This window comes from Glutamicibacter sp. NPDC090743 (genome assembly GCF_044769125.1).
Taxonomy (GTDB): Bacteria; Actinomycetota; Actinomycetes; order Actinomycetales; family Micrococcaceae; genus Glutamicibacter.
Genome location: NZ_JBIVXE010000011.1, coordinates 1 through 57,235, shown reverse-complemented (window position 1 = coordinate 57,235; position 57,235 = coordinate 1). Strand labels below are relative to the sequence as shown.

Here is a 57,235-nt window from a genome sequence, read left to right as displayed (position 1 = left end):
TTCTCCCTTATGGGTCATCTCCCAGCCGTCAGCCAGCGCGTCAGCGAGGAATGGATGCCCCTTGGAGACTTCCTCCAGCAACTTACGGCGTGAATCGCGGTCCCTCGGAAGGTCTTGGGGGTCGATGCCGAAGATCTTGCAGGTAGCATCGTTGGTCAAGTAGATCTGACCTGGTGCGGTCTTGTAGCTCCACTGCCCTTCCTTCGAGCGTGTGCTACGGATGACGGTGCCTAAGTTCAGCCTATTGACCAGAGCCACGAACTCACCAACATGGGCAGGTATCTTCACGTCTGGGTTTACTGGCTGGCCAGGAAGGTACAGGCCATCGAGGTCGAGAACTGCACTTGAAGCAGCGAACTGCGGCTTGTTGGCGGCAGCTACCGTGTTCTTAGCCTGCGGTGGAGTTGATGAAACCGGCTCAGGGAATGGGGACGAGTCATTGGCTTGAGCAGTGTTTTCATCGCTGAGCACCACTAGTTCAGGCTCGGTAGGTTCTGGCTCGATTACAGGTGCGATCCGGGCATTCCAGCAGTCCTCGTGGATTGCCAGGCCATTGACGCTGCCTGCAGCGGCTTGTCCGCAATCCACGCAGGGCTGATACTCCTCAAGATGGGTCATGAGGATCTGGGCACCTGCCCGGTCGGTGAAAGTGTGGGAGGCCGGAACGGTGGGCTGCGGCGCTTCTGTAGGCTCTTGTGGCTCTCCCCAGGGGCTGAATACAGGCAGCCATTCAGGTGCATCAGCAGCCGGTCCTTGGCCGCTGCCGTCCGTTACCTGGTCGTTGCGGTTATCGTCGTTGTCATTGCCGAAAAGGACCGCTGCAGGAATATCCCAGACGCGGAGTTTCTTACCGGAAATGCGGCGCTGCGAGGCACACTTGCCATCGCTATCTCGGGTGATCCAGTTATGAGAAAGCATCGCAGAGCCGATAGACACTGAGGATTCGCCGAACGTGGAATCTGCGGCAGCTGCCATCTTGTTGGCTACACTCATGCAGATGCTCGGGAACAAGTAAACGCGTTCATCTTTGAGAGCACCGATTTTCTGGCCGGCTGGCTGGTAGATCGGCTCCCCGCTGTCGAAAGTGCTTCCACGCACTACCCAGCCTGCTTCTTCTGCGTTGAATGGCTGCCCTCCGTCAGAGGTAGTTACGTGTGCGTCATTGGAAGCTAGGGCTTCACGCAGGTAGTTGACCATACGGTGTGCAGAGTCGCCGGCGACATCGTTCTGGAGCTTGAGAGCTTCGAGGATGCCGAAATCGCCGTACATGAGGAAGTCATCAGCGTCAGCTTCGGTGAATGCGCCGTTGGCCACCATCATGCGTGCCATGAGGCGCAGGCCGTGTGAGCACCATTGCCCAGCATCGGAAAAACGTCCTTCCAGGCTGGAATCGTGAGGCAACTGGCGGACCTGCTTGACCCAGTAATCGTAAGGGTTACCGGGTTCGCCGCGGTGGTCCTGCCAGTACTGGCGCTCTTCGAGCTCCTTGTCCAAGGTCTTGGCTAGGTGCTGGATGAGCGATGATCCAAGCAATGCACGAGCATGCCGGGCTTTGGTGTTTTCCAGCTGCGGGAAAAGATCCTGGGCATCGGCAATATCGCCTGGGCTCAGCAGCAGTGTGAGCAGGCGGGTCTCAGCTGAGTCATCTGGACCAAGCTCGCCTGTGGTGATCAGCCCGGTGCGGAGCTGGCGGTCGTTCTTTACACCTCCCGAGATCGTACCCACGCTGCGCAACGTGCCGTTATAGTTCATTCGGGCCACATCGCCGAGCTTCTTTTGGGCCTTTTTAGGGTCACCGTCTGGTGCGAAGTCATCGACCAAGACAGGCATGTTGGTGGCCATGGCTGCGGTGCGCAGGATACCGAGGGCGGTGCCGCCTGAGTTAGCGCCAGAAATGACTTCTCGGCGTCCGTTGAAGTAGATCCCAGGTGCGAAGAACTGCATGCAGAGGTTCGCGGTAGCAGTCTTGTAGCTGGAGCGTCCGCCCTGCAGGTGAAGGGTGGCTTTGATGCGGTCGCGGAAGACGGATTCAAAAACGAAACCCATCAAGGGCATGATGATTCGAGCTGGCAGATGATCCATCATTGGGAAGACACCCGTTTCCCAGGCACTCAGGAGCTTTGAGGCATCCGAGGTGGGCTTGGGGAGCTTGTACACGCTCATAACGTCCGGGAGGGCAGTTTCTGCCTCAACCAGGCCGTCTTTCCCGATCACTCCATGTGCATGGACGAATACGGGTCCGTCTGGGGTGTCTCGCCAGCCTGTGGAGGTGTACTTGGGCGTCTTTTTGGAAGGCGATGGCAGAGCTTTGAGGATGCCATCGAATGCAGCGTCCCTGCCGCGGCGGCTAGTGGAGCCCAGAGCTGATGCACCATACCATGGGATCTCATCGACCCACTTACCTTTCTGGATGGTTTCAGCGTTCCAGGTAACGATCTCTGACTCGGTTTTGAAAGATCCGTCAGTGTTGCGTTCGATCTTTCCGTCCTGGTCGCGCTTCCAACGGTAGAAGGCTACGCGCATACCCAGCGAAGGCAGGGTGTATTCGTGTTCTTGGCCGTCATCTTCCACAAACTGATCGAGAACTTGAGCCCAGCAGCCAGTCAAGACAGCTTCAAACTTGTAGGTAAGCTCTCCGTCATTGTTAGTGCTTTGCGAGACGCGCACAATTTCGCCGCGACGCACGGCAAAGTGGCTGGAGGTGTTCGGCTGATGAGGAACGGGGTCGTTCTCCATCACTCCAGTTGAGAAGGTCTCGACCTGTTCACCGCCGATAGGCGTAACTGTGCCGACTTCGTTGTGGTCGCCCTTGAGGGCTGAGGTTTCTTTGAGGCCGACAAGCTTGTAAGTGTTCTCTACGAGTCCGAAAGAGTTCTCGCGAATCTTGGAAATCTCAGAAGCGATTTCCGCGTTCTCGCGGGAGATCTCTGGAGGGAGCTCAGTTGATTCACGGACCTGACCCAGACGGCGAGAAGCTTCCTTGGCCCAGGTATGAGCGGCCTTCTGATGGCTCTTATCCTCATCGTCATTGGAGGCTTCGCGGTACTGGGCAGTCGCTTCCTTGGTGGCTTCCTGCACCTTCTCGTAACTCTTCTTCGAGGCTTCAAGCTGCAGGAGCAGAGTAGCGTGCTGGAAGGAGACCTTGATGAGGTCGTTTACACCGAAGCCGGCTTCAAAATGATCGGTGAGATCGCTCTTCGAGTCCAAAGTTGCCGGAAGCACGATCTGAGGCCGGAGGCCCATTTCGTTGAAGAGCTTGAACAAGTTCACTGCGCGGTTATAGCCGGCCTGATCTCGGTCAGCGACGATGAAGACTGTGGTGTTGATGGGTTGGCCGGCTTCATCCTCTTGGACAAGCCAGGCAGCCATAGCATCGGTGAAGGAGCCGGAGCCCTGGGCGTTAGTCGTAGTGACTAGTCCCCTCTCAGCTCCATTGTCGGCGTCCTTCTCGCCTTCCACGACGTAGACGGATTTGCCAGCCTGGATGCCTTCAACGAGCTGTGGCAGCCGGTATGGCACGGGAACAAAGCCTTCCGGCTTCTTGCGGACAGTTTCACCGGTCGAAGAGTCTACGAAAGTCTGTACGAATCGCTTGGCAGGATGCGTTGAGATGGAGCATTCTTCGCGGATTACTTGCTGGACAAGGACGCCATCGATGTCGAAGTAGTCATAGGTGCGAGTGACTTTGAAACGGTGCCGGGGCTTAACCTCGCCAGCATCGTTTAGGGCTGCAATGCGTGGGGGAAGCTTCTCGCGGGTTGGTAACTTGCGAGGGGCTTTGCGATCGTTGTTCCACTGGTCGCGGGGCTTCTCTTCATCAAACAGATCAGTCGGTTCCAGTCCGAGGCCTTGGGTCAGGTCAGCAAAAGACGCTTCGCACCCGAAGCAATGCAGCAGAATGCGGCCGTCACGCCAGGTCACGTCGAGTGAAGGGGTGCGGTCGTCGTGGCAAGGGCAGAGCGTCTGGAAGTGATCCGAATTCTTCGTTGGGAAGCCGAGACGTTCTAAAGCGTTGAGTACGCGATCAAGTGATGAGCGCAGTGCAGGTATCGGTGAATTCTCAGACATGGGATTCACCTGCGATTACTTCACTGCTTGACACGCTGGAGGCGCGCATCACTAGTGCAAGTTGCTTCAAGATTGCTATCATGGAAGCACAATGCTCCTTCTGGAATAGGTGTATTAGTGACTCGATCTCAGATTTGGCGATCAATATCGAGTCAAATTCTTCGGATGGCCGCCCTGGCAGGGGCGGCCATTTCCGCTTAAGCGTAAAAAATCAAGCGACGGCTCCAGGTGGATCTTCTCGGACTTGGCGACGCTTAACAGCGCCAACGTAGTCAGGCACAGGAAGGTGCTGCCGTTCATAGAGTTGCTTGAGGACCCATGGGCCGAGATCCAAGTCTTCCTTGGCAGCAAGCTCATCAAAGAATGCAACGTCGCTTTCGGGGACGCGCACGTTAACCAAACGCCGTTTTCCAAAAGATCGTGTTGAAGCCATGGTTTGAGACTACCGGTAACTTGATTCAACATAGGCGTGGAGATGTGGTTCGGCGTGTCGTGCGTAGCTTTCATCTTCATGGCTAATTCCCTTCATGGTGCTTCTACACGTTCAAGGTCACCGCTTCAGAGCGACTTGGACACGAACACCAAAAAATTTTCAACAACTCTCAAATCTCGCTGGTTTGATCCAATCCACGTGTGCGTCCATCTCTCCCTCGCGCGCGCATATGTATATGTCTGCTCTCAAAGGTGGGACAGGTGGGACAGCGTGACTAAAGAGCCTAGTCAACCAATAATTTGAGGTGTCCCACCTTTAAAACGCCAAGGTGGGACACTTTTTAAAAGTCCTAGTCAGAGTGGCTCGGCTGTCCCACCTTTGTTTCTGCGAAAGGTGGGACAACCAAAAATTTTGGACGGTTTTGGACCCAAAGTGGACGGCGGAGTGGCATAGAGCACAACTTGTGGGTGCGGAGGGTTAGGGTGAAATGAACCTGCTTTCCACCGAATGGAGATTCCAATGCCACTGGCCCTAGTTCAAGATGACGAGTTGGAAGACCATGTAACTCCCGAGCTTGCCGCCGAGATTCGAGAGTCGATCCATGGCGGCGACTGCCGCGTTTGCAATCGACCTCTGAAGGCACCTCAGTCGGTCCGTCTGGATGTTTCGATCATTGAGTCCATGAGATTCACCGTGTGGGCACGACATGCAACGTGCCAGCCAAGCACTCAGGGCATGATGGGGAACATCGTCACCCCACATGACTACAGGTGGTCGATGTTCGGAACTGTCGTGGGCAAGCAGGAGGCACGAAAAAAGTGGTTCCGAAAGACTGCTGAGATAGTCAAGGTGCCAGTGCCAGCCATTATCTTGAACCCTTCAATCAACGGTCCGGCTGTAGATTTCGAGGATATTCAAAACGGCAGCACATCATTGATGGAGCCCTTCGCTAAAGCAGGGTATGAGCTGTTCACCAACCTTGCTTTGCTTGATCCGTCTCAACGGCCTGATACGGGCATGGTGTTGAAAGAGTCAGGTCAGGGTTTCAAGGTCCACAGCATGACAAAACCCTACGGATTCTATGATTTTGATGATTGCTACCCCGAGATCAGAGATTTCATCAAAGACAACGGCGGAGTCTTCATCTTCGTCACCTACCGCCATTTCGTAGACGATATCTTGGCGCTCGGCCCCGAAAACCAAATGCGTCTGCTGCAGATTGACGATGGATCAGTGCTCACCGCCTGGGTACCTCTTTCAACTGAGAGCAACTGAAACGGTGTCGAGATCCGAATGAGGATCAGTATCAGAAATGGATGGCCAGGCAACATTGCCGGCCATCCATTTCTCTTTGCAGCTACCCGAACACCAGGACTGCAAGGACACCGAGAATCATGTACGGCCCAAAGGCGAAGTGCTCGGTCATTCTTCGCGTCCTCAGCAGCAGTAGTACTACTCCGATGACTAGGGCGCAGAGCATGGGAGACAGGAGCCCATAGAAGACATGAGCCCAGGAAAGAGCGCCGAGGTAGAACCCAAGGACAGGTGCGAGTCTTACGTCGCCGAATCCCATTCCTTGCGGGTTAGCCAGATGGATGACCAGGTACACCACACCGTAGGCCACGCCGCCCAGCAGTACACCGAGAATCCGCTCTGGCATCCCTCCAGCCCAAAAGCCTGAGCATAAGGCCACGAGCGCCACAGCGGCCCAGCAGCGGACGATAGGAGCCGGTAGGCGATGCTCTTTCACATCAATGATGATCAAGGGCGCAGAGAACGCCAGGTACGCGAGAGCTGCGATGCAGAAGATGGCTGCAGCAAGAACATCTCCAGCTGCAGCCATCTGTCCAATGAGTCGAATCACGCGAGATCCTTATGAGGCTTTCGCCCGTTGCAGCACTTGAGAGTACTGGGCAATGACGTTAGCTGTCTCTGGATCTGGCCCGTCTTCTTCCAAAGCAGAGATCTGCTCGTAGATCTCCTCCACGGTCCGTTTGAAGCTTGCCTCATCAAACTGCTTTGCGTAACCGATCAGCTTGTGCCGGCGGTGGGCTTCAGAACGAGGGGACACCTGAATACCGATGACACCAGCCTGGATCAGCAGCTCATAATCTTGCTCCTCCAGAGCGCGCTCCCCCAGCTCATAGGCGACATCGGAAATCGCGGCGCGCATCTCGTTCATGTCCTTTTCGAGCCATTCGCCGGTATTGTGGTCGGCTCGAATTCCAGAAGACAGTGGAACGTCGCGGACAAGATCCAGAGCCGCTTTCAACCGTGCAGTGGAAGCGTTGAAAGGATCTGATCCTACGAGCTCCTGGAAGATGCTCCAGTCAGTACGCACATCAGGATGCAGACGGTATCCCTGTTCTTTGTTGTAGGGAAGCAAGTACTGTTCCCCTTCAGGCGAGGTGCCCAAGAACTTTCGAGCATTCGAGATCTTGGGATTGCGGTTGTTGCTGGTAACACGCTGATTGAAGTGCAGCGCCGCGTCGTACTGCTCGGTGTTGGCATTGGGATGCAGCGCCAGATAGGTGATGATTTCACGAGTGGTGGCCATCGAGCCCTTGCTACTGGCTGGCAAGTTCCCGCATGGATTCTCGATAGTGACTGCACCCAGCACACGAATGAACGGTGCTGATGGCAAGGTCACGGTGACCTCTTCCTCGGCAATATCCTTCGCACGATCCTTGAGCTTGATTGGGCGCTCTGTTTCCACCGCCGTCACAGCTGGCTTCTCCGGTGCCGGTACCTCCACAGGCTCAGCCGGAACTGGATCTTGTTCGGCGATTCCCAGGGCAGTGAGGATGTGCCGATACTTTTCTTCGGTCACTACCTGCGCGGCAAATTCAATCCCCGTTGGGGACAAGACAGCGCGGCCGTCACCGTTGACCTCCAGAGCCCAGTCCCCGGAAAGATGACCCTGGGTGATGGCAGCGATGCCCACACGAGGAGTCTTTTCGACGACTTGGGCCAGGCGCACAGCCACGTCTTTTTCTGGCAGGGTATCGAGCAAGATGATCTCTGGTGGCCAAGACTCGGCGTGTGGATGCGCTACACGAGCGTCCTGGGTGCTTTCGTATCCTTCGGCTTCCAAATCCTCTGCCAGCCGCTGTGCGCGCGCTTCAAGATCAGCGATGAGATCCTCAGCGGTGTTGAAGTACCGGCAGCGGCCGGTGTTGAACGCTTCAGGCAGTTCAGGGGCGAACCCCACGAGACTGACTAGTAGCTCTTCAGACCACCGGGAGCTGGCCAGCTCGATTGCCAGGGCAGTGAGCACTCCTTTCGCCGTGGCGTCATCGCCAGCGACATTGAGCGCTCTGGTCTGTTCCAAATCGATGAGCAAGTGGCCGTCATTATCGTCTCGACCAAGCGAGACGAGCCCTGGGTATGGGGCGGAAGTCTGACGCTCAAACTCTGGGAGGTCTGCGGGATTCAAGGTCCAGACGGTCTGATCGTCATGACCGGCCACGAAGGGCAGCGGAAGCCCCATTGGCTGATCTAGGTACACCTCGATAGATGAAGCTGACAGGCGTACTGCGAACAGTCGTGGCAGTCCCAGTCCCTTGTCCATAGCCCAACTGGCCAGGAAATGCAGAGCGCGATCCACATCATCGACGCTGGCAGGATCGGCAGCCGCGGTCAGCTCTGATTCAACCAGGTGCGCTTCACTGGTCATCGCAGGGATGCGCTCCCCCGGCTTGCGGCGACGCTCTTGCCTTCCCCGCTTGACCTTCAGCAATCCAATGACTCCTGCAGCCAGAATTCCCGCTGCACCCCATACGGTCGGGGCGGGAAGCTGCAACCCGCTGGAGCTCTCTTCATTCGGCGAAGGAGCCTGGTCCGCGATCACAACATCAGGGGACGAGTCAGCAACAGGTGCTGGTGTTTCAGCCTTCGGCGCAGCTTCTGGTGCCGCCTCTGCTTTGGTAGGTGCAGGTGCTGGTTTTTCCTTTTCGACCGGCTTCGGCTTTGATACTTCCTTGGCGACCGGTGCGGAAGCCTTCTGAGCGTCGGGGGCAATCACGCGATAGCCGGCCTTGAGTGCAGCTCCATCGCCCAGCTGCCGGCCGTCGAACTGCACGATGGAGGCTGAAGCGTTGTAGATGTCATCTGCCTTATCCGAGTCCTGGTACAAGTCTTTGGCGATGGATGAGAATGTTTCGCCGTCCTTGACCTTGTGCTCAACGTCCTTGGAAGGCGTTGCATCGGATGGAAGGGTGAGCTTCCAGCCAGAGTGAATGTAGTGGTCTTTAGATAGCGAGCTGCCGTCGTGCTGCTTTACTCCATAGTTGAGCTTGGCGATTTCCGGGAACCGGTTACCGTCCCCCAGTCGCTGCTCGGCAATGGACCAGAGGCTATCGCCGTTCTTCACGGACACAGTGGGTAGCTGCTGCTTTGATTCCTCTGCAGTCTTGACCGAGGCCTGGGAGCTTTTGGTGTGAGAAATGGTTTGAGAGATCTGCGTGCCTGCATCGATCTGAGGGGTCTCTGCGGCGAAAGCACCAGGCGCGCCAAAGACTGTCACCATTGCGATGATGGAGCCGATCAGCGCCTTGCCGGTCTTTTGCTGGATGGAGAGCCCTGGGAGTTGAGGCGGCTCGACGTTCCTGATCATTGCAGGGATGACCGATAAGATGCCAAAAGCGAAGGTTGCCCAGGCGATCCAACCAATGATTGGTAGAACGCTTTCAATCAGGAGTGGGCCGGCCAGCCCTGGAAGCAGGAAGAGATCCTGCAGGCTTTGCATCGAGGGGATCGGATTTCCGGCCAGGTGGATGAGTGCGAACGGCACTCCGACTAGCATCACCACCAGCGTGATGAGCGAGCCTAGGCCTTTGAGGATACGCATCTAAACACCCCTACTTACTATCGTCTACTGTTACTAAGTCTAAGGGGAATGGCCGAACCTATCAAGAGCGGTAGACAGTCCCCTTAATAGCCAAGGTCACCGGATCTCCAGAGGTTGGACAGTAGAGCTCGGATTATGTGTGCGGCTTCGCCTAGGTGTGATGTCCAGGGACGTTGTTGAGTCGGTCGAAGGGTACGCCGCCAATCGCAGAGTGGTGTCGGTGGTGGTTGTAGAAGTGGAGCCAGCCGGGCAGCGCCAGGCGTCGTTCGGCCTCTGAACCGTAAAACCTGGCATAGGCCCAGCCGTCCCCGAGCGTGCGGTGGAATCGCTCGATCTTCCCGTTCGTCTGCGGCCGGTAGGGGCGTGTCCGCTTGTGTCGGATGCCGAGCCGAGCGCAGAAGTCCCTCCATGCGTGGGATCTGTATGCCGACCCGTTGTCGGATAGGACTCGCTCGACGGTCACGCCTCGTTCGGCGAACCAGGCCACGGCGCGTTCGAGAACTCCCACCGCTGTGCTCGCCTGCTCATCCGACCAGATTTCTGCGTATGCGACGCGGGAGTGGTCGTCGATGACTGTGTGAACGAACGCCGTCCCGGTGCGCGGCTTGTGATCTTTTCCTCGTGGTAATCCCGGAGTCGCGAGCTTGTTCCGTGCGCCTTGCTGCCGACCTACGTAACGATGTCCACCGCCGTCGGGGATGTTGCCGAACTTCGTGACATCGACATGAATCAACGATCCCGGATGAGGATGCTCATATCGCCGCAATGGCTCGCCAGTGACACGATCGATATGCGAGAGGCGGTTCACGCGGCAACGGACGAGGACCGCGTGAACAGTCGACGTCGAGAGACCAAGTCGCGCAGCGATCTGGGCTGGCCCCAGTCGAAGCCGCCAGCGCAGGTTGATGATCTTCTTCTTGACATGCTCGGGCGTCCTGCCTGGGATCCGGTGCGGCTTGCTGGAGCGATCCTGCATCCCAAACTCACCCTCTTCCCGGTAGCGGCCTGCCCATTTCCGGGCAGTGATCGGGGAGACCATGAACATCTTTGCGGCGATCGTGGCCGGATAGCCGTCTTCGACAATCAGCCGAGCTAACCGGAGACGGGCACGAGGAGTGAGAAGAGCGTTCGGATGGGTCATCAATTGGCCTCCGCCGCGGTCTTCGTAAGCGCGCGTCTGGTGAGAAGCATGATGACGAGAGCGATCGCTGTCAGCACCGAAGCGACCCAAACCGGCGCGAGCAGCCCCAGCCCGGTCGCGAGCCCGAGCGCACCAAGCACGGGCCCCGCTGCAGCTCCGATATTCAATGCTGCGGTTGCGTACGAACCGCCCATCGTTGGCGCACCCGATGCTGCATACAGCACACGCGTGATCAGAGTACTGCCGACGCCGAACGACAGGAATCCCTGAACGAGGACGAGGACGATAAGCGCAACGGGATGAGATGCGACCACTGCCAACACGATCCAGCCTGTCAGCAATAGCGGTCCGCCGACTGCGAGCACGAGGCCAGGTCGTTGATCTGATAGTCGTCCTGCGATCGTGACGCCAAGGAACGATCCGATGCCGAACATCACCAGCGCGACGGACACCCACGCTTCGGCCAAGCCCGCGGTCTCGGTCACGATGGGTGCCAGGAAGGTGAATGCCGCAAAGGTCCCTCCGTTGATCAGCGCTCCGAGTGCCATGGCCAGGATGAGCCGCGGCGTCGCCAACTGGCTGAGCTCGACACGGAGCCTTGGTGAGGTCGCGCTAGTCTCGCTCCGACCAACATTGTTCGTGACGCCACGAATGACTCCAACGGCCGCGGGAATACAGAGGATGGCGATCGCCCAGAACGTCGTTCGCCAGCCCAGCGCTGTGCCGAGCAGTGCCCCGGCGGGGACGCCCACGACGGTTGCGATCGTCGTGCCGGAGAGCAGGATCGACAGTGCACGCCCCTTCTGGTTCGCTGGCACGAGGGTAGTGGCCGTGCTCAGTGCTACGGCGAGGAATCCTGCGTTTGCGAGAGCGCTGAGCACCCGGGTGATGAGCAGGAGAGAGAACACTGGTGTCATCGCTCCGATGACGTGGCTTCCCGCGAACACGAGAAGGCAAACGATCAATGTGAGCCGCGGTGGCCAACGGCGAGCGAATGCCGCCATCACTGGCGCGCCGACGACCATACCGACTGCGAATGCGGAGGTCAGCAGGCCCGCAGTGCCGACCGAGACGTCAAGTTCGGTCGCGATCGCGGGGAGCAATCCCGCGAGCATGAATTCTGAAGTGCCCATGACGAAGACCGCCAGGGCAAGCATGTAGAGGGCAAAAGGCATCGAGTACTCCGAGGTGTGAGATCAAGAAATGGTTCTTCTTGTCACCACGGCCAGCGCCCCGGGGTACGCCAGACATACGCCCACACAGATCGTGGGCGTCGTAACTAGTGGTTCAAGGGGCTGGCGGTGTGACCGACAACCCCTGACCTGTCTGATTCGGGACTCGACATGCCCCAAACTCTAACATGCCTTCAATGGCAAGCGGTCTGGACAGATACTTCTTGAATCGGCACGGTGTCATTACGGGCGGGGGCCAGAACAACGTCCCTGGACATCACACCTAGGAATGTCCTAAGTGCCGTAAGTCTGTAACTTGCGCTGGACGGCAGATAACCCGTGTTCCCTAGCTAAACCCTATAAAGTGGTACTCGACTACACACCCCCGTCGTGCATCAAGATTTATTCCTGGGCGCATGGAACCGTGCTGGAGCGGTCAAGGTGGGTTAGTGGAGCAGAATCGTTGGTCTTCTGCTTCGCTGGCTCATTGTCTAGCAACGGAAAGGGGGTGAAATCATGGCGAAGTCTAAAGACCATTGCAGCTGCTGCAAGAAAAAGACGAAAGCCACGGCAGTCTCAAATCTCTTGGAGGGGATTCGACTGCTCGTGGCTCTCGTGAAGGTCATTGTTGAAACCATGATCTAAGTGGTTACTTGACCAGTGGCTCCGGTGTTCGCAGCACCGGGGCCACCCTTATTTCAGGGCTTCAGAAAACTTGGTCGGCTGGCAGCTTTACAGGTTTTCATCCTTTCGGACACCTGCATTGTCTCACTCTCTACGCATAGTTTACAAGCGGCGAGCCAGTTACATTAGCACACACAAGGGCCAGGCTAGTGCGAGTACTAGCCTGGCCCTGGTCTTGTGGGATCTATCGGATGACGGTCTGCATTTCGCCGATCTCCAGCGAAGTGCTTGATGTCCTGGTGGCGGTGAGTGTTCCGCTGGCACCAGAGGTGCTCCACTCAAAGACCCAGTTCGCGGTGGCTGAGACTGGGAATCTGCCACCTGAATGATTCTTGGACATCTTCTCGTACATATGGCCGCAGTCCGGTGACGGATTCAAGCCAGCTGCCGGGGTGAAAGGTGTGCCGGCACCGTTGCACTGCACTGTGCTTCCATCGCCCATGTTCCAGACGATATTGGTGACCTTGGCCGTGCCGGTGATCGCCAGGCCTTCATAGGCTGCAGATTTCTTGTAAGGGCCGAAAGTCTTCTCGGAGGGGTTATTGACCCACATCCAGACTGGGAGGCCTACAGAGCCGACCGATCCGGCATCTGGCTTTGGTGCAATACCAATGTCGATCTTTCGGATGTCGTAGCTGGCCCAGAGTCTGGCAGCGGCTTCTTCGGGAGTGATCGTTGGAGGGATAGCATTTTCATCCAATGCAACCTCTGGTCCCCGGCTCCATCCTGAGATGGAGTTGCCGGACCATTGAGGGCACATGGTGTTGTAGACGATCATCTTCATTTCTTTGACTTCTTCAGGATCGTTGTCTGGAGAGGCCTTGAAGTAACACTGGAGGTTCATGCCTTCGCCGGTGTAGACGTACCAGGTGCCGTGTTTACTGCTGCAGTCCACCTTCACGTCCTTGCCAGAGCTAGGTGCCGTCGCGTAGCAGCCACCTTTGCTGTGGCCGTTGCCGTTGCCCTTCGGCTTGTCCTTTTTCCCCTCGTTTCCATCCTTAGAATCACCGCAATCAAATGCACCTTTAGCATCGTTCCAGGTGCAGCCTGCAGCGCTACCGGCCGCATCGGAAGCTGCAGGGATTCCGATTACCAGAACCACTAAACCGATGATCACCAACAGGGCACCGAAGATGCGTCCAGAGGACTTTAGAATTTGCATGGTTCACCAGTGCCTGAGTCAGAGAAATAAGACCAGGAGCCCTTGTCCTTGTCCCAGAAAAAGATTCCCGTGTGGCGGAGATATTGACTCTTTGGCTTCTCGCCGGAAGCTGCAGGCTTATCGTCTGGGCCATAAGCTTGGATGCTCTTGATGTCGTAGCAGGTATCAATATTTACCTGGCTGAACTTGCCGTACTGGCTGTGATCGATAGCGTCTACACTGAGTACTTTGAACTGCTGGACACCCTTGGTGTAGTACCCATTTTTAGCTGCAGTTTTTGCGTTCAAGTCGGCCTCGTTGCCAACGTTGCCGTACTTCAGTAGGTAGTCGAAGTCCTTCCACCCCTTGCTATATACCTTTGCGCGGTCTTCTTCATATTGCTTGAGGAGATCCACCACGAGCTCTTCGGCGTTCTTCTTTGAGGTCGGTGCGGTGTTGAGCAGCGGAGTAGCTGGCTTGGTCGGTGAAGCTGTTTCCGTGGAACTAGTTGTAGGCGACTCGCTTAGAGGTGGCAGCGAGGATTCTTCTGTTGGAGTGGTTGCAGTGCAGGCCGTAGCCGAGAGGAGCAACGCGACCAGTGGAAGTGCGAGGGCTTTGGTTTTGTTCATGATCATCACTGCTTTCGTAATTCCGCTGTCGCTGTCGCTGAGCTGGGGAGACTGTCGATTCCTATTGCTGAGAGGAATATTGTCCGTGTGCTCTTATTTACCGTAACGGTCACAGTATTTGACGTGGTACTTACGTTTCCGGTGAGTCCCGCTGCGTGAATGTACTCGTTGGCCAGGCGTCGAGCGTGGAAAGAACTGATTACTGGAGCTCGTCCATTGACTGATTCCGGTGAGATCCGGCCGGCCCCGGCGCGTGCAGCTGCCTCGGCAACGTTCTGCGCTTCCTGGCTGCCGGCGATTTTCGCTCCCCCATCGATGACGAGGCCTGTAGCCAGCAGGAGCGCGACGGCAAACACCATACCTAGCATGGTGTTTGAACCGCGTTCATCATGGGAGCGCGGTACTTTGACTTGTCCCTTTGGTAGGTGTGCTTTCATCGGTTCTTCTCCTTTCTGCTGGCTATCGTTGGCGGTAGGGATCTACGGGTGACGACGCTGTTTTGGTAACGGTTGTCGAGTTCGGTAACCCTGGCATGAGACCTGATAGTGGGACGGTGCAAGCGACGGTCACAGATACTTTTCCGGTCTGCCCGAGAGGTGCCCGATACTGGCTTGTATCTACCGATGTGCGTGGAGTACGGCAGAGGGCATCTGACTGCCTGAGCGAGTGCATGGCACCGTTGTAGGCTTTGCTGTTCGCTTCTCCCACGGTTCGGGCAATAGAGCCTTCACGGGCCGCCGCGTTAGCGGCTTGCTGCACCGCGTTCTGCGTGATGCTGAAGCGGATACCGACGATAAGCAGCCCTAGCAATACGAGGAGGGCTGAAACCATGATGACGCCCTCCATGACAGCGTTGCCGGTGTCGTCTTTGAGGTCTGAAAGCTTTTTCATGGTGTGGTCCATCGTTCGGTCGGTCCACTGTAAGTGACCTTGATTTGTGGCCCTGCCCAAAGTGGAACTAGTGATGGACCACGTCCTGTGACGGTGACAGTGGTATCCACTGCACCGCGTGAGACGCTGACCGAGGCACCACTGAGGGTATTGTCCTGGTCGATGACTCCATAACCGGCCTGGCGGCCTGCTGCGGCGCTGCCGTCGTAGGTTTTGGCATTGGTGTAAGCGGAGCTGGCTGCTGCTTGGGCAATGTTGTGAGCGTGAGCCCAGAATGCACCTTGGAAGATGATCCAGATGAGGGTTAGGACAGCTGGTAGGAAGATGACCTGCTGCAGCGTGACATTGCCACGATCATCAGCCCAGCGACGTTGGGTTGTCGTGAGCTGATGATCGGTGGCTGGAGTTTTGGTCACGTGAAGATCCTTTGCTGCCTAGAGAGGCATCTCCGAGGCCTTGTTGTTGATTGCGGCGATAACGATGGCCACAATCGCCAGAGCCACGATAGAGATGGCTACGGTCCAGATGATCTGTTCCAGGGTGAGCGAGCCGCGGTCGTCTTTGAGGCGGCGGGTGTAGGCATCCTTGGTGTTCTGGAGCAGGTTCACCCCTGCGACGTAAAGAGTGGTGGTCAGGTTCGTGAGCTTGTTCATTTTTCCTCCTAGGTTGGGAAGCTCTTAATAGATCAAGGTTGTTGGAAATTGGGAGTTTGGACAGCGAGCCTATGAAAACTTTTTCATTGATTCAGATGTGTTTGTTATCCCAATGGTACTAACTCATGAGCAGTTTGGTCAGTGCAGGGGTAGCGATGAGCACGATGAAGACCACGCCCATCATTGCCATGGGTAATGTGGTTTTTTCGGTATCAGCGTTGGCTTTGGTGCGTGCATCATTGAGCATCTGGATGCGCAGGCTTTTGCCGCGGTTGCGCAGTGGTTCGTAGACACTGGCACCTTCTGTGCCGGCGATCTTCATGAGGTCGGCGAGATCTGCTAGTTCAGGCACCCCCAGCTCCTTGGATAACCGCTTGAAACTGTCCCAGGGGCGGATTCCTTGGTACTTGGCTAACTGCAGTTCTTCTTGCAGCCTTTTGAAGACCCAGGAGTCGGCAACTTCTGCTGCACGGGTCAGTGCAACTTGAGGTGTTGAGTTCCTGCGGCGTTCGGCGGCCACGAGCTCGATGTAGGTTGCGACAGCCCGTGAGAATTCTTGACGTGCTTCTTTGGCCTTTTGTGTGACGGTGAGATTGACGGCGTACATCAGGACTAGTGCCAGGATGAGGCTTAAAGGCAGTGAGAAGAGAATTGTGGTTACTGGCATTCCAGTGATGAGGGTGAACATCACACCGAGAACGGGTGGCAGAATGAGCCCGGCGACTCCCGCTACGGCTTGGTGAGTTGCGTGTGTCAGGGAGCTGGTGCGAGTGAGGTCTAGATCCCGAGGATCGACGCGCAGGAAGTTGAGCCAAGATTGGCGCTGCATTGCGGTACCAAGCTGTTCATTCCACTTCGATGCTGGGGCTTTCTCCGAGGTGCTACCTAGGACTTCGAGTGCAGCGGATACTTTCACATGTTTGGGTACGAAAGCGCTGACTGCCACGAGGATTCCTAAACCGGCTATGGCTCCGAGGATCAGGACGCTCCATAACTGAAGTTGCATGGTTACTGCTCTCCTTCGGTCAGAATTCGTGGGGGTAGTTCAGGTTTTGACAGCTTGGCCATCCAGATCAGGCATAGTGCGTAGAGGCCAAGGATGGCTGCAAGCACGAGTTGCCCTACTGGTGTTGAGTAGAAGGTGAAGAAGTCTTTTGCAAGGACAGATCCGAAGATCAGCATAGCTAGCGTGATGATAGTGACCATTCGGGAGGTGGTTCTATTTGATTCGCGTGCTGCATCGATTTCACGACGCTGCCTTACTTCGTCAAAGAGCAACGCTGAGAGGTCATCCAGTGCATCAGGAAGGCCAGCGACGTTAATGCGCGAGGCCAAGATCAGGTGGGCTGCTAGAAGGTCAGCGCTGGGGTCGTTGAGGTCGTCGGCAAATGCTTTGAAAGCACGCTTGGGTATCCAACGGGATTGAAGTTTGGCAACCAGCGCTTGGACTTCCGGTTTGATTTCATCTGGCGCATTTGGCGCTGAACGGATGATGGCTTGGACAAGACTGTTCGCGCCGGTACTGATCAAGCCGGAGAGCTGCCGTGACCAGGTTTCCAGAGCATCGAGCTTATCGACTTGCTTGATAGCTTCACTGGCGGTGAAGATTCGTGGGAGGAAGATCCCTCCCAGTACTAGGGCGATAAACGCTACAGGCCAGCCGGTCAGGCTGAAGACGATGATGCCTAGGATGATGCCAGCAGCTAGAAAGATCAGGCGACGGGCACCGAGGGCTTCCTTGAGTTTCTCGCCCAGGCTCTTGCTCCGAGACTTGATCTTGGAGGGACCAGTCACGGAATTCTTGCCAGAGACGCCTAATGCGATGAGGGTCAATCCCACGAAGAAAACAATGACCAGGAGCGCGGCGAATAGAGGTGTCATTACGCACCAGCCCTTTCGGTGGGGTGCTTATACCCGGTGAAGTGCAGCTCTTCGAGAAGCTCATCACTGGGCAACTCATCAGGTACAACGGATAGGCCACGGGCAGGAGCATCAAAGATCTTGGTGGCAATTGGTGCTTCGCCATCACCTGAAGGCCTGACTTCGCTGATCTCATCCACGATGCGTGTCTGAGTTCCGATCCCGACGTAGCGGGAAAGATGAACAATGACCTGGATGTGATCGCTGATCTGACGATAGGCGAAAGTGGGGCTGGTTCCCAGGGCTTTTTGCTGTAGGGCAGCGAGTTTAGCGATGGTGTCTTTGCCGTTACGGGCGTGGATTGTGGTCATCGAACCTGCCGCACCGGCGAAGGCCTTGAACATGGCGTTGACTTCATCCGAGCGGACCTCGCCCAGAAGGATGCGCTCTACATCCAAGCGCAGTGAGTCATCTAGGAGCATGTCCAATGTGATGGCACCAATTTCTTCACCGGTCTTGGGGTCACGTTCACCGCGTCCAGGCCTGGCCTCCAGCGACTTCACATCAAGGTGATTAGGTTCGCCGAGGTGCAGCTCGCGCTCAGTTTCGATGGTGCAAATGTTTTCCATCGGATCAAAGACGGAGCATAGAGCGCGAAGGAAAGTGGTTTTACCTGCGCCGGGATAGCCTGCGACCACGATGGATTGCTTGGCTTTAACGCAGGCGGTCAAGAAGTCTGAGGCTTCCTTGGTAATGAATCCTTGCTCCACAAGATCCTCCATCGTCACAGAGAACATGCGGTGGCAGCGGATGACGAGCGTCGGCCGTGGGACGATCGGTGGATGCTGGGCCTGCAGACGTTGCTTGCCAGGAAGCGTGAGACTGAGGCGCGGGGTGTTCACGTTGAATTCACGGCTGCCATCGCCCAGTTCGTTAGACCAAGCTTGAACCATTTCGATCAAGGCATCATCGCTTGAAGCGATGGGATCAACGAATTCGCGGGTGCCATCGGTGTACTTGATCATCACCCGGTCATAGCCGTTGATATGGATGTTCTCTACCCGTTGATCATCGAGGTACTTCTGCAGTGCACCGAGCTGATATGCCTGGTCAAAGAGGACTCGTTCTAACAACTCTCGTTCAGAGTTGGTAAGCCGTTCCTGGCCGGCACGCACCTGGCTGGAGTCATACTCGGTGACGACATCAGCGATGATGGAGCGACCAAGCTCCTCACGGTTTTGCGGGGTTTCATTGGCATTAGAGCGTCGAATAGAGATCTCGCTGGAGAGAGCATCGATAACCTCGAAATCTACAACTCCATCAGCGATCACGGCCTGCTGCTGTTGGCGGCGATGGTCTCGTCTCCGTGGCAGTTCGTTGTCTTCGGCTGCAGAGGGTTCACTATGTGCTGGCGCAACTTGGGCTTGAGCTGTACCTCGAGTTGCGTTGGCAAGATGATGAGCCGCTGCAGGGGGCTCGGTATCCAAGGATTCGGCCAGCGGCAGACCCTCGAAGAGGTTTCCGAGTCCTTTCAGATCATCTGGGGTGCTCATGCGGAGGCCTCCTCGAATTCTTCTTCAGTGACTGACTGGCCGCGATCTACCAGGTTGCTACGCAGATGCGATACCAGATCTTCAATTGCTCGCGGGTAGGGTTTCTTTTCCAGTTTTCCTCTGAGCACTGGTGTGCGACCTTCTGAGTACATAGCTGCTAAAGCTGGGTCCCAAGGCAGCTCCTTGGCTAGTTTGTAACCCAGAGAGGAAGCCACCTCTTTGGAACTGTGAGGCGAGGAAGGATGTTCTACGGTGACAAGTTCCGGGAGATCTGCGCGGCCACTCTCGGTGAGCTCTTCGATCATCTCTTTCTTGCGAGCAGCGAAGGTGAAAGCGTCGCCTAGCGTTGGACGCAGGAAGAACAAGATCTGATCAGCATTCTCCAGCAATGCGAAACGAGGATCTCGTGGAACGTAGCGGCCGAGGTCAATAAAGACATCCATACCTGTGTCGCCGAGCTGCTGAGCAGCCCTGGCAATGGCTGGCCAAAGACGATCCAAAGAAGGAGCTGATCGAGGATCTAGTAACCCAGGGAGAACCCATTTGGTAGGTTCTTCTCCTTCGGCCAGCTCTTCCAGTGGTAGAAACTGAGCCCAAAGATTGTTGGCATCGAACAAGGAAGCCTGGGCACTGGACAGCGCCAGGTTGATCAATGATTTTGAAGCTGGGGTTGAGCCTTCAAAATAACCAGGCAGGATGCTGGAGCACCGGGAAGTGTCAGCTTCGATAACCACAGCCTGCCGAGGCCACTTCAGTGCCAGCGCCAAGGCTGCAGTGCTAACACCGGGGGAGCCGCAAAGACTAGTGAGGGTAATGACGGACATGATTACTTGCCTCCGTCAAGGACCAAAGCAACCTGGTTCGCCGAAGCTGCCGTAGCAATGACGGCAGAGTTCTCGCGTGGCACCAGGACGCTGACGATGGTGTTTCCTGAGACCTCATCGACCTGGATGGACGCGACGGTGCCTGTATAGGTGCTAGGTTCGGTGTCCTTGGTGACGGGCTGCCCCTGTGGAGGGGTGACAACCAGACGTACAGGATCGCCATCTCTCAAAGGATAACCAGGAAATTTGCCACCTGTGAGAGAGAGACCCACCATAGATTGTTCTCCTGGAATGGCAGGGCCATCAGCTACCGAGGAAGGATTAAGGATGCTGCCAGTTGGAATATCCAGTGTTGCGCTTTTCCCTAGAAGGCTGCGAGCATCATCTGCTGCAACATGAGGAATTGGCTGACCTTCAGGGATCTGTACCGAGCTAAGATCGCCACCTTCAATGACGTGTCCCCTGGCGATATCTTTGTTCACAGCCACGACCGTCGTGGTGTTGGAGCTCGAATCGATAACGAAGTACGCCCCCATGGCTCCTAGGACTGCTAGCAGAACGCCCGAAGCGATGAGCAGTTTCCGAGGCTTGGTAGCCACGGTGCTCTGAGCAGGTTTCTTGGGGGCTGTCTTTTTGGAGGCGGCTTTCTCTGGCTTCTCCGCAGGATTCGGATCTTGCTTCTCGGCAACAGCCGTCATGGCTACTTCTCCTTTTTCAGGTATTCCTTCAGTGCAGTTTCTACAAGCTTTGTGCGGTTCTTATCTGTCAGCTCTGCAGCAATCTGATCGAGTACAGCGATGTACCTTTTCTTCATGCGCATGGTCATCGGCTCCTTGCGAGTGCTGCCGTCGCGTGCCGTGGTCGTTGGGATCACGTTAGGACGCTGAAACAAGTTCCTGGTTGGAACTTGGAAGTGTTCAGGCTCCAGCAGCGAAGGAAGCTTGTCATAGGTGGCATCGATGGCATTCAAAACGATGTTGGGATAGCTGATCTTCTTTTCTTTGTTGAATTTCCTGACTTTTCGAACCAGGTCTTCAGGTAGGGAGAAGGTCAGCGGAGCTGTGGCCTCCATTGCTGGGTCCACGTCGTCTAGCGGAGCTGGTGCTGGCCTTTCTGGCTCGGAGGCTATTGCCTTTTCCGGGCTATCCTCTGCTTCAGGTACTGCGGCAGCATCTTCCACGGCGGCAACATCAGAATTGCTGATTTGCAGCACCGCAGTTTCTTCAAGGTTGGCAGCAGTGGGTTTACCTGGCTCGCTCGGTGTGACAGTTTCTTCCGTGCGCGGGGCCACCGGCTGGGCTATCTTCTTGAGTCCACCGAGTGCGCTTAGATCCATGGCAGGTTTACGCTTCTCCACGTTCTATACCTCCATTTCTGCAGCGTAGAGATCTTCTTGACGCTGGAGCTCCTGGACAATTTCACTACCCAGGGCAACGTAGTCTTCGGCAAGGGAGTTTGCGGAGCCGGTAATGCGCCTTTCTTGCTTCTTGCCGTCGCGCAGTGCTTGCCAGAACGGTGTCTGGCGTGTGGCTGCATCGGCGAGCTCTACTACGGACATGCCACGCCGTACAGCGTCGGCATCAGCTGCGGGGACGTTGCGGACAGTTGCGGAGAAAACAGGTGCAATGTCCCCGAGCATGCTGGCTAGGTCTTCACGTGTGTCTTTTTCAGCGAGTGACATTCGGGAACCGGCAGTAACACCGAAAATCACAACGCCTAGGAGCTGTACCTCGTCGTTGAGGTCGGCGACATCGTTGAAACGACGCACTAGAGCCTGCAGGGCCGAAACGGATTTCCGCTCAGGGCGAAGTGGAGCGATGACCCAGCGAGCAGCGATCATGGCTTCATCTACGAAATGGACGGAGTGGTCAGCCGGCGGGGTGTCGATCAAGATGATGTCGTACTGATCCGCAATGGAGGCGATGGCGCGGGCCACTCCCCCACGGTATTGCTGCTTCCCGCGGCGGCTTTCGCCAACCAGGAGATCTCCAAGTGCGTTCAACTGGGTGCCACCAGGTACGACATCCAAATTTTCACGGATGTTCTTGGCCGGCTGAAGGGTAGTTCCAGTCAGTACCGTGTTGAAGAGGCCTTGGCCCTCATCGTCGGCTTCAGTGTTGACGAATCCTAGATTGATAGCGACGTTCTTCTGGGAGTCAAGATCGACGATCAGTACCTTGTATCCGGCATCGGCGAGCAGGGTGCCTGTGTTGGTTACAACGCTGGTTTTACCCACTCCCCCTTTGCCGTTTGCGCTGGCGATAACGCGGCGTAGGCTCAAGCGTTCCTGCGGCGTGATGATGTTTGCATTGTGGGAGTCCATAACACACATTGTAGTTGCCTTGAACAAGACATACAAGCGCTTTACGTGAATAAGTAGTGCGCGTTTACTGGCTATCAATAGTTATGTTACATCCTAATAAATGGTCATCAGATGCAACTTAACAAAGCTTCAACCTTGCCTTAACTTCGTTTATATTTCTAAATCCATGCAACATGCATGCGCCTCAAATGCATGTTCAATGCATCTTAGATGCATCGTTCATGCGCATTTACTGCGTAAGCGTCGCATCGATGATGCATTCAAGTGCAATCTTGGAGTCAAACCTCGCCTTACACTTGCAGAAAAAGCGCGTTTGACTAGGGATAAATGCATCAATACTGCATTGTCAATGCAGTACGGAAGCATCGCTAAGTAGAGAGAAATGCGCCTTTACTGCCAGCTCAATGGTTGCAAAAGGCGACGTTACTGCTGCCTCTGAGCTCCGCCAGGGCGAGGCCAAGGGAGTGCATCAAGCAATTGCCAGGTTTCTTCACGAGTGGGCTGGATGACGCCCACCCCGTAAGCGGCTTCCATTGCTGCAGCGGACAGGAAGCTGGAGACTGTGTGGACATGTTGCTGCCAACCTGTTTGGCCTTGTGCAAATGCTTTGACGATGGCAGCGCATTTGAGGGCCTGATAGCGGTTGACTAGTGCTGGCAGGTCGTCGCCGGGTAAGGGTTCGGTGACGTTGGTGTTGAAAGAGTCAGGGTCGAAATGGTTCATAGGGAGACCCGCTGAATCTGCACTATCAGTCGATCATGTCGGCTGCCATGGGGTTCAATTCTGGTGCGCAGGGGAGTGCTGGTGCCGGCCGTTTTTTCAGCCCATCTTTTGGCGAGCATCCCGGCGCTCGGGCGATCTAGCTTGTTGTAGATCTTTAGGTCTACCCATTGGTTTGGGGGGAGTGTGGTTAGATCAAAATTTTTCAGCGGGTGTGAAGCTTGCGAGATGGGAAGGCCTAGTTCCCAGGCCGGGACGGCAGGTGACGCTAGCAGATCTTCTAAGGACCATTTGAAGCGCAACTTGTTGATTGGCGGCTGGGATGTGCATTGAATCGCCAAAGTTTCAGCATCGCATTGCGTCCAGGATATTTCAGCATGAGGGGCGTCTAACGCAGGTAGGTGGTGCCAAGTCGAAGTGTTGGGAACAAATACTAAGACTTGTTCGGGGTCGCTCGTCCGAATGGCGCACCATAGAGTAACGCCCTGGTCACGAGGGGAAATGAGGAAGTATTGATGGGTCATCACAGCGAGATAGAGATCGGGGAAGAGGGCCAGTGGATGTCTGGCCGGACGGAAGGTTCTAGGTCGGTTACACCGGAAGACATAGCCCAAAGTACAGTGGCGTCGCTGAGGAGGCGGATCGCATTCTGAGTTTCAAAGTCGTGGATTGAGATGGTGAAGGGGAGTCCTGAACGTCTGGCGAGGATTCTGATGCCGAATCTGGGGCTGCGCAGGACTTGCTCAATGCTGATTGCCGCTGCTGCGAGTGGCTTGAGGATCTGTTGATTGAGGTCAATGCTGTCTAGTGCGACTGTGGAGACCAGAGTGTAGTGCAGGCATTGGTATAGAGCCTGGGCGACCTGCTGAGGGGTTTGTGGCTCGGTGGAGGATACGTAGAGCTGGATCTTATCCTGGAGCAGTCCTGCGACTTGGGCAGGGGAAAGGAGGCGTGACTCTAGGTTCACTGTCTTGAACTCTGAGGGGTCAATGGAGCCCAGAGCGTGTTTGAGTAGCACATCGATTTCTGCGAGCTCGGCGGTAAAGGCTATAGCCTCGATGGCACACGGTCGGTGAATGACAGATGAGCGGTAGGGTGTGCTTTCACTAAGCAGTTGCTCTGTTGTTGGCTCATTAGAAGGCCATTGGGATCTCGGGGAATGTGCTTGGAGTCGATCAGCAGGGATTTTGCTGATGTTCCTCACGGCACGTTGAATCTGCCCATATGTGGTCATTACCCCTCCTCAGTCTCACCTTATGTGCCAAAAAAGTTGCTTACTTACTATCTTGACACTTACTTGCTGGACACTGGGATAATTAAGAAGGGCGATCCCCGGTTAATGGACTCGACACGCTGGGATCGCCCTTCTTATGCTGAAATTCTAGTGGTTTCTTATGGAGACTGCTAGTGTTGCGAGTGCTCCGCTAGGCTTCCTGGACCTCCGAACCAACATTTGGACCCTTTGGCCTGGCGGAGTTTTACGCCTACAAACTGACATCTGTTTTGTATAAAAAGTTACTTCACTGCTTGACACGCTTTTTCTTATCGACCACACTTATAAGCGTCAGATGTTAGTAAGTGAGGGGGTGTGAGATGGACTTGCAAGTTTCGGTGGATCTGGAAGACGTAGCCAGGTGGGCTGTGGCCAGTGGCCGGCTGAAGGGACTACCTCACACCACGGAACTTCGGGTTGTTCACCAAATGTTGCGTAAAAACCCGCATATGGCGCAGCGTCTTTCGATGTTGTACTTGTCAGAAATCGACTGTCCAACTCTGCCGGCCGCGGTGACCTTGATGGATAACAGACATCTTCAAGGAAGGGGTATCCGTCATGGATTCTCGACTCATCGTTAAAGTTTTCGGCCACGAGGACTGCGGACAATGCACGATGACCACAAAGCAGTTCACCAAGGCTGGCATCATCCACACTTATGTTGACCTGGATCTCCCAGCGCACCAGGAAGTCTACAAGCAGCTCAAAGCACGAGGCCTGATGCAGGCCCCAGTTGTTGAGTTTGGGGTTGAGACCTGGACCGGGTTTCTTCCCATGAAGTTTCCTGGAGTCAAAGAAACCCAGGAGGCTCAGGCGTGCAACTGCAAAGTGGTTTCCAGGCAGGAACAGGAAGATTTCTTCGCTGATCGCCTAAGCATCGGTTCGGATCTTTCGGAGCATGAGCGTGAGCAATTGCAAGATGAAGTCTCCTGGGCAATCGATTTACTGCCGCCAATCCATGCAGCTGACGAACATGACGAATACACATCACTCCTAAATGAAACCCTCGGGCGGCTGCAGGCCGTTTGTGGCCAAGAAAGAAAGTTAGCCTCATGACGAACCCTTCAAGCCCAATTCATCGCCTCACCGAGCTTTGCTCGACCTTGCGCGAAATTGAAGAGGCTGCAGCGGAAAAAATGAACCTGGCCATCGCTGTCATCAAGACACGCAACGAAGCCGGAGAAGACATTGCACCGCTCGTTCGCATTCTGGGGACAAGTCGCCAGACCTACTACACGCGCAGCAAGAAAATCACCATCGAGCACCTGCCGGCTGAAACTCCGACTCTGGAGCAACTTGCCGAGGATCTAAAAGAGCTCAAGAGCAAGATCAAGTGGTACGAAACCCGACGAGACGCACTGCTTAGCCCTGCACTGAAACAGACCAGTTGGAAAGACGTCATCTCTGTCACCGGGCTTTCATCCAGGGCCATCACCTATCGCAAGCAAGATCCAGAGGGAAGCGCGGAGGAAGAGTAATGAGCTACGACTGCATCCCTGAAAGTTTGCTCCGAGATATCAAGTGCTATCAGCGGCAGGTGGCTACTGGGAACATTGACCACCTTCTCCACGAACATTTGGTGAGCGACATCAGAGCATGTGTTGGTGTCCCCGAAGCTGAATACTTCGACCGTCACCGAGAGCTGCCCTACATGGAAGGCCGCTTCAGTATCGATTTAGGACCACTCAAGGAGCTGCAGTTTCTTGGTGCGATATCAGGTTCACCACATCCAAGCACACCTAGCGAGCACCTGAGATACAGCGCAGGAAGCGTAGTCGCTACTGTCTCCCTGGCTTTTGGTCTTTGGGCCTTGGCTTATAAGTCAACGTTGTTCCCTGTCATCACTGCCTGGGAAATCATTCTTCTCATGCTTGTGCCGCTTGGAATTTCTTGGGTCATCTATCTGGTGACGAAATTTTGGTTCATACCTAAAGACATCGATCACCGGCTACAGCGTGTAGCCGAATTCAAACAGTTGCAGGCAGATTACGAACAACAGCTTGCAACAAAGCGGAAAAACGCAGTGGCAGAAGCCGAAGCGGCGCGGCGGCAACGTCTCCAAAGGTGAGCCTATTTCTTTGGGCAACCTTGGCTCAGTAGTGAACTGAACACCTAGGCTGTTCTTGAATCAGATGTTTGACCTTCCGGCGCTCACGGACGTTTCCGTGCAGGCCACCAGCAAGCTTTACCGAGCGATGCGAGACGCAGAGAACGCCGTGATCGACATGCCAGAGGATTTCGAGTTGTACACGAACCTGGACTATCTGGCCTACCCCAAGGCAGTACGTGCTTTCGAGGAAGACTGGGACGCTGCTTATGCGAATGCCCAGAAGATCAGCACCACGAAGATCCCCGCGAAGGAGCTCAAGACCATCCAGCGTATTCGTGCACTGCTGACCCTCGCTGAAGGCGTCGGTGCTACCGATCACGAGCGTCACACCGCCTACACGCAGATCCGCAAAATGCTTGGCGAGCTCAAGCACGTCAGCGTCCCAGACCGAGCTCTATTGCACATTGAAGAAAAGCAGCGGCTCGCACTTGCGGTCTAGTTGTACTGACCAGGGACGTTGATCGTTAGACAAGTGCCCACTTGTCACACAAAGAAGCGCTTGTCTATAGTGTGGGTATGACAGTTTCACTGGATGTTGCCATGCCGCGCACGGACCTGTCGGCGCGGGATCACGCGCGGATGCTTGCTCCGTTGTTGAAGCCTTTGTCAGACGAGAACAGACTGATGATCGTGCTGACGCTTGCGGCGGGGGCGTGCTCGAACAAGCAGTTGCAGGAGGCCACCGGGTTGAGCCAGGCGCTGGTGAGTCACCATGTGGCAGCCTTGCGGGAAGCGCGGCTGATCAGTGTGCGGGCCGAGGGCCGGTCCAACATCTACGAGCTGTGTTGTGAGCAGTTGGCGGCGCCGGTGCAGTGGCTCGCTCACTTGGCGACTCTCACTCCAGAGGGACAGAAGGCGTGCTGCACTGCCCCAGCAGGGGAGGGTCAGGCATCGACTGAGGGTGCTGCGCGGTGATTCATGCGGTACAGACCTTCGGGTTGATCCTGGTCGAGTTGCTCGTCCTGTTCTCGCTGATCTCGGTTCTCGTTGCGCTGGTGAACCGGCGGTTCGGGCCGGATCGGATCCAGAGCTGGATGGCCGATGGGCGCCTTCCCGGCCCGGTCAAAGGGCTACTGCTGGGGGCGATCACGCCGTTCTGTTCCTGTTCGACGCTGCCGGTGCTGGCTGGGATGTTGAAGTCGGGGGTGGCGTTCCGGACGTCGATGACCTTCCTGATCTCGTCACCGCTGCTGGATCCCATCATCGTGGCCGGGGTGGTGCTGCTGTTCGGCTGGCGTATCGCGTTGGTCTACACGGTGGTCACCGCCGCATGGTCCCTGCTCGCCCCCCTCGTATGGGAACGACTCGGTATGGCCAGCCAGCTCAAGCGAGTCAAGGTCGTCGGCGACGACAGCACCCCCCGCCCCTGGGCGGGACTGCGCAACGAGATCCGGCCCGCACTCGGCGAGGCCTGGGCCGATCTGAGACCGCTGCTCGTCCCGATGGTGCTGGGTGTCTCGGTCGGTGCATTTATCTACGGTTTCGTGCCTCAGGACCAACTCGCCGCGGTCGCTGGCGACGACAAGCCATGGGCCGTGCCGTTGGCCGCCGTGCTTGGCGTTCCGCTTTACGTGCGGATCGAGACGATGTTGCCCATCGGCTTGGCCCTCAGCTCGGCCGGTATGGGGCTAGGGGCAGTGTTCGCGCTGATGATCGGCGGCGCCGGAGCCTCGATCCCCGAGATCTCGATGCTCACCGCCTTGTTCAAGCCCCGACTGGTCGTCACTTTCGTGGTCACTGTCATCGGCACGGCCATCGCCGCTGGCTACCTCATCCCACTGATCGCCTGACCCCACCACCACATTCCCAACCACACGAGGAGAACAAACAACCATGGGACTCAAGGACCTCTTCACCGCACGCAAGCAGGACAGCAGTTGCTGCGGAGCCCAGATCGTGCCCGACGATGACGACCAGCCCCAGAGCGAGCAGGGAACGCCCACCGAGACGGCTGCCTCTTCAGCGCCGAACCGCGAGGACACGGACGGCAACTGACATACCGAATCGATGGGGGCTGCACCACAGGGTGCAGCCCCCATCACCGTCTCCACCCGCTCGTCACCAGGAAGACCACCATGCCCCACGCCAATGCCGCCCTCACACCGCGTCACCGCTTGAAGGTCGCCCAACTCGTCGTCGACGACGGATGGCCGATCAGCGAGGTTGCCGCCCGCTTCCAGGTCTCTTGGCCCACCGTCAAACGCTGGACCGGCCGCTACCGAGCGGGCGAGTCCATGCAGGACCGGTCTTCCCGACCGCACCACTCACCGAACAAGATCAGCCCGACGGTCACTCGCCGCTGTATCCAGCTGCGGCTACGACTCCGAGAAGGACCCGTGCAGTTGGCGTGTCGGCTGGGGATCGCGCCGTCGACGGTCCACCGGATCCTGACCGACGCCCACCTGAACCGGCTGTCGCATGTGGACCGCGCCACGGGGGAACCGGTGCGCCGTTACGAGCACGACCATCCCGGCGCGATGCTCCACGTCGACGTGAAGAAGCTCGGCAACATCCCCGACGGCGGAGGCTGGCGCTACGTCGGACGCCGACAGGGCGAGAAGAACCGGGCAGCTACACCAGGCAAGCTCAGGAGCAAGTACTCCGACCCGTTGATGGGCAAGGCCTACGTCCACACCGTCATCGACGACCACTCCCGCGTCGCCTACGCCGAGATCCACGACGACGAAACAGCCCACACCGCCACCGCGGTCCTGGTGAGGGCCGTCGAGTGGTTCAACGCCCGCGGGGTGACCGTCGAGCGGGTTCTGTCGGACAACGGCGGGGCATATCGCTCACACCTGTGGCGCGACACCTGCGCCGAGCTCGGTATCAGGCACAAACGGACCAGGCCGTATCGCCCTCAGACCAACGGCAAGATCGAGCGCTTCCACCGCACCCTGGCCGACGGCTGGGCATACGCCCGCTGCTACACCTCCGAGACGGAGCGCCGCGGCGAACTCGACGGATGGCTGCACTACTACAACCATCACCGGCCCCACACGGCCTGCGGGAACCAGCCGCCCTTCTCACGATTGACCAACGTCTCCGGTCAGTACATCTAGTCCCTGGACTAAGAAAAAATTACGACTTACAGAGGAGCTTCAAATGCGCGACAAGCCTGAGATGATTTTTGACGAATGGTATGAGATCAAGCCAAGCGAGGAAGCTAAGCGTTTCGTAAAAGAGCAGGCCCGGGCTTTTCGCCGTGAAGCCTTTTGCCGTGAAGCGAGTACCAAGGACAGGCTGACCCTGCCGAAAGAAGTAGTTGAGCGGTACAAGGAATTTCAGGTGACGCTAGGGAAGTTCGACCTGGCAGAGGGCTACATTATGTGGGTATCTGATAAGAACGACCAGCACGACGACAAGGATTAGTCGAATCTCAGCTCAGGAGCATTTGCTCTAAACATGAGTGTGGCGGGGGATGAAGGATAGGAACCTTCATCCCCCGCCACACTCATGTCCGGCAGGATCTCCGAGAGTTTTTACCCCCAGCCGTTGGCTTTGATTTCATCCTTGATCGCCTGGGTGAGGCGCAGACGGATACGACTCACACGACGCGAGAGCGCCTGGCGATTGATACCCAGCTCATCTTCCAAGGTTTTGCGGGATGCCTGCTCATCTTCAGCCAGACTGTAACGGGCCAGGAGAGTCACTTCATCCTCGGTCAACACGTTGGTGTGCAGCGCCCAGGAGAGTACCTCTGCGAGCTCATCCAAGGGATCTTGCGACTCCTGGAGCTCGAAGCAATGCTGGGCGTTCATAGCGCTCTCCAGGAGCCCGTAGTCATCTGTTGGGATGCTCTGATCGTCGTGCGTGCCGCTGCGCTTCCGGGAGAAGTCATTGTAGGAGACCAGGTGAAGAGCATTTAGTGCGAGAGAGCCCTGGACATTGTTCACGTTCTCGTAGGAGCGAGTATGGGTGGCTTCCCACATGGCAACGATGGCCGTCTGGATTGCATCGGTGTGAGACTCGAAACGCATTGAGCGGCAGCTGTGCGACATCTTCACTGCTTTGGGGAGCATGAGTTTCAAGATGGTCACGTCCGCAAAAGCATCATGCTGATGCACGCTGGCATTGATCAGTTCTCGTAGCACAGCGTCCTTCCAAGCCCGGTTGGAGCTGCTCTTGAAGATCAGAGGGAGCTTTGCGAAGTCAATGCCCTTCAGCGTGTTGTAGGCGGCTGGAGCCACCGGTGCGTAGCGGTCGAATTCAGCTTCAATCGAAGCGACTGTTGGAACCCAGTTGATGTGCGTGATGGTGCTGTGACTCATCGGATTGATCCTTTACAGAAGTGCCGGTCCATGTGTCACTCATTGAAGAAAGGCACCCCTTGCGGGGATCATTGCGCAGTTGAGGCGTCGCAGACGCTTCCCGTCGAGTAGGGACGAGTCACGCCGGGACTGTTCACAAACATCCAAGTCAGACCCTTGCGCAAGGGATGAAAAAAGTTTTTGATATTTTTTCGGTCCAAGTACTCAAATGCCGGTGACCTTGATCTGTAGCAGGCAATTGCTACGACCAAGGAGCACTCACTATGGAGCAGGAAAATCTCGACCATGAGGCCGTAAACAGCAATCTCGTTGATGCGGTTCAGGTCTTCACCACGGGTAACCGGATTCAAGAACTCGCAGCTGACACTTACGCCAATCCCTATGACGAGAACGCGCGGAAGCGTCTGTCGGTGTTCCTGAATTCTCCGCGTGTGGGCCGGGCTGATGAAGCGATGAGCCGGATGAATTCCCGGAAGGCGGGATGAGCTCATGGGAAGCAGTTTTGTCAGCGCAGCTTTCTCCAAGGGGAAGCGCAAGGAAAAGATCAAACCAACCAAGGAGGAGCGCGCACCGCGCGCCCTGGGCTGGACACACGGCCGCGAGATCCTGACCAAATCGGTGACTTGGAGTGCCATGGCTTTATGGGTGGCCGTCCCACTGGGAACTGCCTATGTCGTTTCTTCTCAGACCAAACCTGAACAGATCGTCATGGTGCAGCCGGTAGAAGCATCAATCACCCAAGCAGAGCAGCAAGCCGAATCGGTGGCCCAGGGCTTTGTCATGAGTTGGCTGACAGCAACCAAAGACAACACCGCAGCGATTGACCGCTACACCACACTCAGCTCGACCGTCACTTTAGGTGCACAGGCTATGCAGGTTCGCTCCATGTCGGTCGGATCGAACGCGGCAGGCCAGATTGATGGCCAGCGCGTCATCACGGTGGCGGCTGAAACTCGCACCGATGAGAAGCAGCCCTGGATGCAACGCTACTTCCAGGTCACAGCTCAGCTGTCCGATGAAGGCGCAGTCTCGCTCGTGGGTCTGCCGGCTGAAGTTTCTGGAGCTGTCTCCAGTTCTCTAGCCGCTGGCCCCGAACTGAAGAACACCGTCACGAAGAACGCACCGATGGGAACTACTGTCACCGGTTTCCTTCAGGCCTACCTCGCCGGTGGTAAAGATCTAGAGCGTTACATCGCTCCCACCTTCTCGGTCAACGCCGTAGCAGCTACGCCCTACAAGACAGCTGAAATCCTCTCAATCCGCACTGACCAAGAGACCTCCACCTCCACTGAGAAAGCCCCTGATGGCACAGTCGCCCAGGCTATCGCCCAGGTTCGTCTCAAAACAGGGGAGATGTCCCTGATCGCCGATTACCCCTTGGAGCTCACAAGTCGCGGCGGTCGCTGGGAAGTTACCAACGTCGGAACCCAAACGGCTTCCGAAGCAGCGCCGGCCCCTGCCCGGTAAAACCAAACTCCCACCGCCTGGTGGGAACCACGAAAGGAACAAGAAAATGATCGCATTCGACGTAATGAACAACATGGCAGATCTCGCCCCTGTGGCAACCAGCATCTGGGATTCCGCCAACACACAGATCGACCAGGGCACCAAAACGATTCGAAGCCTTGCCTACTTCGTGGCTGCCTGCATTTTCCTCGGCACCTGGTGGAAGGCATCCTTCAAGGCAGCCATCGGCTCGGCGGTCTTGTGTGGCATCGCCATCTGGCTGATTGCCTACAACGGCTTCGACTTCATCGCAAAGCTCATCAACGGAACCTTGTGATTGTGACTCGCTATGGCAACGGAAGAGATTGGACCGAATGAAACGATCATTCGTTTCTACCGAATCAACCGCATTCCTCACCTTTACGGCAAGGTCAACGGCGAAAAGATCTGGGGTGGACCGTACACGGGCTACCAGATCATCTTCGCGGTCATCGCAATCATCATCGGTTTCAACACCATTGGTTACTGGGGAAACTTCGGCGTTTTCGGGAACATCATCGTTCTTATCGTGGGCGTCTATGCAGCGTCCTGGGTGGGACAGTGGATCTCCATGAACGTCAATGATCCCCTTGTGGCGGTCACCGGTTTGGGCACCATGCTCGGAAGCCCGGAAGCCGGCAGCATCGATGGGAAGAAGATCGAGCGCAAAGCCAAGGTCCAGAAATGGGCCGGCAGGAATTTCGATCAAGATCTCACAGCACTCTACGCAGACTCTCCAGCTGAAGGTGAGTATGCGGATTTCGAGGCTGAAGATCCCGAGCCGATTGAAGAACTAGCTGAGGTAGAGGAGCCGGCACCACCGGCAATAGAGATCCACCATCAATCAAATGTGCAGGTGAAAGCTGCAGCTAACCTCACGGCCGTAGAACGGCTGCTGGGAATGACAGAAAGGAGCACGGACGATGAAAGATAAGATTCCAGCCACAAACATCACCCAGAATCTGATGTTCACCCGTTCGGGCATTGTGTGGGCCACCTGGCGTATTGAGCCAGTGTCCTACTCCTATCGTCCAACCGCCCAGAAGATCGACGTGAAAAATCTTCACCAGTCATTGTTTGAATCCTTTGAGGGTGAAGTGATGTATTCCGGGCTGATCGCTCAATCTGACCCAACTGATGTTGTGGAGAAGATGATTTCCAAGGTCAACATGGAAGGGAAATTGGACTGGCTTGATGAAGTCGAGGCCACCTTGGATGTCCTAGACAACATCCCGCTAAACGAGCGTTGCTTTTGGGTGAGTGTGCCGCTCATGGGCAAGCAAGGCGTAGTCGATCAGCTCAAGGATTCCTTTGCTGCAGGTCTACGCGAGGCAAGCGATATCCTGCAACTGCCGTTACGCCCGGTTTCCGAATCGGAAATTGCAGCGGCTGCTCGTGCAGCCAGGATCATTGAAGACAAATTCTCCGATAGCTTCAGACTCATCCGAGCAACTCCAGCCGAGCACCTTTGGATGGGCCTTCATCATCAGTACCGCGGCATTGGCAACGAAACCGCAGCACCTGATTTGTACAAAAAGTTAGATCCAAGCTTGGTTCTATCCGGTGCAGCATTCGGCCAGCCAGTACTTGATGAGGGAGGCAAAAGCGACTTGTCCCCCCGCGAGCTCAAGACGCTGCAGCCTTATAAGAGGAAGTTCCTCAAGGTCGTACCCGACGATGAGCCTTGCTACCAGGTGATGTTGGGGCTGACCGCTACCCCGATGGGCGGCATGGTGTTCCCTGGTACCGAATGGCTGCACATCCTCGATGCCAAATTCGAGTTTGAGGTGGATTGGGTTTTGCGCGTGATCTATCAAAGCAGCAAGAAGGCCAAGGAAAAGAACCGGTCCACTGAGAACAAACTGCGTGATCAGTTCGACCAGCGCGACGGTGAAGCCAATGAAATGACCGGTTTCATGGCGGATCTCGAACAGAACGCCAAGGATCTGAGCACTTTCCATCAAAAGATGAGCTCTTCAGAGCACATCATGAAAGCCACCGTCCACGCGATTTTTGCGGTGGGTGCCCCTTCAGCAGACCAAGCCCAGGAGATGGCGAAGATCCTGCGCGAGTTCTACAAGACCAAGCTGGGCATGACGCTTTGGCAGGGTCTTGGCAAGCAGAAATCATGGTGGTGGGGTATGCAGCCAGGCGTGGCCATGCACCAAGATGTGAGAGCTTTGGCCCAGGTTTCAACCAGTGAAGATCTTGCCGGAGCAGTGCCTTTCGTATCCACCGGCTTCGGCGGAGAGAAAGGCATCGTTTGGGGAGCCAACGAAAGCACCGAACGCGGAACCTTGGCATTCTTGGATCTCGAAGGCCAAGCTGAAGGAAACCGTTCCTGCTCGGTCGGAGTATCCGGTGAGATGGGTGTCGGCAAGACTATGTTCGCCAAGAAAGTAGCAGGTGCTGTTACTGACCGCGGCGGCCGCTTCTTCGCTATCGATCAGTCCACCACTCATGAGTGGGCTACCTATGGTGCTTCCATCACCGATTGCGCCAGCCTGGTCATCACGGCCCCAGAGTACTCGCTGGACCCGTTGCGAGTCCTTGGTATCGAAGATGGTGCCTCGGCAGTGGAGAATCTGGTCGCAATGTTGACCAACATCTCTATCAGTAGCGACCTCGGCGATGTTCTCAGTGAAGTACTCGATCCCGAGTACATGCACGAGCATGAGCTGATCAGCTTGAAAGCTGTTGTGGATCACCTGAAGGTCTGCGACCTGCCAGACGCAGACAAGCTGCACCGAAAGCTGGCCACACTTGCTCGTCGCAAACTCGGCAAGGTGCTCTTCGATCCAGCACTTCCACCGTTCCCATTGGATGCAACCAGCCTGGTGATCGTCACCGATGGCCTGGAATACCCTTCAGACAACGAGCTGGAAAACAAGCACCTCTTTGAACAGATGAGCGTCGAGAAGATCTTCGGCCGCGCCATCCGTCTGCTAGCTGCAAGCATCGGCGAGAAAGTGTGCTTCCAGAACCGCGAGCAACTGGTGTTCCTCATGATCTCTGAAGCACAGCACTTCACCAAAGTGGAAGAAGGAAACCGCATTATCGAGCGCTTCCTGCGTGAAGGCCGCAAAGCAAAGGCTGCCGTATTCCTGGACTCCCAGACTGCAGGTGGACTTGGACCAAACCGGAGCCTCATCCCCAACAAGATGGTGATGCGATTACGGGATGAAGATCTGGCCATCGAGGCAATGCATTGGCTCGGTCTCAAAGCTGAAGAAAACCCAGAGATCCTGCGGATCATCAAAAAGGAACTATCCCCTGCAGGACCAGATGAGCGCACCATCCCAGGACGCGAAGGCGAATGCATGGCTGTAGACGCCCAGGACCGCTACGCCAAGCTCAAAGTCTGGGCACCAGCAAACCCAGATCGCTTCGCTGCAGCAGACACCACCCCTGAGCTGGAGAAGACTGCATCATGAAAATCTCGCGTGTGCTGATAGGCCTCCTTCTGTCCCTAGGTGTCCTCCTCGGAGGAGCCGTGGCAGCCTCGGCCGATGAACCAGAGCTGCTAGACAATGTGGAAGTCAGTGATACTCTTCGCCAGGAGCCGAGTAAACAGATCACAGACCCGGATGGAATACCCCTAGACAAGTACAGGGATCTGTCGATCTACCGCGGCGATAACTGGGGTGATATCAACCCCATCACGAGTATCAATGCCAGCAACTCGGACCAGGCTTGGGACGCACTGTTCACCGTCTTCGATGGCTGTGTATGGCTGATCCGCTTCATGCTCGGTTTTGAATGGGTGAAGTGGGTCGCCTATCCACTCATCGAACTCGCCGGAATCATCGAGTCAGTGCTAGGAGGCCTTAATTGGCTTCCGGCAGTCACCACATTAGCTGCGGCTGTTTACGGCTATGCCATGGTGAAGGGACGAGTCGCACACGCATGGATCAATATCGGTGTCATTGGTCTGATGATGTGGTTCATCACCACAGTCATGATGAACCCGGTGATGTACTTCTTTGGAGACCTTGGGCTGTTTACACAGCTGAAGACCACTGGTGAGAATTTCGCGGCCTCCTTGGTGACCGGTGAGCAAACTATCGCTGAAGGAACCAACCCCATCGATAGCTCGATCACGGCCCAGCTCTCCACCATTTTCATTCGGGATTCCTACCAAGAAATCAGCTTCGGCAAGATGCTTACAGGGGACTGTCAAGACGTTTTCGTGAATGCGATGAAGGAATGGAATCGTGCCGAAGACGGCGATATGTGGGTCGCTGATCAGGTCAAAAAATGTGATCCCTCGGTGGCGCAGCATATTGACAACTACGGCTTCAACTTCATGGATTACTTCATGCCAGGAGGAGCCCTCTCAATCTTCACCATCGTGGTCGCCATCTTCACAGCGTTGGTCTTCTTTGCGATCTTCTCCGCAGCTTGGGAAGCCTGCATGCTCACCTTGACCGCCAAGGCAGCGTTGATCCCAGGTGCCCAGGTTTCATTCTTCCGGCACGTCTTCGGAATCCTGGCCGCAATGCTCCTGGCAGCTGTAGGTCTGGTGTTCTTCGTGCTGTACCTGATCTTCATGGAAAAGCTCATGCGGTTCTTCACGACCTGGCTTGGGGAGCTCAGATACTTCGTTCTTGGGATCTTCTTTATCGTCATGATCTTTGTGGCGTGGAAGTTCCGCAAGCAGCTCAAGGAAAAGGGCAATGCCATGGCCAGCAGGGTCGGCAAGATGCTCAGCGCGCAGGACAAGCACAAGGAAAGCACTTTGATGCGCGACGCCTACAACGGGGCGTCTAAAACTATCCGCACGGTGAACAGCATCAGGAACCGTAAGTCTATGCGGGACATGGCGGATAACACGAGCCGTCCCCAAGGACCGACTGAGACAGCAACCCCGAGAAAATCCACAGATGCTGCCGCACCCCAGGAAGTGCCGCTGCAGTCTACAGAACAAAGTTCCTCGCCAGCTGCCAATGCGACGGAACAACCTGTCCAGGACACTGCAGCAGCGCAGCGCGCGGCGGACCGCAAAGCAGTTGCTAAGCAGGCAGCCCTCCGTGCGGCCCGTGCCGCGGCCAAACGAGTCCATCCTGCAGGCACAGTAGCGGTGACTGCAGTTGAAGGAGCCAGTAAGGCTGCACAGCGTGCCAAGCAGAAGAAGGAAGAAACTCAAGCAGAGAAGCAGCAGATTGACCAGTCAGCGAAGGCATCCCAGGACCAATCATCAGCTGGCTCATCAAATCGTCAAAGCCCTCGCCGGAATGCATCGTCGGGACCGACTCAGAATCGACCAGGCTCCCAAAAGAATGCCCCGCAATCTGAAGGTCGCAAGAAGACGAATCCAGCGGAGAAGCCGAGCGTTTCCAAGAGCCCAGCGAAGCAGCAGCGTCCCGAAGGGAAGCGTCCTCAACGACAGCAAGAAACGGTGCCCGACTCTCCATCAACTCGACGTCCGCAAGGGGGCAAACCTTCTGGCAATAACAGCCGGCCAAATACGCCGAATCGTGCGCAGGCCTCCTCTCGGAAGCCACAGCAGCAAAAAGCTGGGAACCCCGGAAATCAGCGGAAGAAGAACACCCGCAAGGGGTCACCAGCACCACAAAAGAACCTTCCCAAGGGCTACCGCCGCAACGCAACCCAGGCGCGTCAGGATCGCGCACGCCAGATGCTGAGCGAAGCCCGATCCCAAGCATCACAAGCACGTCCCATACGTGAGAGAAAGGCCAGCTAATGAAACGACTTTTGATCGCAGCCGTGACCATTGCTTGCGTGCTAGTGGCTGTAGCCGTGGGCGGCGTCTTTATGATCACTCAGATGGTCGCTGGAGGCACCAGCACCACGCCTGAAGCAGACCAGGAACTGATCGGCGAGGTCTGCACTCCAGGTGATCCGAAGCAGGAAAAAGGGTCTGTAGAGATCCCAGAAAAGTACCGAAAATTTGTAGACGCTGCCGGCCAAGAATCTGGATTCGGGTCTCAGGTCATTGGTGCGCAAATCCAGCAGGAATCTAGTTGGCGAGCAGATGCACGTTCCCCCTACGCTAACGGCATCGCACAGTTCACCCCAGAGACCTGGGCGATCTACGGTAACGGTGGCAATGTCTTCAATCCCAAGGATGCTATCGCAGCCCAGGGGCGGTACATGAAGAAGTTGCGCACCCTGATGGAGGATCACGCCAAGGACGACGAGCATCTTCTACGACTCTCCCTCGCTAGCTATAACGCCGGCCCAGGAGCCGTGAAGAAGAACAGCTACGATCTCGAAAAGCTCTACAACTCCAAGCCAGGCTATCGTAACGAGACTGCCCCCTACGTGGAAAACATCGTTGCGGCTGCCTCGGGAAACTACACCTCAGATTGCCGCCACTCGACCAGCATTCCCGAAGGAGACATCGTGGAAACCTCGATGAGCCTTGCCTGGGACCATAAGGTGAAACTGCCTTTCAGCTCAGCAGGAAACCACGGACGGGCGGAGGCTCGACCTGAATACGTCACCGTTGCAGACAGCCTGAGCAAGGACCGGCACACGGCTTACTACACCGATTGCGGAGTTTTCGTGGCCTCGGTCATGATCACCAGCGGAGCCGATCCCGACTTCCCCAAGCGCAGCACCGGAGTGCAACTGAACTACCTACAGAACAGCGACAAATACAAGTTCTTCAAGCCTTCCAGCGAAGGCGAATTGGAACCAGGTGACATCCTCATTACCCCCGGCCATATCTTCCTCTACACAGGGGAACGCAACAACACCGCAACGGGCCGTGCGCAAGGGGCATCGCTCTACACCAGACCGCCATCGGGACACGACTTTTACCTCACTGATACCAGTGGCCGAACCTATTTCGCAGCACGTCTGAAGGGATGAGATCCATGAGCAAAAAAGCCAAGATCATTCTGATCGTAACTGTTGTTGTGGTGGCTCTAGTGATTCTGTTTTTCCCCAAAGGGTCTGCATCAAACCGCGAAGCAATGCTGCAGCTGCAGTCATCCCCTGAACAGGTTTCTATCAGCATCAATGGTGAATCGCGTGGATCTCTACGCACGGGTGAACAGTTGGCGGTGGGAGCCGAAGAACCACTTGATGTTCAAGTCAGCTATGAAGGATTCGAAACCTACAGCACCACTCTCACCATTGAGGCCGGCCAAGTCCGCACTTTACATGTGGCCCTGTTGCCCCAAACCGATGAAGCCTGGGCCATGATCGGAGAACAGGAGCAGCTCAAGAATCAGCAGAAAGTCACTGAAGAATATTGGAACGATGCCGCTGAAGCCTACGAGAACAATCCCATCCTGGAGGATCTCCCACATCATGGACGGGCTTTCGAGGTTTACCAAGGATTAGCCACTGACTCAGCCAAAGAGTTTGGAATCTACCTCTACCTCTACAAAGGAAACGAAGTCCAGGGACGCAAAGAATTCAACGCCTGGATGACCCGGCAGGGCTATGATCCACAGTCCTATGACGTCGTAGAGAAGATCAAGGATCAAGCACTTCCAGTGCAGCTGCCTGAAGAACCAACCATGCAGAAGCTCTCCGAGATTCGCCCTTCTGCAATTGAAGTTCAGAAAGCTACGGTATCGAAGGACTCGAAAGCCGGAGACATCGCTCGCCAGTTCGCTCTCGAAACCACCACCTGGGATGCTGGCGAAGACCGTCACCACACCGACTCGCTTATGCGGACTCAAGCTCTTCTGGAGAAGGGACTGGACATGGAAGAAGGAATGCGTCTCACCACATCTCCCTCCTGGCGAGAAGCAGCGCAAACCAAATCCAAGTCCTACCCCTGGATCAAGAAGTACACCGAAACAACCTCCAACGGAGGAGTCACGAAATCCACCGTGCAAGTATGTTGGGCCTGGATTCGAGACCATAGAGCACCCCGCATCGATGGCCCAAGAACCTACACGCTTGAGGTGAACAGGAAGCAGAAAATCACGAGCTACACCTACTCTGACCCAGACCCATTTGTGGAAAACAAGAACACAATTTGCCAGCCCGACGATGCAAGGTAGGCCGGTGCATTTACCCCTTGCGCAAGGGGTATGAAGCGCTAAAGCATCGTTCACTTCAGTGGCCGTGAACGCAGATCCTCAGTAAAGGAACCTGCATTCACGGCCACTTTCTATGTGCAGAACAGAACCATCCACAGCGTAGCTACTGCGCATCTAATGCATTAGCAATGCACGGTGAAGTCAGAACACAGGCATCCCTAAAGGTTCTGCAAGGCGCACGAGAACCTCGATGAAGATATAAAAAAACCGCATCCCCAATGCATTGGAGCTGCGGAACTAACTATTGCGGACGAAGACTAGGGGACCCCGAGACTCGGAAAGGAACCTCGTCTACGGCGAGCCTTCGACGGAGTCTCCACCGAGTCTACACCCCCTTGTCAAGTCGAAGCAATCAAAAATCTTTCCCCTGAGCTGTCCAACCTTCCTCTACCCGGTGACCTTGAACGATTAGAAGCAGCTTTCACACACAAGGGAGATCCTCATGGCCAGGGGAGTAAACCAGGCAAACCAACCGAACAACCAAGGACCGGTTCTTCGCCTTCCGCCAGAGCATCGGTCGAAGGCAAAGGTTTACACCGGGCTCGCAGCCAGCGGGGGACTAGTCTCCAGCATCTGCTATCTCACGGATCAGATGCTGCCCATGGGCGCAGCAATGACTCTCACTGGAGTATCAATAGCCGGCACCGCATGGATGCATCGCCGTACAGTGCGCAAGCTCGAAGAGCGAGATCGGCTGGTGGAAATCCTGGCACCTGTAGCCCTGGGCTTTTTGGACCGGAGAAGAGTCGAACTCAAAAAGTGGACGATGAGCAATGGAGATTTTTGGCCAGGGAAAGTCGTCATCAAGTTCCATGATGACCTTCTAGGCGAAGACTGCGCGACCGCCGTCATTGATCAACTGCAGCAGCGTTACCAACGGCAGTACACCGTCAAGAAGATCACCAACCACCAACGAGTGATGGTCCTGCAAGAAGCTGGCGAACTTCTGATTGAAGAACCAGAAGACGTTCATCCGATGATCCGCCGAACCTCGAAAGTCGTGAAGAAACTCTTTTCCGCCGGCAACGCAGAACCACCAATCGCCACCGTAGAACTCGAAGACGATGAACCGGTCAAAGTAGAGATCCAGCACGATATCGGATCGGCTGTCACCAACCGCATGGTGCAAAACGATAAGTCCTTCAAGTTCGGAGCCATGCTCCCAGGACGGTGGAAAGCCGAATGGGACAGTATCTATGACCGAGTAACGTTCACCCGCCGCCCAGCACTACCTACTTTCGTTCCGCATCCTCCCATCCCACCGATGGAAGGAACTGCAATTGACAACTACAAGACCCCTTACCGCTATGGCGTCGATGAGACCGGCGAGGCCGTTGCTTGGAGGCCATGGCTTGACCCGATGATGCTGATTACCGGACTTACTGGCCGCGGTAAAACAGTTGTAGCCCACTCGGTGCTCACCGAGCTCGCCGCCCGTGGTTGGATCATCGATGTTGCCGATGCCAAGCTGGTCGAATTTCTTGGATATAAGGACTGGCCAAATGTTCGTATCGTCGCACCGGATCTTGAGCAGCAAGTCCGCCTGGTCTATGTTGCCAAAGACCTTATGGCAGAACGCTACAACGCAATCAAGAATGGTGAAGCCAGTGAAGAGGACTTCGTTCCTTACGTCTTGTTCCTCGATGAGTTCGCACTCTTCCGCGAAGACGTGGACGACTGGTATCAGGACATCAAGCAAAAGGGCGACCCTTCCAAAGCCCCCATGCATCGCAAAGTGGCTGCCATCCTCCGCGCAGGACGAACAGCCAGAGTCCACATTGTTCTGCTCACCCAGCGCCCCGACGCAGAAATCCTGGGCAGCGGTGAAGCACGACTGAACCTCTCCTGCCGTGTCTCCATGGGGCCGTTGGATATGGATGGCGCACGCATGATGTGGAAATCCCCTTCACTGGGCACCACCGTTCCATCGAATATTCGCGGCCGCGGCACTACTCGAAATGAAGCCGGTGAAGTGGTCGAGTTCCAGGCGTACTGGACTCCAGACCCAAGACGTGCCAAATCGGATGAAGACATAGCGATCCTCAAATCCATTTACCCAGCCCAAGAGCTACATCCAAAAATGATGATCAAAGTGCCGGCCCCCACCTATGTAGACGAGTCGGAGCTTCTGCCGTCCTATAGCGAATACATCTCGGCTGATTTCATTCCAGTTCCAGGCGGAATCCAGACCCAAGACGAGAACAGCAGCGATGGGGACGAGTCAGAGGAGTGCGAAGAACCTCGGATTGTCGAAATCTCTAGCCGCCCAGCGAAGGTGCACCCACGCAGCTCTGCACCTTCAGAGACCAAAGTGCACAGTGAGAGCAACGTCCTTACCTTCCCAACGTCGGCAGCTACAGAAGATGAATCGGAAGAAGCCAGTGACTTCGATGAGCAGGATGAATCGAAATGGGGCGATATCGAAACTATCGGTATCGAAGATACCGAAGTTGGCAGCCTCATGGAGCTCGACGGCGAATGGGCTGCAGTTACCAGCTCCGAAGAAGATCTGGCTGATGACGAAGCCTGGGCAGTGTGCTTGGTCTTCAGCGATGGCACCGACACCATGCTGTCAATGGAGCTCGGCTCCACAGTCACCGTGCGTCAACCCGTCAATCAGGACAATTAGAAAGAGCGAGAACCATGAACACCCCACATCCACTCAAGGCCGGCTACAAAGCAGCTATCCTCTGGACTGCTGCCAGATCGCTTTCACTGCTATGGCGCATCAGCCTCTATGTGCTGATCTACCAATTCGTAGCCATCGGAAGCAAAAGCTCTGAAGCAAACAACGCTGAGTTTGCCCTGGCATTCTATTCATTCTTCATCGCCATCGTCGGAACATTGCTTGCCAGATGGTTGCTGAGCGTATGGATGCGGACACAAGTCATCAAGATCAGTTCGCCTGCCCTGCAGAGTCCAGCAGACGAGCAACCTGTAGCCATTGCAGATCTCGTGGTGCGAATTTTGCGTGCACTCATTGCTGTGGTGGGAGTCGCCGCCCTAAACCCGATTCTGGAAAATGCAGAGCTCACAACAGCCATTACTTCCCTGGTTGTGGTGGCTGCAGTGCTCATTCTGGGGAAGATCTACATCCAGAACCTTCAAGGCCTCCTTAGCGCCAAGCATCGGTGGATGACTCGCATCACTCTGGCTGAAGCCATTGCTGTACTAGCCGCTGCACTCCTACCGCATCCCCAGGTTTTGGCATCAATGGAATTCTTCCAATACCTCGCAGTCTGGGGAGCCTGGATTGTCATCTTCTACGGCATCAGATGGATTTTGCGCCTATACACCAACGGCTTTGCGTATCACCCTTCACAGTCAATCTAGCCAGCGATCAATCACTCCTAGAGAGGATTACTAGTAATGCAAGAACTAGATAGAGACGACACCCTGATCATGCTTTCTCTGGCCTCAGCAGCAAGCGGTGGCATCGCCACCTATGTGCTGAGCCAACTGGAGAAAGTGCAAGCCTGGATGATTCGAACGAAGATCGTGGTTTCCGAAAAAGTCATTGTTCCTTGGCCAGGTTTCGACGGAGCAGGCTTGGATCTCTTGAGGCTGATCATCTTAGGCAGCATCGTGGTGCTCATAGGCCTTCTAGCGAGAACTACCGTCAACCGCATTCACATTGCCAGGGCAATTCGTATAGCTCGAAAACTAGAGAAGGAGGAAGCGAAAGCAGCTGCCGTGGCTGAACGCCGCTTCCGCCGCAAAGTATCTCCATCATCGATTCGCATGGATCGAACCCAGCACATCAACGAAGGGGACTAGTCATGTGCCGCTCAATACTTCAAGGCGGCCGGCGCTGCCCGTTCCATTCCAATCGAGCCATGCTGGCACTGGCAAGTGCTAAACAAGCGGCGAAACGCATGGAAGAACGCATTGCGAAGGTCGAAGACAAACTTACGCAGCAGGAATTGGATGCGAGAGTTGTTCGGCTTGTAGAGGCCTGGGAGCGGGTCAGCATTCGAATGCAACAAGCTATCCCAGAACGAAATCAGACAAAAAAGGAAGGAACGCATGAAGGCCTGAATCCTGTAAAAGCTCCTCATCCGACAGCGGCCCCAACGATTACTGAAGAACGTATCGATTCCATGTCCTGGGATGAGGTTGCGGAATTCGCATCCACACTGGGAGACGACCCTGAAGCTGCGGAGAAACTGGAAGAACTGGTTGATAGGCGTGAAGCACGAGAATTAGGAGAAGTCGAGGTTGATCTTGACGAACCAGATCAAAGGCTTACCCCTGTTATGGGAGAAGATCCTGTACTAAATCCAGCTGCTCGTGCATATCGAAAATTGACTCCTCACGAGCGAGCTCGTGAGGAGTATGAAACCTATGTTTACTCGCAATATCAGAATTGCGTTTCTGAGCTTAGCTTCCTTGTTAACAAAGAGGGGCAAGCCAAGAACATAGATGAGATGAGTCTGTTTACAGGACCAATTTCAAGAGTAAAGAAATACGCCTCAGAAGAACTGCAGGCCTGGTTTGCGCGCAATGGACGTCAAACTCTTGGCTCATACCGCTATGCCATGTATCAATGGGACTCTGACGCGGATGCAGCCCGCCGAGTACGTCTGGAAGGATTCGATAATGTTGCCCAAGTTTGACCGTTCGATGATTCAACAAGCCCAGGAAAAGGGATATGCAGCGTATCTAGAAGGTCACTCCCCAAGAGAATGCCCTTTCGACGCGAAACAAGAGACTGAGCTTATGGAGGCGTGGTGCAGCGGTTACGCGGCATCACGTACAGACCGGGCACGAGAGAACACAAAAACACTGCAATCTGAGTCAGAGCAGACAAAAGAGTGAGACTCTTCGTGGTCGTGAAGTCGGGCATCCTTCAAATTTCTGGTTCGCAACGACGGGTGATCTTCCGTGGCTTACGGGTATAACGGATAACAGGCACTAGTCATGTGTGACTTATCGTTGGACTCATGAGTAATTTTGATGATGCAGTTGCTGCTTTCGGTTCTGCTGCCCGAGAGAACTTATCTGGGCCTGGCGAGCGAGAAGCCTTATTGTCGCGCCCTGTCGGAAATTTTATTGAGCGTGTTGGGTACTTGCGCGGTTTGCATGTTGTTGCTCATGATGAAGTTTCTGAACAGGATGGTGCCGTAAGACCTGATTTTGGAATAAGGGTGAATAGTGTTTTATCAGGCCATGTCGAGTTAAAGGCTCCAGGAGTTTCTCTCGATCCTGATGACTATTCTCTTAATTCTCACAATGGTAAGCAGTGGGCCAGGTTGAGTAAATTACCGAACCTGCTGCATACGAACGGTAAAGAATGGCGTTTGTGGCGTTTTGGAGAGCTCGCATATGAACCTGTTCATGTCCATGCGCCAAGCATTGCTTCTTTCAAAGGTGACTTGACCGCTCCAAGCCGCTTAGAGCTTCTACTTCACGACTTTTTGTCGTGGGAACCAGCGCCGATTACTTCCATTAATAAATTGGTGGATACGATTGCTCCTTTGTCGGTCATGCTTCGTGAGGAAGTGAAGCTTGCTTTAGCTGCAGAGCGTCGCGCCATTCGTTCGGGGGCGCCAAGGGCGGAGCAACCGTTTTTAGGAGTCGCCAAGGACTGGCGACGATTGTTGTTTCCGAACGCGGATGATGAGAAATTTGCTGATGGGTTCGCTCAAACGGTGGTCTTCTCGTTGGTACTTGCTCTTAGCGATGGGATTAGTCTGAAGGGCAATCCACTTTCGCAGATCGCGAAAGATCTGGAGGGGCATTATGGTGTACTCGGTCGCTCATTGGACCTACTGACAGAGCACATTGACAATACGCCAACATTATCGGCGATAGAGATCATCACTAGAACACTATCCGGCGCACGATGGGATAGCATTTCCGCTAGTGGAAAAGATGTTTATCTCCATCTGTATGAGAACTTTCTTAGCTCATACGATCCTGAGAAGCGGAAAGAATCAGGCTCCTACTACACTCCGTCGGAGATTGTGGATTTCATGGTCCGCATCTCAGACGATGCAGTTAAAGATTATTTGAAAAAGGATGCTGGACTACGTGATCCGTCGGTAAGCATTATTGATCCCGCGATGGGAACGGGAACGTACCCATTGTCTATTCTGCGGCATGTCGGAAATGCAGCCGGCGAGCAGTATGGTCCAGGCGCAGCTTCTGAGGCAGTTGCAAGTGTAGCTTCACGAATTTACGGAATTGAGCTACAGTCAGGGCCGTTTTCGGTAGCAGAATTGAGAATTTCACAAGCAGTAAAGAACTTCGGAACTCAGCTGAATCCTAACGCTCTGAACCTATACGTTGCTGATACCTTAGAAGACCCGCATAGTGCTTCCGAAAGTCAGTTGTCCTATACGCTGCAGATGATTGCGCAGCAGCGTATCAAAGCAAACTTGATAAAGCGCGAAAAGAATATCCAAGTAGTTATTGGCAACCCGCCCTATAAAGAAAAATCTAAAGGACTTGGCGGGTGGATTGAAAATGGAGTTGATCCCAAGACAGGTAAAGCTCCTCTTGAAGAATTTATGGCCGAGCGTAATGCGAACCACAACCAGCATCTAAGAAATCTCTATGCATATTTCTGGCGCTGGGCTACACACAAAGTTTTTGAATCCACAGCGGAACCTGACATTCGGGACGGCGACTCAGGGGTTATTTGCTTCATTACAGCCGCAGGCTATTTAACCAGTCCTGGATACAAGAAAATGCGTGAGTACATGCGTCGAAAATGCTCCCATGGATGGATATTCAACGTTTCGCCAGAAGGGTTGAGGCCTCCGGCGAAGAACGCTGTATTCAATATCGGTACGCCTGTCGTGATTGGAATGTTTGTCCGCGGCAACAACGTCAACGAGGAAGTACCTGCCCAAATCTTGTATCGCGACGTCCACGGAACCCGAGAACAGAAATATAAACAACTTTCTTCGATGGCCCTTGACGATGATGGCTGGTCCCATGTTCGATCCGGCTGGAGTGAAACTTTTACCCCAAGCGTCAATACTGTTTGGGACGACTACCCTGCTGTTGGACAGCTTTTCTCATGGGCTGGCCCAGGTGTAAAAGCAAACCGTAAGTGGGTGTTTTCGCCAAGCCCCGATGTTCTTGAACAAAGACTTCGAGACTTGGTCGCTGAAAGTGATGCTCACTTGAAGATTCAGAAATTCCAGGAGTCTTTCCACGCTAAGATTGATAAAACTAAGAAGCCGCTACCTGGAACTGACACTGAAAAAAACACGCACGTCCCATTTGAAGACGTTGATTGGATAGAAAATCCAAAAATCGTCAGAGTCGGATACAGATCTTTTGATCGGCAGTATCTAGTTGCAGATAGCCGTTTGATCCATAGCCCGAGTGCACTATGGGATGGACGTGTTGAGGGGCAAATTTTCGCGGTCGAACAACATGTTCATTATCCTAAGGCTGGACCTGGGTTGATGTTTTCGTCCCTCATACCTGACATGGACTATTTTAATAATCGTGGTGGTCGTGCGATTCCACTTTTGCATCCAGACGGCTCACCGAACATCGCTCCCGGGCTAGAGCGTGCATTGAAGGAATTAATCAGCCCAATGGTTAGTTCCTCAGACCTGTTTTTCTATGTGGCGGGTTTGACAGGGAACGCTGCCTATCTCAGAAAGTATGACGAAGAACTTCATACTCCAGGTGTGAGGATTCCTCTAACTGGCAATCTTGCTTTGTGGGATAGGGCTGTTGAACATGGCAAGCATCTTGTATGGTTACATACTTTTGGCGCTTCCGGGCAGCATCCAAATGCGCAGAAAAGCATCCTTGAAAAAGAACCAGGAGTGTCTTTTCCTGTATATGCAAAATCTGTAAATCATATGCCGACTGAGGTGGGATATGACTCTGAACGCCAGGTTCTAAATATTGGCGGGGGAGAGTGGGAAAACGTATCCCCAGAAGTACGCAACTTTACAGTCGGAGGCATGAATGTCATTGATTCATGGGTTGGATACCGGCAAGAGATACCTAAGGGCAGAAAGACGGAGAAATCCTCCGCACTTGAAGGCTTCGTGCAAACTCAGTGGCCGGGAGAGTGGTCGATTGAGCTTACAGAAATCCTGGTTTCTGTAACAAGGCTGGTAGCTCTAGATCCATATTTGGAAGCGCTGCTTGAAGATGTTGAAGCCGGTGAACTTATCACTCACCACCAGTTAGCAGAAGCTGGCGCTCAGTGGCCCATGACGCAACGGGATCGAAAGCCGCGCGTACCAATGACGAGCGAGTTTTTCGAAGACTGACGATGGTATTTATTACTGTCTAGGTAGGGTGCTTTGATACGTGCAAGGCACCCTACCGTCATTATCTGCAGGTACGGGCCCAGATACAAATAAAACTTGGCAGGCACATCATTGGGGACATTTGCCGGACGTGGATCTCCTGAAACTCACGCACAGTGAATCGCGACTAGAAATCTTTTCATCAGGCAGCTTTGACAGTCAGCATTTCAGCCCAGTGCGTTGTGTAACGCGGAGAACGCATCTCACGTTTCATCTCCCATGCCGGCCCTTGCTGCAAGCCAGCAAGACCCAGGCCAATTGACTTCATGCCATGCTCTCGCCGGATCTGCTCAACAAGGTTGCCGATCTGTTTCTGCTCATGGGCAGAGACAAACGGATCTAAGGTTTCTTGCATTGCTACCGGCCTAAGATCCGTGAGCACCACCCCGGCCCTGGCATAGCGCACGCCAACTAAGATTTGCGGTAGCAGCGACTTGGCAGCCTTGGTGAGCACCACAGGGTCGGACGTAGGGCCAGGCAGTTTGATCGTCACCGCTGGCTGATGTGATTGGCTTTGGTTGTAATAACTGGTCATTGCCCATGCACTCAGTACTCGAGCGTGTTTGTTATGGCGGTGCAATCTGGCAGATCCTTGTTGAGCGTAGATTCCCAGAACTTGTTCCATCCCGATTCGATCAGTGATCGGCTCGGCGAAAGATCTGGAGAAAATCAGCTGGTCCTTGACCTCGTGTTCTTCTTCCATGGGGATGCAGGGGATGCCTCGTAGCTCAAGGACTGTGCGCATCTGAACGATGGAAAACTTATCGCGGATTCTCACCGCATCGGCGTCTCGGAGATCTTTGGCAGTCCAGATCCCCATACCGCGAAGGCGCTTGGTTAGGCGTGGACCAATGCCCCAAATTTCGATGGCCGGCAGCCGGGCCAGCAGTGCTTCAGTAGTTTCCCGTGGTGCTCGATTCCATACGCACACACCGTGCAGCCCGGAGATGTGCTTGGCTGCTTTATTGGCCATCTTGGCAAGAGTCTTGCTTTTGGCGATGCCAACGCAAACTGGCAAGCCAGTAAGCCGGCGTACTTCGGCCTTGATCTTCTCGCCTAGCGTCTGCAGCTCCTCCAAGGTGCCTTTGACGCCCAAGAATGCCTCATCGATGCTGTAGACCTCTACCCAGGCAGAGAAGCGACCTAGCAAGGACATGACGCGGGAGCTCATTTCGCCGTAGAGCTCATAATTTGAGGACTTAGCTACTAGTCCTAGCCGCTCAGCGTCTGCAGCGAGTTTGAACCAGGCATCGCCCATGCCAATGCCTAGGGTTTTGGCCTCTGGCGACCGCGCGACCGCGCAACCGTCATTATTGCTGAGGACGATGACAGGCCGATTCTCTAACTTGGGGTCGAAGACTCTCTCGCAGGAGACGTAGAAGGAGTTCACATCAACATGTGCAATGTATTCCTGGTGATGATCCGAAGTTGCATCTAATGCATGATTCACCCGCTTAACGGGATTATCAGGATTATCAGTTAATTGAGATGATGCAGGCATGTGGTAGCCACTCCCCAAATTCTCAACTCCGAAAGTTCGGGAATGGAGACGTCAGGATAATCGGGGTTCTCTGCTTTAAGGAGGACTCCTTGGGGTGTGATGCTCAGACGCTTGACGGTTATCTCCCCATCGATGATTGCCAGGACGATGTTTCCTTCCCTGGGCTCGATGGAACGGTCCACAATAAGCTCATCGCCATCACTGATTCCAGCTTGCTCCATAGAGTGCCCAGAAACACGCACAATGAACGTGCTTACCTGGTCGCGGATGAGCATTTCTGTCAGGTCAATTTTCGAGTCAGAGTAGTCTTGGGCAGGTGACGGGTAACCCGCTGGAACACTCCCTAATGCCGACGCCACTAGACGATTATCGGAAACCATAGGGGAGCACTCAGATATTCGGTTTACTTTCATCTATACCTCACTTCTTAGAACACATATTCTAGACCTTAAATCTAGACATCGCTCCCGACAGAAAGACACCGATGAGCTGTACCTGGGTCAACGCTCAGACCAGCATGGTGGGTGGTCGGCGAGCGCTGAAATCCGCTTATGGTTGCGTGTGGAGTTTCGATGGGGGCAGATTGGGATCTGCTGCGCAGCTCCAGACCGTAAGCCCTGCGGTTGTGGGATGGATATTAACGCCGGGGCGCTTTCGGATGGGGAAGTGCCCCGGCGTTCTGTATTTCGTTGTTAGCCGAGTGCCGCCGGGAGTACGACGGAGGCCACGGCGGTTACGGCAATGATGGTCGTTGAGATGGTGTCGAGCCATACCCGGAACGATTCCACGCTAGAGCGTTTAGGCATCATTGGATTCACCAGTATCACCTCCGCTCAGATCCTTGATCAGTTGCCAGATGTCGGTGGCGACTGGTTGCGTTTTGGATGGTTGGGCGAAGGGGCCGAGGAGCGTGTAGTGGTTCTGGAAGTTGGCGATCTCCGTGGTGTTCCAGTCTTCGGTCATCCTGCGATCTACGTGGAGAAGCCCATGGGCCTTCAGCTGCCGGACACCTCTGTTAAGAGTGTCTGCAGAGAAGCCGTACCACTTCTGAACTTGTGGATCTGGCAGGTAGAAACCAGGCTGCAGCGATAGGCCGACCAGCAGGAGTGCCTTAGCGGGGTAGTTCAGCTTTAGATACCACTGCTCCTCCCAGTAGGCCAGCGGCAAGGTGAAGTAGTTCCGGGTAGGGTTCTCGAACTCATGTCCTGAACCGTCTTCCCGAAGTGTCGTCACTTTGGTGTGCCGGCCAGTGCCGCGGGTCTTTGAGATCAGCTGCAGCTCGGTCAGTTTTTTCCAGCAGCGCGAAACGCTGGCCTTACCGTACTCCTCATCGTTGAGCCCCAGGGCACGAGCCCAGACATCTGCAGGTTTTGTGGTTGCCCAGGGCTCGGCACTAGAAGCCAGGCGATGCAGTAGATAGAGATCTAGTGAGCGCCCGTTAGAGCTGTTGATCAGCTCCCCTAGAATGCCTGGCTTTGGATTCTTCGGTCCTCCCGTTTGCAGGAAGCTATTGCGGATGGGCACGTTCTTGATGCGTTTGGAGACTCTGATGATGTCGGTAACTGTGTTGTGCTGCTTGACTAGGCGAGGAAGTTCTTGAAACTTTGCTCTGGCCTCGTTGTCTTGTGTGGTCATACATCCATGAAAGCACGCATTTCGGAATCTGAAATTTGACCAAATTTTCTATTCTTGCAGTTTCAGCGTGTGCTATATCAATGCGGATATCAACACTAATGCCAACCCATTGATATCAACGCATGGATAGCAATACAGGTTAAAGATGGTTGAATGCACGGGCTGCCGAAAAGTTGGGTGCGTGTGGGGTTCGAGATCTGGTGACTTGAAAAAGATTTCTTGATTTTCGCTTTTCGGCCCGGGTTCGCGCGGTTTGAGTCCTGGCAGGGGTCATGAGGCATGTCCTTGAGGGGGAGACCGAGCGGTTTTCTGAAGCTCTACGATGGGCGAAACAGGTGCAGCACAATAAAAATGATTGGAAGGCGCGTAGAACTTGGCTGATAAGAAGAAGGCTACGACTAGTCCCTGGTTCTGGGGTGTCGTGGTTGTAGTTGTCCTGGTCGCTGCAGGGCTTGGAGTTCTTCGTTGGATTACTTTGCCGGAGCCGAAGTACTTTTTTCCCGTGACTGCAGGGGATTGGGCAGCATGGGGTGCAGTCGTTGGTTCTGCTGGAACCATCGGAGCGGTGATATATGCAGCCCGTACCTTCAAGTCATCGGCTGACGCTCAGCAGCAAGAGCAGCACGACCGACGTAAAGAAATGGACTACTTGGAAGGGCTGGAGGGCGAGGAGGCGAAAAAGCTTGTCCTGTATGTGACCGGTACTCCACGCACAGAAGATGAATGGGGTACGAGTTTTGAGGTGATTGGAGCTGTCGTGGAGTTGACGAATTATTCAGATGCCATATTCCGCGACCTCCAGCTTTACATTCCGAGAGCATCCTTGAAAGAAGGAAACTCGATCACGAATGTTCAGATTTTCTCGGGTGTCCTGAAAGATAAGGATGGTTATCCGCAGCCCATCAAGCGTTTCAGTGATAAAAGCGAGATCAAGTGGCACAAGCCCACATTGCCTCTCACGCCTAATGCTGAGCTCACACACTTTCCGTTAGGAGACTTGCCTAAAGGGCAAGCGATAAGAGTTGCCTTTGACTTCGATGGGCCAGAAGATGAAACGCAGCTTGAGTGGAGTATTCAACCGCAACATTCAACCAGTCAGTATGAGCGTGAAAGCGTGGTGTGCGTTTCGTATGTTGACCGTGCCGGGAAGCATTGGATGAGGTCAACACATGATCAAGGGCGTGCGCGCCGTTTGCGTTATCCCAGTTTTGAGCAGACCCTCTAGAACAATGAGGGTTGTACAAAGCCTTCTTGGCTGGCTTGTAAGCACAGGGTGCAGGTAACCAGGTCCCAGTTGGTTGTGGTGCAAGTGGTGAGCACCGTGCACCTGGCAATGAAGCTATCAGTGAAGTGAAAGCCGTCTGCTTCTAAACGGTCGCTGCAGTAGTGCACTGTTTGGTTGTCCATGGGACACGCTCATTTGATGATTAGCCATATTGCTGGGCAGAGGGAGCCTAGCGCGATAAGAGTCAAGGCTATTGCATAGGTCGCGCCGACTTCAGGGGAGTAGCTTTCATCTTTGGTGAATATGGCGGGTCCGGTTCCCAAAAGCCACAGGCTGAGTCCTGTGAGCGCTAGCAGGCCGATAATGAGCAACATCAGGGTAATTCCTTTTCTGGCAGCGTATAGGGTTGCTTGTCGGTTGTTTAGGCTGCAGCTTTCATGAGTGCTGCAGGGGTCCAGTACTGGTGCAGGCCTTGACGATCCATGTCTTCGGCTACGTGCTTCACCAGGTACGCGGTGCATAGATTCGTGGTGTTGATATTGATGATGTGGTGCTTGGCGGATGCAGCTGCACGATGAGCAATTCTGATGCTGTGGGCTGATCCGATAGGCATATCACCATAGGTCACAATCCATGATGGCCATTGGTAGGGATTTTTTTTGATGCTGATGTGCTGACACATGAGTTTCTCCTTGTCTGGGTGGTGCTCTGTTGGGGATTTGGTGCTGTTCTGTCGTGTGCATTGAGTCCATAAATGGTGGGGTCTCTTACTGGTCCAAGGTCACCGTTTACTTCCGACTTGGACACCCCGGGGCCGGTTTTCTTGCCACTACCGGCGAGCGCAAAACGGGTTTTGCTTGCTGGGGTGCTTATGGTCTGGAGCCGTGAGGGGGTCGCTGCGCGACTCCAGACCATAAGCGGGGTGCCGGTTTCACTCGGTGGTGGAAGTAGCCGACTTGTGGTCGGTGATCGTTCCGTAAGGTGCTCGGGTGGAGCATCCAAGGGATTCGACGGTGACGGTTTTGGCGTTGGCTCGGCGCACAGTCCACCATGATGAGCCGACCTTGATCAGATCACCGGGCTGAATGTCCTGCTGGGTGTAGTTGGTCGCTTTGCCGTTGGCGATTTGCTCGGTGCGGATCTGCTGCCAGTACTGGATTTGTTCGGCGAGATGCTCTGATGCCTTTAGGAGCCGTTCGCGGTAGTCTCCCGTGGCTGGTGGGATCTGCTCGGCGTAGGGGCTTCCTGGATGGGCAGTGTAGCCGTCTAAACGGCGTTGTGTGGCCCTCTGCTCGGCTTGCAGCTTGTCGATGCGGTTAGAGACCGTTGTGGGGCTGTTTCGTGCTCCTGTGCTTGCGTGGGCGGTCTTGGCTCGTTGCGCAGCATGTTCGGCTGCTCGGTCAGCTTCAACACTTCGACCCATAGCGCTGTGTGCGCGGTCGATGTCTCGGCGGTGCCGGTTCTCTGAGTGGTGTCCGACCTTGATCGGTTCGCCGAATTCCGGGAGTCGATCATGAGCTGCTCGGCGAGCGCTTTCTGCTTGTTCTGCAAGTTGGGCTTTCCGTTCGGCTTTGGCGTCTAGCGCTTCGGCGCGGTTGGTGGCTCGTTGGGCTAGATCTGCTTCAACTTCAGCGGTGGGGCGCGGGGTGTCATCGATGCTGATTTCGATGGTGAACCCTGCTTCGGTGAGAGCTTTGGCGGTGGGATTGATGATGTGGTGTTTTGGTGCTGTGTCTCGGGAGCGGGGGATGTACCACGCGCCCAGGTATCGGCTCCAACGCCAGCGGTATTGCTTGAGGATCGGTGCTGATCCGTCTCCGCGTTCGGTGCCCTCGATGATGGTGCCCTCGGCAGATGTGTGGGTGATGTTCAGGTTCATTGTTGTGACCTTCCAAATGATGCGCTCGGCGAGCGCAGGGGGTGGACTGTTTGCGTTGCGGTTGTTGGTTCGGTTCGCAGGATGTCCGGGTGTTGTCTCCGCCCGTGGGGAGGGGACAAGTCATTTGGTTTTAGTCGCCTAGGGCGATGCCGTGGATTCCTCCGCAGCGGGTGCAGGTGATCGCATCGTGGTAGGCGTGTAGCTCGACGGTGACCTGATGGCTATGGCAGTAGATGCACCGTGAGGCGATGGTCGGCTGGTGTTCCGTGTCCGGGGCTGTGGTGTGTGTCCATGCTTCGGCGTAGGGGGCTTCTGGGTTGTAGGTGATCTCTGAGTGGCAGGTTTGGCACTCGTGGAGGTCTGGGAGGATTTCCACGTCTTGGGTGGGGTTGTGCGAGTATCCTCTCGCGGGGGTGTTGAAGACTTGGGCTGTGGTGGTCATGGTCTGCTCCGGGTTCGTTGGTGTGTGTCTCCGGCGAGCGCGTGCGGTGGGCGCAGCGCCTTTTCTCGTCCCCCTTTGGTGGGGGACGAGTCACCGGCCTATTCCTGGTTTTCAAGGTGTTTTTTGCAGAGGTTGCCTAGTTCCCAGTGGGCAACGGCTGATTGTGCTGGCCAGCTGGGGTTAGGTCGTCCGTTGTTCTCTTCGAGTTCGATGCGGTGGCATTCGGTAATGATTGCGGTGATTTGGTCGCTGGTCAGTGTTGCGAGGTAATCGCGCTGTTCTTCGGTGGTCATCTCGGTGAGGTTCGCTAGTAGCGTCTCGGTGTTCGGCTTAGTCATAGTTTTCATCCTCTCGTGGTGCGCCTGCCCTCCGGCCTGCCTGCCCTCCGGCCTGCCTGCCCTCCGGCCTGCCTGCCCTCCGGCCTGCCTGCCCTCCGGCCTGCCTGCCCTCCGGCCTGCCCTCCGGCCTGCCCTCCGGCCTGCCCTCCGGCCTGCCCTCCGGCCTGCCTGCCCTCCGGCCTGCCCTCCTTTCCTTGTGGTGTCTGTCTGTGCCGGGTTTCGCGGTCGCTATTCGATTTTCAAGTTTCGGTTGAGGTTTTCCTCTTTGCTTACTTACAGTCTACTAGCGTCACTAAGTAAGTGTCAAGCGGTGAAGTAACTTTTTTCTAAAATTAGATGTTGATGGAGGTGTCCGGCAGGGTATGCCGGACACCTCCGGCCTAGCTAGGTGCTAGATTTTGCCACGGTAGGCGGTGGCTGAATTGACCGCTACAGGGCTAAGCGTGCCCGACTTGAACAACAAGCCCAAGGTCTGAATAAATGACTCGTCCCCGTATTCGGGAGCCAGCTCGAAAGACATTTCGAGCAGTTCGTTAGCCATGGTTGAACGGCCTTTGCACCACTGAATCCAAGCCAGAGCGCTAAGCACCGGGGCAGATGCGCGAGCCGGGGCAAGCTCTGCCATTTGGGTTAGTGCTTCTTGAATCCGGTCTACGCGCTCCCAGTCGGGGGTAATTCCCCGGTATAGGAAGCCCTCTAGGCTGTTATCCTCGTTTCCGTGTGCCCCTAGGTCGGGGTCAAGGATGCTCACAAGTGCGGTTGCCCATGTGTCCGGGTAGCGCAAGATTCCGGTCATGCGGTGCAAGTCTGCCGGGCTTGCCTGATTGTCTGCAACCTTATCGGCTAGCTCTGTGAGCGCCTTAACCAGATTCCGCGTGTTGCCCTCGGTGACTGCCCACGCTTGCCCCATAGCCATGGCCTTGTAGACCTCTTCCCCGGCTTCCGGCGATGGTGCGGTGACTCGATCAAGAAGCGTAGCGGTTTTGTTGGAAAATGCGGGCATCGTTGGCATGGTTCCGGGGTCGATGCGTGGGTAAATTTCACCCGTGGCGAGGTTGTGAATCAAACCGCCTGAAACGTGTAGAGCGCTTAGCACTCGGTAGCCGAGAGCATCGCCTAGCTCTGCAAGTGCCAGCTTGGCAATTTCCGGTGTTTCCTCCGGGCAGTGACTCACGAAAAGGAGCCCCACAAACTCGGGATCTTCGGGAGTCATGCCCTCTACGGCCTGAGCAATGATCTTCTTGGACTGCGTAGCAACTTCAACCACGTTAGCGATAGACCCGTTTGGGGCATCCGTGCGGAGCTGTGCGATCATCACACCGTTTTCGCCCATAAGGCAGGTCACGAGCGCGGGGGTTTCAGTGACTGCACGGCCGAACAAGTATTCCTGCTGAGCGATTAGCTCGGGAGCCGCGATTTTCTTTGTGGTCATGGTGAGCCACCCTTTCGTTAGGCTTGCGCCTAAATCCTGGAAGCCCTACTGAGTTGTAGGGTTGTTTCCGAACCAACACTTACAGCTTACTAACGTTATTAAGTATGTGTCAAGTAGCGAAGCAAAAAAATATTATTGACCTGCAAAATCCTCCCTACATGACTAAGCGCACAGAGTAGGGGAGCGCGTAGCGCCCCCGAAACACTCCACAAGGTGCCTAGCCAGCCAGAGAGCCAACAGGGCAGGGCAGGGCAGGGCACGAGCTAGCCGGGAGCGGGAGGGCCGGGAGCGGGAGAGCCGGGAGCGGGAGAGCCGGGAGCGGGAGAGCCGGGAGCGGGAGAGCCGGGAGCGGGAGAGCCGGGAGCGGGAGAGCCGGGAGCGGGAGAGCCGG

The 57,235-nt window shown here is 55.2% G+C and carries 56 protein-coding genes (1 of these 56 cut by a window edge); 24 read left to right on the top strand and 32 right to left on the bottom strand.

The window, feature by feature from the left end; genetic code table 11:
* A protein-coding gene (locus tag ACIQTS_RS17735) for a CHC2 zinc finger domain-containing protein (protein ID WP_402474229.1) crosses the window boundary here: on the bottom strand, positions 1 to 4,068 show its 5' portion. The gene continues 1,128 nt to the left of window position 1, outside the view; only the first 4,068 of its 5,196 coding nucleotides appear in the window; its start codon is at positions 4,066 to 4,068; the stop codon falls past the left edge of the window.
* Positions 4,069 to 4,209: 141 nt separating this feature from the next.
* Entirely contained in the window at positions 4,210 to 4,581 is a 372-nt protein-coding gene (locus tag ACIQTS_RS17730; RefSeq protein ID WP_402474227.1) for a hypothetical protein, read from the bottom strand.
* 439 nt (positions 4,582 to 5,020) lie between these two features.
* Here ACIQTS_RS17730 and ACIQTS_RS17725 point away from each other — a divergent pair, with 439 nt between their 5' ends.
* Complete coding sequence (locus tag ACIQTS_RS17725; RefSeq protein WP_402474225.1) at positions 5,021 to 5,776, top strand: hypothetical protein; 756 nt, start codon at positions 5,021 to 5,023, stop codon at positions 5,774 to 5,776.
* A gap of 82 nt (positions 5,777 to 5,858) precedes the next feature.
* Here ACIQTS_RS17725 and ACIQTS_RS17720 read toward each other — a convergent pair whose 3' ends face one another.
* The 20 genes from ACIQTS_RS17720 to ACIQTS_RS17625 all read right to left on the bottom strand — a co-directional run bounded on the left by ACIQTS_RS17720 (position 5,859) and on the right by ACIQTS_RS17625 (position 24,175).
* A complete protein-coding gene (locus ACIQTS_RS17720) occupies positions 5,859 to 6,365 on the bottom strand; it encodes a prepilin peptidase (RefSeq protein WP_402474224.1) in 507 nt (168 codons plus the stop codon).
* Between the two features lie 9 nt (positions 6,366 to 6,374).
* Entirely contained in the window at positions 6,375 to 9,350 is a 2,976-nt protein-coding gene (locus ACIQTS_RS17715) for a LysM peptidoglycan-binding domain-containing protein (protein ID WP_402474222.1), read from the bottom strand.
* 151 nt (positions 9,351 to 9,501) lie between these two features.
* Positions 9,502 to 10,491, bottom strand: a complete 990-nt coding sequence (locus ACIQTS_RS17710; RefSeq protein WP_011113072.1) for an IS481-like element IS5564 family transposase — start codon at positions 10,489 to 10,491, stop codon at positions 9,502 to 9,504.
* Complete coding sequence (gene cmx / locus ACIQTS_RS17705; RefSeq protein ID WP_005297378.1) at positions 10,491 to 11,666, bottom strand: chloramphenicol efflux MFS transporter Cmx; 1,176 nt, start codon at positions 11,664 to 11,666, stop codon at positions 10,491 to 10,493. Before cmx ends, ACIQTS_RS17710 begins: the two co-directional genes overlap by 1 nt.
* A gap of 21 nt (positions 11,667 to 11,687) precedes the next feature.
* A complete protein-coding gene (locus ACIQTS_RS17700; protein ID WP_402474240.1) occupies positions 11,688 to 11,750 on the bottom strand; it encodes a chloramphenicol resistance leader peptide in 63 nt (20 codons plus the stop codon).
* A 781-nt stretch (positions 11,751 to 12,531) separates the two neighbouring features.
* Entirely contained in the window at positions 12,532 to 13,509 is a 978-nt protein-coding gene (locus ACIQTS_RS17695; protein WP_402474217.1) for a hypothetical protein, read from the bottom strand.
* Positions 13,497 to 14,117, bottom strand: a complete 621-nt coding sequence (locus ACIQTS_RS17690; protein ID WP_402474215.1) for a hypothetical protein — start codon at positions 14,115 to 14,117, stop codon at positions 13,497 to 13,499. The genes ACIQTS_RS17695 and ACIQTS_RS17690 overlap by 13 nt, the downstream gene beginning before the upstream one ends.
* A gap of 5 nt (positions 14,118 to 14,122) precedes the next feature.
* Entirely contained in the window at positions 14,123 to 14,476 is a 354-nt protein-coding gene (locus tag ACIQTS_RS17685; protein WP_402474239.1) for a pilus assembly protein TadG-related protein, read from the bottom strand.
* 100 nt (positions 14,477 to 14,576) lie between these two features.
* On the bottom strand, positions 14,577 to 15,008 hold the full coding sequence (locus ACIQTS_RS17680; protein ID WP_402474213.1) for a pilus assembly protein: 432 nt from the start codon (positions 15,006 to 15,008) through the stop codon (positions 14,577 to 14,579).
* Entirely contained in the window at positions 15,005 to 15,424 is a 420-nt protein-coding gene (locus ACIQTS_RS17675) for a TadE/TadG family type IV pilus assembly protein (RefSeq protein WP_402474210.1), read from the bottom strand. The genes ACIQTS_RS17680 and ACIQTS_RS17675 overlap by 4 nt, the downstream gene beginning before the upstream one ends.
* Before the next feature lie 18 nt (positions 15,425 to 15,442).
* Positions 15,443 to 15,661, bottom strand: a complete 219-nt coding sequence (locus ACIQTS_RS17670; protein WP_402474209.1) for a hypothetical protein — start codon at positions 15,659 to 15,661, stop codon at positions 15,443 to 15,445.
* Between the two features lie 118 nt (positions 15,662 to 15,779).
* Positions 15,780 to 16,607 (bottom strand): TadC protein, encoded by an 828-nt coding sequence (locus tag ACIQTS_RS17665; RefSeq protein WP_402474207.1) that lies wholly within the window; start codon positions 16,605 to 16,607, stop codon positions 15,780 to 15,782.
* Positions 16,608 to 16,669: 62 nt separating this feature from the next.
* Positions 16,670 to 17,494, bottom strand: coding sequence for a type II secretion system F family protein (locus ACIQTS_RS17660; protein WP_402474204.1), 825 nt, complete (start codon positions 17,492 to 17,494; stop codon positions 16,670 to 16,672).
* A gap of 47 nt (positions 17,495 to 17,541) precedes the next feature.
* Positions 17,542 to 19,074 (bottom strand): CpaF family protein, encoded by a 1,533-nt coding sequence (locus tag ACIQTS_RS17655; protein ID WP_402474202.1) that lies wholly within the window; start codon positions 19,072 to 19,074, stop codon positions 17,542 to 17,544.
* On the bottom strand, positions 19,071 to 19,898 hold the full coding sequence (locus ACIQTS_RS17650) for a hypothetical protein (RefSeq protein WP_402474200.1): 828 nt from the start codon (positions 19,896 to 19,898) through the stop codon (positions 19,071 to 19,073). Before ACIQTS_RS17650 ends, ACIQTS_RS17655 begins: the two co-directional genes overlap by 4 nt.
* 2 nt (positions 19,899 to 19,900) lie before the next feature.
* Positions 19,901 to 20,596 (bottom strand): SAF domain-containing protein, encoded by a 696-nt coding sequence (locus ACIQTS_RS17645; RefSeq protein ID WP_402474198.1) that lies wholly within the window; start codon positions 20,594 to 20,596, stop codon positions 19,901 to 19,903.
* A gap of 2 nt (positions 20,597 to 20,598) precedes the next feature.
* Complete coding sequence (locus tag ACIQTS_RS17640) at positions 20,599 to 21,255, bottom strand: hypothetical protein (protein WP_402474196.1); 657 nt, start codon at positions 21,253 to 21,255, stop codon at positions 20,599 to 20,601.
* Between the two features lie 3 nt (positions 21,256 to 21,258).
* Positions 21,259 to 22,221, bottom strand: coding sequence for a ParA family protein (locus ACIQTS_RS17635; RefSeq protein WP_402474194.1), 963 nt, complete (start codon positions 22,219 to 22,221; stop codon positions 21,259 to 21,261).
* A gap of 423 nt (positions 22,222 to 22,644) precedes the next feature.
* Entirely contained in the window at positions 22,645 to 22,944 is a 300-nt protein-coding gene (locus ACIQTS_RS17630) for a hypothetical protein (RefSeq protein WP_402474192.1), read from the bottom strand.
* Positions 22,945 to 23,464: 520 nt separating this feature from the next.
* Positions 23,465 to 24,175 (bottom strand): hypothetical protein, encoded by a 711-nt coding sequence (locus tag ACIQTS_RS17625; protein WP_402474191.1) that lies wholly within the window; start codon positions 24,173 to 24,175, stop codon positions 23,465 to 23,467.
* Positions 24,176 to 24,772: 597 nt separating this feature from the next.
* Between ACIQTS_RS17625 and ACIQTS_RS17620 the strand changes: the two genes are divergently transcribed.
* From ACIQTS_RS17620 to ACIQTS_RS17580, 9 genes are all read left to right on the top strand, one after another.
* On the top strand, positions 24,773 to 25,270 hold the full coding sequence (locus ACIQTS_RS17620) for a glutaredoxin family protein (protein WP_402474188.1): 498 nt from the start codon (positions 24,773 to 24,775) through the stop codon (positions 25,268 to 25,270).
* The gene (locus ACIQTS_RS17615; RefSeq protein WP_402474185.1) at positions 25,267 to 25,692 is read left to right on the top strand and encodes a hypothetical protein; all 426 of its coding nucleotides are present in this window, start codon (positions 25,267 to 25,269) and stop codon (positions 25,690 to 25,692) included. The genes ACIQTS_RS17620 and ACIQTS_RS17615 overlap by 4 nt, the downstream gene beginning before the upstream one ends.
* Entirely contained in the window at positions 25,692 to 26,282 is a 591-nt protein-coding gene (locus ACIQTS_RS17610; protein WP_402474182.1) for a hypothetical protein, read from the top strand. Before ACIQTS_RS17615 ends, ACIQTS_RS17610 begins: the two co-directional genes overlap by 1 nt.
* A 55-nt stretch (positions 26,283 to 26,337) precedes the next feature.
* Positions 26,338 to 26,763, top strand: coding sequence for a hypothetical protein (locus tag ACIQTS_RS17605; RefSeq protein WP_402474179.1), 426 nt, complete (start codon positions 26,338 to 26,340; stop codon positions 26,761 to 26,763).
* A gap of 77 nt (positions 26,764 to 26,840) precedes the next feature.
* Positions 26,841 to 27,239 carry a helix-turn-helix transcriptional regulator gene (locus tag ACIQTS_RS17600; RefSeq protein ID WP_128190659.1) on the top strand — a complete coding sequence of 133 codons (399 nt, stop codon included), beginning with the start codon at positions 26,841 to 26,843 and terminating at the stop codon, positions 27,237 to 27,239.
* On the top strand, positions 27,236 to 28,114 hold the full coding sequence (locus tag ACIQTS_RS17595) for a permease (RefSeq protein ID WP_308210419.1): 879 nt from the start codon (positions 27,236 to 27,238) through the stop codon (positions 28,112 to 28,114). Before ACIQTS_RS17600 ends, ACIQTS_RS17595 begins: the two co-directional genes overlap by 4 nt.
* A 43-nt stretch (positions 28,115 to 28,157) precedes the next feature.
* Positions 28,158 to 28,319 (top strand): hypothetical protein, encoded by a 162-nt coding sequence (locus tag ACIQTS_RS17590; RefSeq protein ID WP_164877222.1) that lies wholly within the window; start codon positions 28,158 to 28,160, stop codon positions 28,317 to 28,319.
* 80 nt (positions 28,320 to 28,399) lie between these two features.
* A complete protein-coding gene (locus ACIQTS_RS17585) occupies positions 28,400 to 29,386 on the top strand; it encodes an IS481 family transposase (RefSeq protein WP_205333512.1) in 987 nt (328 codons plus the stop codon).
* A gap of 43 nt (positions 29,387 to 29,429) precedes the next feature.
* The gene (locus tag ACIQTS_RS17580) at positions 29,430 to 29,696 is read left to right on the top strand and encodes a hypothetical protein (RefSeq protein ID WP_402474174.1); all 267 of its coding nucleotides are present in this window, start codon (positions 29,430 to 29,432) and stop codon (positions 29,694 to 29,696) included.
* Between the two features lie 110 nt (positions 29,697 to 29,806).
* Here the strand turns inward: ACIQTS_RS17580 and ACIQTS_RS17575 are convergent, their stop codons facing one another.
* The gene (locus ACIQTS_RS17575; protein ID WP_402474173.1) at positions 29,807 to 30,595 is read right to left on the bottom strand and encodes a hypothetical protein; all 789 of its coding nucleotides are present in this window, start codon (positions 30,593 to 30,595) and stop codon (positions 29,807 to 29,809) included.
* A 263-nt stretch (positions 30,596 to 30,858) separates the two neighbouring features.
* Here ACIQTS_RS17575 and ACIQTS_RS17570 point away from each other — a divergent pair, with 263 nt between their 5' ends.
* From ACIQTS_RS17570 to ACIQTS_RS17510, 13 genes are all read left to right on the top strand, one after another.
* On the top strand, positions 30,859 to 31,080 hold the full coding sequence (locus ACIQTS_RS17570; RefSeq protein ID WP_337446769.1) for a hypothetical protein: 222 nt from the start codon (positions 30,859 to 30,861) through the stop codon (positions 31,078 to 31,080).
* A 4-nt stretch (positions 31,081 to 31,084) separates the two neighbouring features.
* Positions 31,085 to 32,062 (top strand): conjugal transfer protein, encoded by a 978-nt coding sequence (locus ACIQTS_RS17565; RefSeq protein WP_402474170.1) that lies wholly within the window; start codon positions 31,085 to 31,087, stop codon positions 32,060 to 32,062.
* A 46-nt stretch (positions 32,063 to 32,108) separates the two neighbouring features.
* Positions 32,109 to 32,378 (top strand): hypothetical protein, encoded by a 270-nt coding sequence (locus tag ACIQTS_RS17560; RefSeq protein ID WP_402474168.1) that lies wholly within the window; start codon positions 32,109 to 32,111, stop codon positions 32,376 to 32,378.
* 12 nt (positions 32,379 to 32,390) lie between these two features.
* Positions 32,391 to 33,014 (top strand): hypothetical protein, encoded by a 624-nt coding sequence (locus ACIQTS_RS17555; protein WP_402474166.1) that lies wholly within the window; start codon positions 32,391 to 32,393, stop codon positions 33,012 to 33,014.
* On the top strand, positions 33,004 to 35,514 hold the full coding sequence (locus tag ACIQTS_RS17550) for an ATP-binding protein (RefSeq protein ID WP_402474163.1): 2,511 nt from the start codon (positions 33,004 to 33,006) through the stop codon (positions 35,512 to 35,514). The genes ACIQTS_RS17555 and ACIQTS_RS17550 overlap by 11 nt, the downstream gene beginning before the upstream one ends.
* A gap of 59 nt (positions 35,515 to 35,573) precedes the next feature.
* Positions 35,574 to 37,784: a hypothetical protein gene (locus ACIQTS_RS17545; protein WP_402474161.1), complete on the top strand. Its 2,211-nt coding sequence runs from the start codon at positions 35,574 to 35,576 to the stop codon at positions 37,782 to 37,784.
* Positions 37,785 to 37,795: 11 nt separating this feature from the next.
* Positions 37,796 to 38,917 carry a transglycosylase SLT domain-containing protein gene (locus tag ACIQTS_RS17540; protein ID WP_402474158.1) on the top strand — a complete coding sequence of 374 codons (1,122 nt, stop codon included), beginning with the start codon at positions 37,796 to 37,798 and terminating at the stop codon, positions 38,915 to 38,917.
* Positions 38,918 to 38,922: 5 nt separating this feature from the next.
* Positions 38,923 to 40,065: a PEGA domain-containing protein gene (locus ACIQTS_RS17535; RefSeq protein ID WP_402474156.1), complete on the top strand. Its 1,143-nt coding sequence runs from the start codon at positions 38,923 to 38,925 to the stop codon at positions 40,063 to 40,065.
* Between the two features lie 640 nt (positions 40,066 to 40,705).
* Positions 40,706 to 42,733, top strand: coding sequence for a hypothetical protein (locus tag ACIQTS_RS17530; protein WP_402474154.1), 2,028 nt, complete (start codon positions 40,706 to 40,708; stop codon positions 42,731 to 42,733).
* 14 nt (positions 42,734 to 42,747) lie between these two features.
* The gene (locus tag ACIQTS_RS17525) at positions 42,748 to 43,437 is read left to right on the top strand and encodes a hypothetical protein (protein ID WP_402474151.1); all 690 of its coding nucleotides are present in this window, start codon (positions 42,748 to 42,750) and stop codon (positions 43,435 to 43,437) included.
* 36 nt (positions 43,438 to 43,473) lie between these two features.
* Positions 43,474 to 43,881, top strand: coding sequence for a hypothetical protein (locus ACIQTS_RS17520; RefSeq protein ID WP_402474149.1), 408 nt, complete (start codon positions 43,474 to 43,476; stop codon positions 43,879 to 43,881).
* A 59-nt stretch (positions 43,882 to 43,940) separates the two neighbouring features.
* Positions 43,941 to 44,720 (top strand): hypothetical protein, encoded by a 780-nt coding sequence (locus ACIQTS_RS17515; RefSeq protein ID WP_402474147.1) that lies wholly within the window; start codon positions 43,941 to 43,943, stop codon positions 44,718 to 44,720.
* Positions 44,721 to 45,047: 327 nt separating this feature from the next.
* The gene (locus ACIQTS_RS17510; RefSeq protein WP_402474144.1) at positions 45,048 to 48,353 is read left to right on the top strand and encodes a type ISP restriction/modification enzyme; all 3,306 of its coding nucleotides are present in this window, start codon (positions 45,048 to 45,050) and stop codon (positions 48,351 to 48,353) included.
* 181 nt (positions 48,354 to 48,534) lie between these two features.
* Here the strand turns inward: ACIQTS_RS17510 and ACIQTS_RS17505 are convergent, their stop codons facing one another.
* The 3 genes from ACIQTS_RS17505 to ACIQTS_RS17495 form a co-directional block, all read right to left on the bottom strand.
* On the bottom strand, positions 48,535 to 49,893 hold the full coding sequence (locus tag ACIQTS_RS17505) for a Y-family DNA polymerase (RefSeq protein ID WP_402474141.1): 1,359 nt from the start codon (positions 49,891 to 49,893) through the stop codon (positions 48,535 to 48,537).
* Positions 49,872 to 50,273 (bottom strand): LexA family protein, encoded by a 402-nt coding sequence (locus tag ACIQTS_RS17500; protein ID WP_402474236.1) that lies wholly within the window; start codon positions 50,271 to 50,273, stop codon positions 49,872 to 49,874. Before ACIQTS_RS17500 ends, ACIQTS_RS17505 begins: the two co-directional genes overlap by 22 nt.
* A gap of 418 nt (positions 50,274 to 50,691) precedes the next feature.
* Positions 50,692 to 51,528: a hypothetical protein gene (locus ACIQTS_RS17495; protein ID WP_402474138.1), complete on the bottom strand. Its 837-nt coding sequence runs from the start codon at positions 51,526 to 51,528 to the stop codon at positions 50,692 to 50,694.
* Between the two features lie 373 nt (positions 51,529 to 51,901).
* Between ACIQTS_RS17495 and ACIQTS_RS17490 the strand changes: the two genes are divergently transcribed.
* Positions 51,902 to 52,753 (top strand): hypothetical protein, encoded by an 852-nt coding sequence (locus tag ACIQTS_RS17490; protein ID WP_402474136.1) that lies wholly within the window; start codon positions 51,902 to 51,904, stop codon positions 52,751 to 52,753.
* 421 nt (positions 52,754 to 53,174) lie between these two features.
* Here the strand turns inward: ACIQTS_RS17490 and ACIQTS_RS17485 are convergent, their stop codons facing one another.
* The 6 genes from ACIQTS_RS17485 to ACIQTS_RS17460 form a co-directional block, all read right to left on the bottom strand.
* A complete protein-coding gene (locus tag ACIQTS_RS17485; RefSeq protein WP_402474134.1) occupies positions 53,175 to 53,435 on the bottom strand; it encodes a hypothetical protein in 261 nt (86 codons plus the stop codon).
* Between the two features lie 249 nt (positions 53,436 to 53,684).
* The gene (locus ACIQTS_RS17480; protein WP_402474132.1) at positions 53,685 to 54,632 is read right to left on the bottom strand and encodes a DUF3560 domain-containing protein; all 948 of its coding nucleotides are present in this window, start codon (positions 54,630 to 54,632) and stop codon (positions 53,685 to 53,687) included.
* A 130-nt stretch (positions 54,633 to 54,762) separates the two neighbouring features.
* Positions 54,763 to 55,074 carry a hypothetical protein gene (locus ACIQTS_RS17475; RefSeq protein WP_402474131.1) on the bottom strand — a complete coding sequence of 104 codons (312 nt, stop codon included), beginning with the start codon at positions 55,072 to 55,074 and terminating at the stop codon, positions 54,763 to 54,765.
* A 98-nt stretch (positions 55,075 to 55,172) separates the two neighbouring features.
* Positions 55,173 to 55,412, bottom strand: a complete 240-nt coding sequence (locus ACIQTS_RS17470; protein WP_402474129.1) for a hypothetical protein — start codon at positions 55,410 to 55,412, stop codon at positions 55,173 to 55,175.
* A 391-nt stretch (positions 55,413 to 55,803) separates the two neighbouring features.
* On the bottom strand, positions 55,804 to 56,844 hold the full coding sequence (locus tag ACIQTS_RS17465) for a hypothetical protein (protein WP_402474127.1): 1,041 nt from the start codon (positions 56,842 to 56,844) through the stop codon (positions 55,804 to 55,806).
* Between the two features lie 162 nt (positions 56,845 to 57,006).
* A partial coding sequence (locus ACIQTS_RS17460) for a pentapeptide repeat-containing protein (RefSeq protein WP_402474125.1) occupies positions 57,007 to 57,235 on the bottom strand: 229 nt, incomplete at its 5' end.

Bases quoted from the DNA above. Each gene is read 5' to 3' on its own strand.
- ACIQTS_RS17570 (WP_337446769.1), top strand. From the start codon at position 30,859: ATGGAGCAGGAAAATCTCGACCATGAGGCCGTAAACAGCAATCTCGTT.
- ACIQTS_RS17485 (WP_402474134.1), bottom strand. From the start codon at position 53,435: ATGTGTCAGCACATCAGCATCAAAAAAAATCCCTACCAATGGCCATCA.
- ACIQTS_RS17710 (WP_011113072.1), bottom strand. From the start codon at position 10,491: ATGACCCATCCGAACGCTCTTCTCACTCCTCGTGCCCGTCTCCGGTTA.
- ACIQTS_RS17590 (WP_164877222.1), top strand. From the start codon at position 28,158: ATGGGACTCAAGGACCTCTTCACCGCACGCAAGCAGGACAGCAGTTGC.
- cmx (WP_005297378.1), bottom strand. From the start codon at position 11,666: ATGCCTTTTGCCCTCTACATGCTTGCCCTGGCGGTCTTCGTCATGGGC.
- ACIQTS_RS17620 (WP_402474188.1), top strand. From the start codon at position 24,773: ATGGATTCTCGACTCATCGTTAAAGTTTTCGGCCACGAGGACTGCGGA.
- ACIQTS_RS17515 (WP_402474147.1), top strand. From the start codon at position 43,941: ATGCTGGCACTGGCAAGTGCTAAACAAGCGGCGAAACGCATGGAAGAA.
- ACIQTS_RS17535 (WP_402474156.1), top strand. From the start codon at position 38,923: ATGAGCAAAAAAGCCAAGATCATTCTGATCGTAACTGTTGTTGTGGTG.
- ACIQTS_RS17635 (WP_402474194.1), bottom strand. From the start codon at position 22,221: ATGGACTCCCACAATGCAAACATCATCACGCCGCAGGAACGCTTGAGC.
- ACIQTS_RS17645 (WP_402474198.1), bottom strand. From the start codon at position 20,596: ATGACGGCTGTTGCCGAGAAGCAAGATCCGAATCCTGCGGAGAAGCCA.
- ACIQTS_RS17685 (WP_402474239.1), bottom strand. From the start codon at position 14,476: ATGGTGTTTGCCGTCGCGCTCCTGCTGGCTACAGGCCTCGTCATCGAT.
- ACIQTS_RS17690 (WP_402474215.1), bottom strand. From the start codon at position 14,117: ATGAACAAAACCAAAGCCCTCGCACTTCCACTGGTCGCGTTGCTCCTC.
- ACIQTS_RS17520 (WP_402474149.1), top strand. From the start codon at position 43,474: ATGCAAGAACTAGATAGAGACGACACCCTGATCATGCTTTCTCTGGCC.
- ACIQTS_RS17670 (WP_402474209.1), bottom strand. From the start codon at position 15,661: ATGAACAAGCTCACGAACCTGACCACCACTCTTTACGTCGCAGGGGTG.
- ACIQTS_RS17625 (WP_402474191.1), bottom strand. From the start codon at position 24,175: ATGACCACATATGGGCAGATTCAACGTGCCGTGAGGAACATCAGCAAA.
- ACIQTS_RS17480 (WP_402474132.1), bottom strand. From the start codon at position 54,632: ATGAACCTGAACATCACCCACACATCTGCCGAGGGCACCATCATCGAG.
- ACIQTS_RS17465 (WP_402474127.1), bottom strand. From the start codon at position 56,844: ATGACCACAAAGAAAATCGCGGCTCCCGAGCTAATCGCTCAGCAGGAA.
- ACIQTS_RS17725 (WP_402474225.1), top strand. From the start codon at position 5,021: ATGCCACTGGCCCTAGTTCAAGATGACGAGTTGGAAGACCATGTAACT.
- ACIQTS_RS17610 (WP_402474182.1), top strand. From the start codon at position 25,692: ATGAGCTACGACTGCATCCCTGAAAGTTTGCTCCGAGATATCAAGTGC.
- ACIQTS_RS17525 (WP_402474151.1), top strand. From the start codon at position 42,748: ATGAACACCCCACATCCACTCAAGGCCGGCTACAAAGCAGCTATCCTC.
- ACIQTS_RS17550 (WP_402474163.1), top strand. From the start codon at position 33,004: ATGAAAGATAAGATTCCAGCCACAAACATCACCCAGAATCTGATGTTC.
- ACIQTS_RS17495 (WP_402474138.1), bottom strand. From the start codon at position 51,528: ATGACCACACAAGACAACGAGGCCAGAGCAAAGTTTCAAGAACTTCCT.
- ACIQTS_RS17600 (WP_128190659.1), top strand. From the start codon at position 26,841: ATGACAGTTTCACTGGATGTTGCCATGCCGCGCACGGACCTGTCGGCG.
- ACIQTS_RS17575 (WP_402474173.1), bottom strand. From the start codon at position 30,595: ATGAGTCACAGCACCATCACGCACATCAACTGGGTTCCAACAGTCGCT.
- ACIQTS_RS17715 (WP_402474222.1), bottom strand. From the start codon at position 9,350: ATGCGTATCCTCAAAGGCCTAGGCTCGCTCATCACGCTGGTGGTGATG.
- ACIQTS_RS17580 (WP_402474174.1), top strand. From the start codon at position 29,430: ATGCGCGACAAGCCTGAGATGATTTTTGACGAATGGTATGAGATCAAG.
- ACIQTS_RS17530 (WP_402474154.1), top strand. From the start codon at position 40,706: ATGGGCGCAGCAATGACTCTCACTGGAGTATCAATAGCCGGCACCGCA.
- ACIQTS_RS17565 (WP_402474170.1), top strand. From the start codon at position 31,085: ATGGGAAGCAGTTTTGTCAGCGCAGCTTTCTCCAAGGGGAAGCGCAAG.
- ACIQTS_RS17655 (WP_402474202.1), bottom strand. From the start codon at position 19,074: ATGAGCACCCCAGATGATCTGAAAGGACTCGGAAACCTCTTCGAGGGT.
- ACIQTS_RS17475 (WP_402474131.1), bottom strand. From the start codon at position 55,074: ATGACCACCACAGCCCAAGTCTTCAACACCCCCGCGAGAGGATACTCG.
- ACIQTS_RS17500 (WP_402474236.1), bottom strand. From the start codon at position 50,273: ATGGTTTCCGATAATCGTCTAGTGGCGTCGGCATTAGGGAGTGTTCCA.
- ACIQTS_RS17630 (WP_402474192.1), bottom strand. From the start codon at position 22,944: ATGAACCATTTCGACCCTGACTCTTTCAACACCAACGTCACCGAACCC.
- ACIQTS_RS17680 (WP_402474213.1), bottom strand. From the start codon at position 15,008: ATGAAAAAGCTTTCAGACCTCAAAGACGACACCGGCAACGCTGTCATG.
- ACIQTS_RS17560 (WP_402474168.1), top strand. From the start codon at position 32,109: ATGATCGCATTCGACGTAATGAACAACATGGCAGATCTCGCCCCTGTG.
- ACIQTS_RS17510 (WP_402474144.1), top strand. From the start codon at position 45,048: ATGAGTAATTTTGATGATGCAGTTGCTGCTTTCGGTTCTGCTGCCCGA.
- ACIQTS_RS17470 (WP_402474129.1), bottom strand. From the start codon at position 55,412: ATGACTAAGCCGAACACCGAGACGCTACTAGCGAACCTCACCGAGATG.
- ACIQTS_RS17615 (WP_402474185.1), top strand. From the start codon at position 25,267: ATGACGAACCCTTCAAGCCCAATTCATCGCCTCACCGAGCTTTGCTCG.
- ACIQTS_RS17650 (WP_402474200.1), bottom strand. From the start codon at position 19,898: ATGTCCGTCATTACCCTCACTAGTCTTTGCGGCTCCCCCGGTGTTAGC.
- ACIQTS_RS17695 (WP_402474217.1), bottom strand. From the start codon at position 13,509: ATGCAAATTCTAAAGTCCTCTGGACGCATCTTCGGTGCCCTGTTGGTG.
- ACIQTS_RS17555 (WP_402474166.1), top strand. From the start codon at position 32,391: ATGGCAACGGAAGAGATTGGACCGAATGAAACGATCATTCGTTTCTAC.
- ACIQTS_RS17585 (WP_205333512.1), top strand. From the start codon at position 28,400: ATGCCCCACGCCAATGCCGCCCTCACACCGCGTCACCGCTTGAAGGTC.
- ACIQTS_RS17505 (WP_402474141.1), bottom strand. From the start codon at position 49,893: ATGCCTGCATCATCTCAATTAACTGATAATCCTGATAATCCCGTTAAG.
- ACIQTS_RS17730 (WP_402474227.1), bottom strand. From the start codon at position 4,581: ATGAAGATGAAAGCTACGCACGACACGCCGAACCACATCTCCACGCCT.